Source organism: Chryseobacterium sp. SSA4.19, from assembly GCF_022601875.1.
Lineage (GTDB): Bacteria > Bacteroidota > Bacteroidia > Flavobacteriales > Weeksellaceae > Chryseobacterium.
Genome location: NZ_JAKVIP010000007.1, coordinates 115,343 through 168,156, shown reverse-complemented (window position 1 = coordinate 168,156; position 52,814 = coordinate 115,343). Strand labels below are relative to the sequence as shown.

At 38.1% G+C, this 52,814-nt stretch carries 50 protein-coding genes and 1 tRNA gene (1 of these 51 cut by a window edge); 38 read left to right on the top strand and 13 right to left on the bottom strand.

Annotated elements, in window-relative coordinates:
• Window positions 1-127 precede the first annotated feature (127 nt).
• Window positions 128-316, top strand: coding sequence for a PTS ascorbate transporter subunit IIC (locus MKJ01_RS07070; protein ID WP_241612916.1), 189 nt, complete (start codon window positions 128-130; stop codon window positions 314-316).
• A gap of 99 nt (window positions 317-415) precedes the next feature.
• Here the strand turns inward: MKJ01_RS07070 and MKJ01_RS07065 are convergent, their stop codons facing one another.
• The gene (locus tag MKJ01_RS07065) at window positions 416-613 is read right to left on the bottom strand and encodes a hypothetical protein (protein ID WP_241612914.1); all 198 of its coding nucleotides are present in this window, start codon (window positions 611-613) and stop codon (window positions 416-418) included.
• Between the two features lie 134 nt (window positions 614-747).
• On the opposite strand from MKJ01_RS07065, the gene MKJ01_RS07060 reads away from it, so the two are divergent.
• From MKJ01_RS07060 to hisIE, 24 genes are all read left to right on the top strand, one after another.
• Window positions 748-2,298: an aldehyde dehydrogenase family protein gene (locus tag MKJ01_RS07060; RefSeq protein WP_241612912.1), complete on the top strand. Its 1,551-nt coding sequence runs from the start codon at window positions 748-750 to the stop codon at window positions 2,296-2,298.
• Window positions 2,299-2,400: 102 nt separating this feature from the next.
• Window positions 2,401-3,726, top strand: a complete 1,326-nt coding sequence (lat, locus tag MKJ01_RS07055; protein WP_241612911.1) for an L-lysine 6-transaminase — start codon at window positions 2,401-2,403, stop codon at window positions 3,724-3,726.
• A 61-nt stretch (window positions 3,727-3,787) separates the two neighbouring features.
• Complete coding sequence (locus tag MKJ01_RS07050) at window positions 3,788-4,018, top strand: hypothetical protein (RefSeq protein WP_241612909.1); 231 nt, start codon at window positions 3,788-3,790, stop codon at window positions 4,016-4,018.
• 237 nt (window positions 4,019-4,255) lie between these two features.
• Window positions 4,256-4,768, top strand: a complete 513-nt coding sequence (locus MKJ01_RS07045) for a GNAT family N-acetyltransferase (protein WP_241612907.1) — start codon at window positions 4,256-4,258, stop codon at window positions 4,766-4,768.
• 115 nt (window positions 4,769-4,883) lie between these two features.
• Window positions 4,884-5,345: a hypothetical protein gene (locus MKJ01_RS07040; RefSeq protein ID WP_241612904.1), complete on the top strand. Its 462-nt coding sequence runs from the start codon at window positions 4,884-4,886 to the stop codon at window positions 5,343-5,345.
• Between the two features lies 1 nt (window position 5,346).
• Window positions 5,347-6,534, top strand: coding sequence for an efflux RND transporter periplasmic adaptor subunit (locus tag MKJ01_RS07035; protein ID WP_241612902.1), 1,188 nt, complete (start codon window positions 5,347-5,349; stop codon window positions 6,532-6,534).
• Window positions 6,535-9,681 (top strand): efflux RND transporter permease subunit, encoded by a 3,147-nt coding sequence (locus MKJ01_RS07030; RefSeq protein WP_241612900.1) that lies wholly within the window; start codon window positions 6,535-6,537, stop codon window positions 9,679-9,681.
• 67 nt (window positions 9,682-9,748) lie between these two features.
• Window positions 9,749-11,164, top strand: coding sequence for an efflux transporter outer membrane subunit (locus tag MKJ01_RS07025; protein WP_241612897.1), 1,416 nt, complete (start codon window positions 9,749-9,751; stop codon window positions 11,162-11,164).
• A 213-nt stretch (window positions 11,165-11,377) separates the two neighbouring features.
• Window positions 11,378-11,454 (top strand) — tRNA-Ala (locus MKJ01_RS07020).
• A gap of 420 nt (window positions 11,455-11,874) precedes the next feature.
• The gene (locus tag MKJ01_RS07015) at window positions 11,875-12,252 is read left to right on the top strand and encodes a hypothetical protein (protein ID WP_241612895.1); all 378 of its coding nucleotides are present in this window, start codon (window positions 11,875-11,877) and stop codon (window positions 12,250-12,252) included.
• Window positions 12,253-12,374: 122 nt separating this feature from the next.
• Window positions 12,375-12,950, top strand: a complete 576-nt coding sequence (locus MKJ01_RS07010; RefSeq protein ID WP_241612893.1) for a C40 family peptidase — start codon at window positions 12,375-12,377, stop codon at window positions 12,948-12,950.
• A gap of 166 nt (window positions 12,951-13,116) precedes the next feature.
• The gene (locus MKJ01_RS07005) at window positions 13,117-13,929 is read left to right on the top strand and encodes a 2,3,4,5-tetrahydropyridine-2,6-dicarboxylate N-succinyltransferase (RefSeq protein WP_241612891.1); all 813 of its coding nucleotides are present in this window, start codon (window positions 13,117-13,119) and stop codon (window positions 13,927-13,929) included.
• A 30-nt stretch (window positions 13,930-13,959) separates the two neighbouring features.
• Window positions 13,960-15,129, top strand: coding sequence for a glycosyltransferase family 87 protein (locus tag MKJ01_RS07000; RefSeq protein WP_241612889.1), 1,170 nt, complete (start codon window positions 13,960-13,962; stop codon window positions 15,127-15,129).
• Between the two features lie 4 nt (window positions 15,130-15,133).
• Entirely contained in the window at window positions 15,134-16,063 is a 930-nt protein-coding gene (locus MKJ01_RS06995) for a glycosyltransferase family 2 protein (RefSeq protein WP_241612887.1), read from the top strand.
• A 2-nt stretch (window positions 16,064-16,065) separates the two neighbouring features.
• A complete protein-coding gene (locus MKJ01_RS06990) occupies window positions 16,066-16,842 on the top strand; it encodes a polysaccharide deacetylase family protein (protein WP_241612885.1) in 777 nt (258 codons plus the stop codon).
• Window positions 16,839-17,939 (top strand): glycosyltransferase family 1 protein, encoded by a 1,101-nt coding sequence (locus MKJ01_RS06985; protein ID WP_241612883.1) that lies wholly within the window; start codon window positions 16,839-16,841, stop codon window positions 17,937-17,939. Before MKJ01_RS06990 ends, MKJ01_RS06985 begins: the two co-directional genes overlap by 4 nt.
• Before the next feature lie 251 nt (window positions 17,940-18,190).
• Window positions 18,191-19,048, top strand: coding sequence for an ATP phosphoribosyltransferase (gene hisG, locus MKJ01_RS06980; protein WP_241612881.1), 858 nt, complete (start codon window positions 18,191-18,193; stop codon window positions 19,046-19,048).
• A gap of 1 nt (window position 19,049) precedes the next feature.
• Window positions 19,050-20,342, top strand: coding sequence for a histidinol dehydrogenase (hisD, locus tag MKJ01_RS06975; protein ID WP_241612879.1), 1,293 nt, complete (start codon window positions 19,050-19,052; stop codon window positions 20,340-20,342).
• A complete protein-coding gene (gene hisC, locus MKJ01_RS06970) occupies window positions 20,329-21,360 on the top strand; it encodes a histidinol-phosphate transaminase (protein ID WP_241612877.1) in 1,032 nt (343 codons plus the stop codon). Before hisD ends, hisC begins: the two co-directional genes overlap by 14 nt.
• On the top strand, window positions 21,357-22,451 hold the full coding sequence (hisB, locus tag MKJ01_RS06965; RefSeq protein ID WP_241612875.1) for a bifunctional histidinol-phosphatase/imidazoleglycerol-phosphate dehydratase HisB: 1,095 nt from the start codon (window positions 21,357-21,359) through the stop codon (window positions 22,449-22,451). The genes hisC and hisB overlap by 4 nt, the downstream gene beginning before the upstream one ends.
• Window position 22,452: 1 nt before the next feature.
• Complete coding sequence (hisH, locus tag MKJ01_RS06960; protein ID WP_241612874.1) at window positions 22,453-23,037, top strand: imidazole glycerol phosphate synthase subunit HisH; 585 nt, start codon at window positions 22,453-22,455, stop codon at window positions 23,035-23,037.
• Entirely contained in the window at window positions 23,034-23,759 is a 726-nt protein-coding gene (gene hisA, locus MKJ01_RS06955; RefSeq protein WP_241612873.1) for a 1-(5-phosphoribosyl)-5-[(5-phosphoribosylamino)methylideneamino]imidazole-4-carboxamide isomerase, read from the top strand. Before hisH ends, hisA begins: the two co-directional genes overlap by 4 nt.
• 18 nt (window positions 23,760-23,777) lie before the next feature.
• Window positions 23,778-24,530 (top strand): imidazole glycerol phosphate synthase subunit HisF, encoded by a 753-nt coding sequence (gene hisF / locus MKJ01_RS06950; protein WP_241612872.1) that lies wholly within the window; start codon window positions 23,778-23,780, stop codon window positions 24,528-24,530.
• Window positions 24,527-25,114, top strand: coding sequence for a bifunctional phosphoribosyl-AMP cyclohydrolase/phosphoribosyl-ATP diphosphatase HisIE (gene hisIE / locus MKJ01_RS06945; protein WP_241612871.1), 588 nt, complete (start codon window positions 24,527-24,529; stop codon window positions 25,112-25,114). Before hisF ends, hisIE begins: the two co-directional genes overlap by 4 nt.
• A gap of 50 nt (window positions 25,115-25,164) precedes the next feature.
• On the opposite strand, the gene MKJ01_RS06940 is transcribed toward hisIE, so the two are convergent.
• The 11 genes from MKJ01_RS06940 to MKJ01_RS06890 form a co-directional block, all read right to left on the bottom strand.
• Entirely contained in the window at window positions 25,165-26,334 is a 1,170-nt protein-coding gene (locus tag MKJ01_RS06940) for a M28 family peptidase (protein WP_241612870.1), read from the bottom strand.
• A 104-nt stretch (window positions 26,335-26,438) separates the two neighbouring features.
• Window positions 26,439-26,783 (bottom strand): 50S ribosomal protein L20, encoded by a 345-nt coding sequence (rplT, locus tag MKJ01_RS06935; protein ID WP_241612869.1) that lies wholly within the window; start codon window positions 26,781-26,783, stop codon window positions 26,439-26,441.
• A 119-nt stretch (window positions 26,784-26,902) separates the two neighbouring features.
• On the bottom strand, window positions 26,903-27,100 hold the full coding sequence (gene rpmI, locus MKJ01_RS06930; RefSeq protein ID WP_002979658.1) for a 50S ribosomal protein L35: 198 nt from the start codon (window positions 27,098-27,100) through the stop codon (window positions 26,903-26,905).
• 390 nt (window positions 27,101-27,490) lie between these two features.
• Entirely contained in the window at window positions 27,491-27,991 is a 501-nt protein-coding gene (infC, locus tag MKJ01_RS06925; protein WP_241612867.1) for a translation initiation factor IF-3, read from the bottom strand.
• 159 nt (window positions 27,992-28,150) lie between these two features.
• Window positions 28,151-30,070, bottom strand: a complete 1,920-nt coding sequence (thrS, locus tag MKJ01_RS06920; protein ID WP_241612865.1) for a threonine--tRNA ligase — start codon at window positions 30,068-30,070, stop codon at window positions 28,151-28,153.
• A 282-nt stretch (window positions 30,071-30,352) separates the two neighbouring features.
• The gene (locus tag MKJ01_RS06915; protein WP_241612863.1) at window positions 30,353-30,538 is read right to left on the bottom strand and encodes a hypothetical protein; all 186 of its coding nucleotides are present in this window, start codon (window positions 30,536-30,538) and stop codon (window positions 30,353-30,355) included.
• 10 nt (window positions 30,539-30,548) lie between these two features.
• Window positions 30,549-31,154: a DUF4230 domain-containing protein gene (locus tag MKJ01_RS06910; RefSeq protein WP_241612861.1), complete on the bottom strand. Its 606-nt coding sequence runs from the start codon at window positions 31,152-31,154 to the stop codon at window positions 30,549-30,551.
• A 13-nt stretch (window positions 31,155-31,167) separates the two neighbouring features.
• The gene (locus tag MKJ01_RS06905; protein ID WP_241612859.1) at window positions 31,168-31,701 is read right to left on the bottom strand and encodes a thioredoxin family protein; all 534 of its coding nucleotides are present in this window, start codon (window positions 31,699-31,701) and stop codon (window positions 31,168-31,170) included.
• 10 nt (window positions 31,702-31,711) lie between these two features.
• Entirely contained in the window at window positions 31,712-32,179 is a 468-nt protein-coding gene (locus MKJ01_RS06900; RefSeq protein WP_241612856.1) for a nucleoside triphosphate pyrophosphohydrolase family protein, read from the bottom strand.
• Window positions 32,180-32,330: 151 nt separating this feature from the next.
• On the bottom strand, window positions 32,331-35,261 hold the full coding sequence (locus MKJ01_RS06895) for a reprolysin-like metallopeptidase (protein ID WP_241612854.1): 2,931 nt from the start codon (window positions 35,259-35,261) through the stop codon (window positions 32,331-32,333).
• A 213-nt stretch (window positions 35,262-35,474) separates the two neighbouring features.
• Complete coding sequence (locus tag MKJ01_RS06890; protein WP_241612852.1) at window positions 35,475-36,614, bottom strand: acyl-CoA dehydrogenase family protein; 1,140 nt, start codon at window positions 36,612-36,614, stop codon at window positions 35,475-35,477.
• Window positions 36,615-36,805: 191 nt separating this feature from the next.
• On the opposite strand from MKJ01_RS06890, the gene MKJ01_RS06885 reads away from it, so the two are divergent.
• The 9 genes from MKJ01_RS06885 (at window position 36,806) to MKJ01_RS06845 (ending at window position 46,930) form a co-directional block, all read left to right on the top strand.
• Window positions 36,806-38,668 carry an endonuclease gene (locus tag MKJ01_RS06885; RefSeq protein ID WP_241612849.1) on the top strand — a complete coding sequence of 621 codons (1,863 nt, stop codon included), beginning with the start codon at window positions 36,806-36,808 and terminating at the stop codon, window positions 38,666-38,668.
• 205 nt (window positions 38,669-38,873) lie between these two features.
• Window positions 38,874-39,314: a GPW/gp25 family protein gene (locus MKJ01_RS06880; RefSeq protein ID WP_241612847.1), complete on the top strand. Its 441-nt coding sequence runs from the start codon at window positions 38,874-38,876 to the stop codon at window positions 39,312-39,314.
• 23 nt (window positions 39,315-39,337) lie between these two features.
• A complete protein-coding gene (locus tag MKJ01_RS06875) occupies window positions 39,338-41,215 on the top strand; it encodes a type VI secretion system baseplate subunit TssF (RefSeq protein WP_241612846.1) in 1,878 nt (625 codons plus the stop codon).
• Between the two features lie 321 nt (window positions 41,216-41,536).
• Window positions 41,537-44,368, top strand: coding sequence for an excinuclease ABC subunit UvrA (gene uvrA, locus MKJ01_RS06870; protein WP_241612844.1), 2,832 nt, complete (start codon window positions 41,537-41,539; stop codon window positions 44,366-44,368).
• A 3-nt stretch (window positions 44,369-44,371) separates the two neighbouring features.
• Window positions 44,372-44,971 carry a hypothetical protein gene (locus MKJ01_RS06865; protein ID WP_241612842.1) on the top strand — a complete coding sequence of 200 codons (600 nt, stop codon included), beginning with the start codon at window positions 44,372-44,374 and terminating at the stop codon, window positions 44,969-44,971.
• A 225-nt stretch (window positions 44,972-45,196) separates the two neighbouring features.
• Window positions 45,197-45,601 carry a hypothetical protein gene (locus MKJ01_RS06860; RefSeq protein ID WP_241612840.1) on the top strand — a complete coding sequence of 135 codons (405 nt, stop codon included), beginning with the start codon at window positions 45,197-45,199 and terminating at the stop codon, window positions 45,599-45,601.
• Window positions 45,602-45,744: 143 nt separating this feature from the next.
• Entirely contained in the window at window positions 45,745-45,879 is a 135-nt protein-coding gene (locus MKJ01_RS06855) for a protein with bacteriocin-type signal sequence (protein WP_241632547.1), read from the top strand.
• 193 nt (window positions 45,880-46,072) lie between these two features.
• Window positions 46,073-46,585 (top strand): YetF domain-containing protein, encoded by a 513-nt coding sequence (locus MKJ01_RS06850; RefSeq protein WP_241612838.1) that lies wholly within the window; start codon window positions 46,073-46,075, stop codon window positions 46,583-46,585.
• Window positions 46,586-46,735: 150 nt separating this feature from the next.
• A complete protein-coding gene (locus MKJ01_RS06845; protein WP_241612837.1) occupies window positions 46,736-46,930 on the top strand; it encodes a hypothetical protein in 195 nt (64 codons plus the stop codon).
• 299 nt (window positions 46,931-47,229) lie between these two features.
• On the opposite strand, the gene MKJ01_RS06840 is transcribed toward MKJ01_RS06845, so the two are convergent.
• Window positions 47,230-47,544, bottom strand: a complete 315-nt coding sequence (locus MKJ01_RS06840; RefSeq protein WP_241612835.1) for a DUF4286 family protein — start codon at window positions 47,542-47,544, stop codon at window positions 47,230-47,232.
• Window positions 47,545-47,691: 147 nt separating this feature from the next.
• On the opposite strand from MKJ01_RS06840, the gene gyrA reads away from it, so the two are divergent.
• The 4 genes from gyrA to menA all read left to right on the top strand — a co-directional run.
• Window positions 47,692-50,274, top strand: a complete 2,583-nt coding sequence (gyrA, locus tag MKJ01_RS06835; protein ID WP_241612833.1) for a DNA gyrase subunit A — start codon at window positions 47,692-47,694, stop codon at window positions 50,272-50,274.
• 28 nt (window positions 50,275-50,302) lie between these two features.
• A complete protein-coding gene (locus MKJ01_RS06830) occupies window positions 50,303-51,337 on the top strand; it encodes a hypothetical protein (RefSeq protein WP_241612831.1) in 1,035 nt (344 codons plus the stop codon).
• A 246-nt stretch (window positions 51,338-51,583) separates the two neighbouring features.
• Window positions 51,584-52,420 carry a 1,4-dihydroxy-2-naphthoyl-CoA synthase gene (locus MKJ01_RS06825; RefSeq protein WP_241612829.1) on the top strand — a complete coding sequence of 279 codons (837 nt, stop codon included), beginning with the start codon at window positions 51,584-51,586 and terminating at the stop codon, window positions 52,418-52,420.
• Window positions 52,421-52,512: 92 nt separating this feature from the next.
• Window positions 52,513-52,814 carry the beginning of a 1,4-dihydroxy-2-naphthoate octaprenyltransferase gene (menA, locus tag MKJ01_RS06820; RefSeq protein WP_241612827.1) on the top strand. It continues 628 nt past the right edge of the window, so only the first 302 of its 930 coding nucleotides appear in the window; it begins with the start codon at window positions 52,513-52,515; its stop codon lies beyond the right edge, outside the window.

Sequence of the window (52,814 nt, the reverse complement as noted above, 5' to 3'; positions counted from 1 at the left end):
GATAAGATTTGAAAAACTGGATATTACCTGGAAGAACCTGCACTTTTTAGCATTTTCTTTAAGGCTAATCAAAAAATTAAAAGTTTAAACAACTTCAATAAATAAATAAATAAATAAATAAATAAAGATGAAATCAGAAAAAGCTCAGAATCCTTCCGAAAGCAAAAGCAAAAAGTCTTTTGTCCTCAGGATCGATGAGTCTACTTACAAACTTCTGGAAAAATGGGCAAATGATGAATTCCGGAGTGTAAACGGACAGATTGAGTATTTGCTGCATCAGAGCTTAACTGATTCCGGAAGAAAGAAGAAAGGATAATCAGGATGATAATCATTCATGTTTAGCGGTGGATAGATTAACTATTCAAAAAAAAGCAGAGAAATTTCTCTGCTTTTTCAGTTCATATTATCAATTAAATTAATCAAAGATTGTTGAGAAGTAATTACTGATGACCGTCCAGAAATTTTTACCGAGAAAGTAAATAAGAGTAGAGGTAATGATGCCTTTAACAGTGAAAAATATAATTCCTCCTATCCCAAACTTTTTTACCAGGCTTTTCCACTTAGAGGATTTCTTTTCTTCTGCCGGTTCCTGTATCGTTTTATTATTTTCCATTTCTGAAATGCAAGTGATTACTGTACAAAGATAAGCATGTTTATAATTAGTCCAAATAAAAAAGACTGTAAAATTAAAATTTTGCAGTTCGCGTAATATTTTTAACTTTAGGGAAAACGAAAAGTAAAATTTTTATGTCTAAAAAAGTAAAGGATTTTGGAATTGAAAAAACACTCAAAAATCTAGGGATCAAAGAAGAAAACAAGGGGACTTCATCGGGCGGAAAATACTTTGCATCAGGGAAAACTATAGAGAGCTACTCTCCTGTAGACGGAAAGCTGATTGCTAAAATTAAGACTTCCGCAGAATCTGATTACGACAAAGTAATTGAAACGGCTCAAAAAGCATTTAAAGAGTTCAGGCTTATTCCGGCTCCTAAAAGAGGGGAGCTTGTAAGGCAGCTTGGCCAGAAATTAAGAACATATAAAGATGATTTAGGAAAGCTTGTTTCTTATGAAATGGGTAAATCTTTACAGGAAGGATTAGGGGAAGTTCAGGAAATGATCGACATCTGTGATTTTGCGGTAGGAGTTTCAAGACAGCTTCACGGATATACCATGCACTCGGAGAGACCGGGACACAGAATGTATGAGCAGTACCATCCGCTTGGCGTATTGGGAATCATTACCGCTTTTAACTTTCCGGTAGCCGTTTGGGCCTGGAATACAGCTTTGGCTTGGATCTGCGGAAATGTAACGATCTGGAAGCCCTCAGAAAAAACACCGCTTTGTGCCATTGCCTGCCAGAATATCATGAATGAAGTTTTAAAGGAAAACAATCTCTATGACGGAATTTCAAGCGTTTTGGTTTCAGATCATGAAATCGGACAAAAATTAGTAGATGATAAAAGAGTTTCCCTGATTTCATTCACCGGCTCTACAAGGGTCGGAAGAATGGTATCTTCAAAAGTTGCCGAAAGATTCGGGAAATCCATCCTTGAATTGGGAGGAAATAATGCCATCATCATCTCTAAAGATGCAGACATTGATATGTCGATCATCGGAGCGGTTTTCGGAGCCGTAGGAACTGCCGGACAAAGATGTACCTCAACAAGAAGGCTGATCATTCATGAAAGCGTGTATGATGAAGTGAAAAACAGACTGGTAAAAGCATATGGACAACTGAAGATCGGGAATCCGCTGGATGAAAGCAACCACGTAGGACCGCTTATTGATAAAGCTGCCGTTACCCAGTACGAGGAATCGATCAGAAAATGCAAAGAAGAAGGCGGAAATTTCGTGGTTGAAGGTGAAGTTCTTCAGGGCAAAGGGTATGAATCCGGCTGCTACGTAAAACCATGTATCGCCGAAGTACAGAATTCTTATGAAATCGTTCAGCATGAAACTTTTGCTCCGATCCTATACCTGATCAAATACAATACATTAGATGAAGCCATTGCAATCCAGAATGATGTTCCGCAGGGATTGTCATCTGCTATTATGACCCAAAACTTAAGAGAAGCTGAACTGTTCCTTTCCCATGCAGGCTCAGACTGCGGAATTGCCAATGTCAATATCGGGACTTCCGGTGCCGAAATCGGCGGAGCGTTCGGTGGTGAAAAAGAAACCGGCGGCGGCAGGGAGTCTGGTTCGGATGTCTGGAAATACTATATGAGACGCCAAACCAACACTATCAATTACACAACAAATCTTCCTCTGGCACAAGGAATTAAATTTGACTTATAAAAGTATCACTTTAAACTAAACCATTTAAAATTAAAAGATGAATAATTTAATGAAGCAGAATGCCTTGATTTTTAATCTTTTAATAAATTTCAATTCACAAATATGGAACAAACAATAGATATACAGGCAAATAAAGTTAAAGAGACCATTGGCAGACACGTACTGGCAGACGGTTTTGATTTCGTAATGGATATTGAAAAATCACAGGGGTCTTGGCTTTATGATAAGCTCACCAACAAAAAATATCTGGATATGTTTTCGATGTTTGCTTCGGCTTCCATCGGTTATAACCATCCTTACCTGATGGAAAAATCAGAATGGCTGGGAAAAATGGCAGTTAATAAACCGACCCTTGCAGATGTTTACTCAGAAGAATATGCACATTTTCTGGAGGTTTTTGAAAGGGTAGTAATTCCTAAAGAGCTTCAGTATGCTTTCTTTATCGAAGGTGGTTCATTAGGGGTTGAAAATGCCATGAAAGCATGTTTCGACTGGAAAACCAAAAAGAATTTTGAAAAAGGGCTCGATCTTGAAGCGGGTATCTGTATCCATTTCAGACAGGCATTCCATGGAAGAAGCGGTTATACCTTAAGCTTAACCAATACTTCTGATCCCAGAAAATATCAGTATTTCCCTATGTTTGACTGGCCGAGAATCTTAAATCCTAAGCTGACTTTCCCAATCACAGAGGAAAATTTAGAAGAAACCATCAGAAACGAAAGATTGGCATTGCTGAATATTGAAGAAGCCATCCTGATGAACCCTAACAAAGTAGCCTGCATTATTATCGAGCCGATCCAGGCAGAAGGCGGCGACAATCATTTCAGGGACGAATTCCTAATGGGTATCAGAAAGATCTGTGACCAGCATGAGATCCTTCTTATTTTTGATGAAGTCCAGACCGGTATTGGCATTACAGGTAAAATGTGGGCTTTCCAGCACTTTACTGCGAAGCCGGACATCATTTCTTTCGGTAAAAAAGCCCAGGTATGCGGTGTCTTGGCAAATAAAGAAAAATTTGATGAAATCTCTGACAATGTATTCAGGGAGAGCTCTAGGATTAATTCAACATTTGGCGGAAACTTCATCGACATGCTGCGTTTCCAGTTGGTCATGGAAGTTATTGAAAAGGAAAACCTGGTAGAAAATGCAAGAACCGTAGGAAATTACCTGCTGGAAGGACTGAAAAAATTAGAGGAAAGATACCCTGAAAAACTGACCAATGCCAGAGGAAGGGGATTGATGTGTGCCATTGACCTGCCTACCCACGAGCAAAGAAACTTATTAAGAGATGAGCTTTGGAAAGATGGAATGATCATTCTGGCATGCGGAGACCAGTCGCTTCGTTTCAGACCTCATCTGAATGTAACTCAAGAGGAAATTCAGCTTGCACTGGATAAAATTGAAAACAATATTAACAAAATTTAAACTTTAGACTTGTAATTTTCAAAAAATTGTTATAAATTTAAATACTTAAACGAGACAGAACATGGAAAGAAGTACAAGAGTATCAGTTTTTGAAAGCGACAAACCGGCAGAAATCCAATTGATAAAATCCAAACTGGACGATGCCCAAATTACCAATGAAGTTGAAAACAATTACCTTACTTTTACCACTACGCCAACGGCTACATCGTTAAAAGTAATGGTAGATCTGGAAGATGAAAAAAAAGCATTCGAGATCATCGATGCTTATCTCCAGCAAAGTGAAAATCAATAAAAACAATTTCATAATTTTAAATTTTACTACTTCAAACCGAAAATTAATTCCAATTAGTTTTCGGTTTTTTAATTGAATCTTTTATCCATAAACTGCTTGCTTTTTAACTTTAAAAGCCAGATTGGTTATATGCAATATAATCAGATATTATCTTGTGATAATTATAAAATCAATTAATTGATAAATGATTAGTATTGAAAGGAAAACAAGGCAAGCTATTTACAAATTTTTACAGCAATGAATTCAGAAATCAGATTAAGAAAAGCAGAAGCCGGAGACCGTGATATGATCTGGACTATTATACAGCAGGCTATTGAAAGAAGAAAAAAAGACGGAAGTACACAATGGCAGGACGGATATCCAAACCTGGGAACGGTAGAAAATGATATTGAGAAAGGCTTTGGATATGTAATGACTGTCAATGGTGAAATTGCAGTATACACGGCACTGATCTTAAATGATGAGCCCGCTTACAGTACCATTGACGGAGCCTGGCTGAGTAACGGAGAATTTGTTGTAGTTCACCGGGTGGCAGTTGATGAAAAATTTGCTGGTCAGGGAATGGTGAAGAAACTGTTTGACCTTATTGAAGAATTCACGAAGTCTCAGGGGATCCAAAGTGTTAAAGTGGATACGAATTTTGATAATATAGCCATGCTTAAAATTCTTGAAAGTAAAGGATACAGTTACTGCGGCGAAGTTTTTTTGGCGGGCGGAATGAGAAAAGCTTTTGAAAAAATCATAATTTAATAATAATAAAAATCTGTCTTATTGATTTTTTATAACACAATTTATATATAAACTCTATTAAGTTTGTTCGGTTAGTTCTGAACTAATTTATATTTTTGCATCAAATTTATATACCATGCATAAGAGTATAGAAATTGATGAAAGAATTTTTCAGGAAGCTGTAAAATTTTACGGTACTGTATTCAGCTTACCTCCATTGGCTTCAAAAATTTATGCCTACCTGCTTTTTGATTATCATAAAGCAGGCATAACTTTTGACGAGTTTGTCGAAGTGCTTAGTGCGAGCAAAAGTTCTGTTTCTACAAGCCTTTCGCTGCTTCTAAATGCAGAACTTATTGTAGATCACAATAAAATGGATGAACGGAAACGGTATTTTTTTATCAATGACGGTTATAAAAAGTTACGATTTGAAAAGATTGTTCAGAAAATGCACGATGAATTAAAGCTTCTGGATGATTTGGATCATTTCAAAAAAAACCGTGATGACGGATATGGCAATGACCAGAAGATGGAAGCCTACAAAGCACTTTTAAATAAAAATATAATAAATATTCAGGAATCTCTAAATAAACTATAAAATGAACAATAAGCTACTTATACTTTCTGTTGCAGCACTTTCTTTAACAGCCTGCAAAAAAGAAGCTCCGAAACAGGATGGCCCGAAACCATATCCTGTGGTAAATGTAGAGGCGAAAAATATAGTAGGTTACCAAACATTTCCTGCCACCATCCAGGGAAGGGTAAATAATGATGTCCGTGCGAAAATTCAGGGATATATCACTCAGCTTTTGGTGGATGAAGGACAATATGTTACCAAAGGACAGCCTCTGTTTCGTCTGGAAACAAATATTTTAAGCCAGAATGCAGCGGCATCCAAAGCAGGGATCGGTGCAGCGGAATCTAATATTGCAGCGGCACAGGCAGCCGTAAGCGCAGCCAATGTGGAAGTAAACAAACTGAAGCCGCTTGTTCAGAAAAATATTATCAGCAACGTCCAACTACAGACTGCACAGGCAAATCTAGCACAGGCACAAGCCCAATTACAGCAGGCCAGGGCTGCTAAAAGCCAGGCGGTTGCCAATTACAAAGGAGTGGAGGCTAATATTGAATATTCTATCATACGGGCACCTATTTCAGGTGTTATCGGTAAGCTTCCTTTAAAAGTAGGAAGTTTGGTAGGGCCTTCCGACCAGACCCCTTTAACAACGATATCAGATACCTCTGAGATTTATGCTTATTTTTCAATGAATGAAAAAGAATACTTTGATTTCCTGGAAAAATCCAAAGGTGCCAGCATGCCAGAAAAAATTAAAAACCTTCCGATGGTTGAATTACAGTTGGCCAACGGAAGTCTTTATCCTGAAAAAGGAAGAGTGGAAGCCATCACGGGGCAGATTGATCCTACCACAGGAACCATTCAGTTCAGAGTAAGCTTCAAAAATGCCCAGAAATTGTTAAGCAACGGAAACAGCGGAACCATCAGGCTGCCAAAAGCGTATGATAATGTCCTGGCAATTCCGGAAAGTGCTACTTATGAGCAGCAGGGTATTGTATATGTATACAAAGTGGACAAAGGAGATACTGCAAGAAATGTAGTTATTAACGTCATTGACAGGATAGACAATATGGCGCTTATCAAATCAGGAGTCAATAAAGGCGAAACAATTGTTGCGGCAGGTATCGGTGCTCTAAAACCGGGTACGGCCATAAAGCCGAAGCCTGTAAAAATGGATAGCCTTGTTGAATCTATAAAACCGAAATTCTAAATGATTAAAAATTTTATAAACAGACCGGTTTTATCTACCGTAATTTCCATCCTGATTGTTATTCTTGGGATTTTGGGGTTGATTTCGCTGCCGGTGACACAGTATCCTGATATTGCACCGGCAACGGTAAGCGTAAGGGCAAATTATACAGGAGCCAATGCTGAAACGGTGATGAAAAGTGTTGTTGTTCCTCTCGAAGAACAGATCAACGGGGTTGAGGGAATGGACTATATTACCTCAACAGCCGGGAATGACGGTTCAGCACAAATTCAGGTGTTTTTTAAGCAGGGCGTTAATGCAGATATTGCTGCAGTAAACGTACAGAACCGTGTGGCCAGAGCAAGCCCGCTTCTTCCTAGTGAAGTTACCCGTTCGGGGGTGGTTACACAGAAACAGCAGACCAGTGCTTTGATGTACCTTTCTTTTTATTCTGAGAATAAAAATATTGATGATGTATACCTTCAGAATTTTTTAAATATCAACGTAATTCCGGATCTTCAGAGGATTAACGGAGTAGGGGAAGCCAATGTTTTCGGAGGCAAAAATTATTCAATGAGAATATGGCTTGATCCTGCTAAACTTGCCGCCTACGGAATCACACCGGCTGAAGTTACTGCTGCCATTAATGATCAGAGCAGGGAAGCTGCTGCAGGATCTTTAGGACAGAATAGCGGAAGCTCTTTTGAATATATCATTAAATATGTAGGCAAGTTCAGCGAAAAGGAGCAATATGATGATATTATTATCAAATCTCTTCCTGATGGACAAAACTTAATGTTGAAAGATGTTGCGAAAGTTGAATTGGGTGGCTTATCATATAGTGGAATCGGTGAAAATGGGGATAACCCGTCCATCAGTATGGGAGTTTTCCAGACTCCGGGATCCAATGCCCAGGAAATTATTGAAAACATCAAAAAACAGCTGAAAGAGAATGAAAGTTCTTATCCCGAAGGTGTTAAATATACGTTTAACTTTGATACCAATGAATTTTTGGATGCATCCATTGAAAAAGTAATTCATACGCTGATAGAAGCATTTATTCTGGTATTTATCGTAGTTTATATTTTCTTACAGGATTTCAGATCGACATTAATCCCGGCCATCGCGGTTCCGGTATCTATTGTAGGAACATTCTTCTTTCTGAACCTTTTCGGATATTCATTAAACTTACTGACGCTTTTTGCTTTGGTACTGGCTATCGGTATCGTAGTGGATGATGCCATCGTCGTCGTCGAGGCGGTCCATGCTAAAATGGAGCACGGAATTCCTGATGCAAAAAAAGCCACGATTGAAGCAATGGATGAAATCACCGGAGCAATTATTTCAATTACCTTAGTAATGGCAGCGGTATTTATTCCCGTTACATTCATTACAGGTCCAACCGGTGTATTTTATCAGCAGTTCGGGATCACATTGATTATTGCCATTATCATCTCAGCGGTTAATGCATTAACTTTAAGTCCGGTGTTATGTTCATTATTTTTAAAACCTCATGAAGATCATCATGAAGGATATAAGGATAAGAATTTCATCCAGAAGTTCTTTTATAAGTTCAATATAGGCTTTAAAACAGCTACAGACCGCTATGGAAGAGGGTTTAATTTTTTGATCAAGCATAAGTGGGTAACCTTGGTAATTCTTGTGGTGACCGGAGGAATTATTTACTGGGCTAACGGCAGTATGAAAAAAGGATTTGTACCGACTGAAGACAGAGGAATTATATTCACCGATGTACAGCTTCCGCCGGGAGCATCCATGGAGAGAACTTACAATGTTCTGAAAACGCTGCAGAAAAATGCGATGAAAATACCAGGAATCCAGAATGTCACCATTTCTACGGGTAGAGGATTATTATCCGGAAACGGAAGTAATAATGGACTTGCTTTCATTAAATTAAAGCCATTTGATGATAGAAAAGGAGACGGTTTATCATCGGAAGAGATTTCCAAACGGCTATTCGGCCTGGCAGGAAAAGTACCGGATGCGAAAGTTGTATTCTTCCAGCCGCCAAGTGTACCGGGATTCGGGAACAGTGCAGGTTTTGAGATGGTACTTTTAGACAAATCAGGAGGCGATTTTGCACAATTGGATGCAAAAACGAATGAATTTATCGGTAATTTAATGCAGCGTCCGGAAATTGAATTTGCACAGACTTCATTCAACACAAAATATCCTCAGTATATGATGGAGATTAATGTTCCGCTGGCAAAACAAAAAGGAGTTTCAGTGAATGATATCTTATCAACCATGCAGGGATATATCGGAGGAATTTACGGTGCCGACTTTACCAAATACGGAAAGCAGTTCAGGGTAATGATTCAGGCACTTCCCGAAGACCGGATGAATGCAGATAACCTTAACCAGTATTATATTAAAACCAGTTCGGGAGAAATGTCACCAATTTCACAGTTTGTGACGTTGACAAAAACTTATGGTCCTCAGTCAGTAGGGCGTTATAACCTTTTTACTTCCGTAAAGATTACCGGAGCAAACAAAGCCGGCTTCAGTTCAGGAGATGCCATTACTGCAGTACAGCAGGTTGCCAAAGAAACACTGGATCAGAACTATGATGTTGAATTTACAGGTCTTACCAGAGAAGAATTGAGCTCGGGATCTCAGACCTTGCTGATCTTTGCTTTGAGTCTGGTATTTGTATATTTTATTCTTTCCGCTCAGTATGAAAGTTATATTTTACCTTTGGTTGTGGTCATTTCACTTCCGCTTGGGGTAATGGGTGCCTATTTCGGGCAAAAGATTATGGGGCTTGAAAATAACATTTACTTCCAGATTGCATTGATTATGTTGGTAGGCTTATTAGCTAAAAATGCCATTTTGATTATTGAATTTGCCGTTCAGAGAAGGCATCACGGAGAAACGATCGTTGAGTCGGCGATCAATGCGGCAAAAGCTAGATTAAGACCGATTTTAATGACTTCTCTGGCCTTTATCTTTGGCCTACTACCATTGGTATTAGCGAGCGGAATCGGTGCCGTAGGTAACCGATCCATTGCGACAGGTGCTTCTATCGGCTTATTGATAGGTACTATTTTGGGAGTATTTGTCATTCCGGTCTTATATGTGGTTTTCCAGACTCTGCAGGAAAAAATAAAACCTATCAAGCAACAAGATATCAATTTAGCAGAATAAATTAATGATCAGAAGATCAGAAGTCAGGAATTTTCCGGCTTCTGATTTTTATTAACTTCTATTTACAATGAAGAGTATTTTAAACATCATAAAAGGAATTACTTTTTCCGTTACGATTCTTGCAACCGTATCATCCTGTATGGTAAGGAAAGAATACCAGAGACCGGATAAAGTGGTTGATGAAAAGCTTTACCGTACCGATATGCTATCTTCAGATAGTACAAATATCGCCAATGTTTCATGGAAAGAAATTTTCACGGATCCCATACTTCAGGGCCATATTTCAAAAGCCCTTGAAAATAACCTGGATATCAGGATTGCTCTGCAGAATATAGTTTCCGCAGAATCCTATTTAAAACAAAGCAAAGCGGCATATCAGCCTACTTTATCCATAGGGCCAAACTACACGTTCCAGACCCAGTCTATTAATACGCAGTTCGGGCAGATTATCGGAGAGAGAAGATATGTTAATCAGTTTGATATCACTGCCAGTATCGGATGGGAAGCTGATATCTGGGGCCGATTGAAATCCCAGGAAAGAGCACAGTTTGCTGCTTATCTGTCTACTGTCGCGGCTCATAAAGCAGTTAAAAGTGATCTTGTGGCATCAGTTGCTTCATCATATTACCAATTGCTGACCTATGATGCCCAAAAGAAAATCATTACGGAAACCATTGCGCTCCGTGAGAGAAACTTAGAAACAACAAAAGCTTTAAAAATAGCGGGTACTTTAACAGAGGTCGCGGTACAGCAGAGCGAAGCCTTGGTATTCAATGCCCAATCATTATTGATTGACATTGATACCCAGATCCAGCTCCTGGAAAATACAATGAGCCTGTTAATGGGTGAGCCGTCACGCACTATAGAAAGGTCCACGCTGGAATCCCAAAAGCTTCCGGTTGATGTTAAGTTAGGATATCCGGCACAGTTGCTTGCCAACCGTCCTGATGTGATGAGAGCGGAATATAACCTGATCAATACCTTTGAACTGACCAATGCCGCAAAAGCCCAGTTTTATCCCACTTTAAGGCTTACCGGGAGCGGTGGTGTACAGTCGGTGGATATTGATCATTTATTCAGTGTAAATTCATTATTTGCAAATGTTGTGGCGGGCCTGGCGCAGCCGATTTTAAACAGAAGAGCCATCAGAACCAACTATGAAGTAAGCCTTGCTAATCAGCAAACCGCTTATCTCAACTTCAGGAAAACAGTTCTTACCGCCGGAAAAGAAGTTTCAGATGCAATCAGGGTATTTTCGGTACAGGATTCTTTTATCGAACTGAAACAAAAGGAATTAAATGCCTACAAGAACTCAGTAGAATATTCTCAGGAATTGGTTAATTACGGGATGGCCAATTATCTGGAAGTATTGAATGCCAGCGTAAACTCTTTAAATGCTGAGTTAAACATCGCCAATGCAGAATATAATAAAATGAGAGCTGCCGTAGAGCTTTATCAGGCGCTCGGTGGAGGCTGGAAATAATTTATTAAATCAACACTATTAAAATGCATGTTAAAAATTAACATGCATTTTTTATAAATTAAGATTAAAAAGATTACTTATAAATCACTGATAATTAATCATTAATTTAAAACATAGGTAAAAAATTTTAAAATATTCAACAATAAATACATAAATTATTTGCAGATTTATTTTAAATACTTACTTTTGTACCGCTTCAAAACAGAAGTATCCGGGGGATTGGCGCAGTTGGCTAGCGCGTTTGACTGGCAGTCAAAAGGTCACGGGTTCGAATCCCGTATTCTCCACCAAAATAAAGCTCTTCGATCGAAGAGCTTTATTTTTTTATAGTCATATTGCAATCATATAAAATAACCCCTGAATTTATTTTATTTTCAGAAGTGGCACAGTAATTGAAAAGTAAAATTCAACTATTAAAATATAAACATTTAAGGAACCTCAAATATTCCTGGCATTATTGTCAGGAATATTTTATGATTAAAATGTGACGTTTCTTAATCGATGAATTTCCTAAAGAAAACGCAAATGCAAAAGTGCATTAATTTCAAACAATTTCTTTTTTTATTAAATAAATCTCATTTATAAAGCAGTATAATTATTCAAATCAAATAAAAATTATATATTTGTTAACATTAAAAATAGATTTTAAATATATGAGTTATTCCTTAATAACTCTAATAAAATTTAATAATATAATTACCTTATAAACTATGAAGAAAATATTTTTACTTTTATTAACTGCTTTTTTATTGATTGGTTGTAATGAAGATGAAGACAACATTTATGATTTTATCGGAACATGGACCGGAACTTATGAGGGGACTGAGAAAGGCAGCTGGAATATTGTAGTGGCAACCGACGGAAAAGTAACCGGGACCATGCACTCTGATCAGACCACTGAAAATTATGCTATTTCCGGGCAGCTTAGTGAAACGGGAGACCTGACAGCTGTTGTAGGAATGCCTGAAGACGGAGAATTCAGAGGAACACTGATGAGAGAAGATAAAAAAGCGTCAGGCACATGGACAAACTCAGTACCTACGCCCATACGATCAGGCACATGGAAAGGTGAAAAAACATCTAAATAAAATCACTGTAATATAAAAAAAGCTATTCCAAGGAATAGCTTTTTTGCTTTAATTCCTACCACACATTCAACATAATTTATTTATATTTGTAAGCATATTCAGGGCAGAAACAAAAAAGAAATATGATGAACAGCTTGAATTATGAAAATTTAAACCTAAGAAACATTTATATTTTGCTCGTTGCTTCTACAGTTTTAATTTCTTGCGGAAGCACAAAAAAAATTGCAGTGCACAAGAATCCACACACTGCAGTGTCTGTTAAAAAGGCTGAAAACCTCCGTAAACTCGACTCTGAGTTTAACGGAAATATTCCTAAATCAATTAATGAAATTTTAAAGGATGCTGAAAAATACCTCGGGGCTCCCTATAAATTTGGGGGAAGTACATCTTCAGGTTTTGACTGTTCAGGTTTTGCATTAAAAGTTTTTGAAGAAAATAATTATCAGCTTCCCAGAAGGTCAGCCGATCAGGCAACAGCCGGAAAAGAAATTGATATCAGAGACGTGAAGCCGGGAGATCTTTTATTTTTCTCGACAGCAGGAGGAAGCCGTGTTTCCCACGTTGGTATCGTTCATGATATCGGAAATGGCGGTGAAGTGAAATTCATCCATGCTTCAACAACAAAAGGGGTTATTATTTCATCCCTCAATGAAACCTATTGGAACAAAGCTTATTTGCATGCCCAGAGAATACTCTAAAAGATAAAGGGTAGTTTTGCTTATTGAATTAAAGTTACAGAAGAAACTTTTTTTGTTTATCTGATGTCTTTTTCAAAATACTTTAAAGCCATTAAACAAGACCGCCCTTCAAATATTTTCCTGAACTTTTTTGTATCTTTGGCGCTGATAATTTTAAACCATAAACATGTCGTTACAACAGACCATTGAAAATATTTGGGACAACAGAGACCTTTTACAGAATGAAGACAGTCAGAAAGCCATCAGAGAAGTTATTTCTCTATTGGATGCAGGGACGCTCCGTGTAGCTGAACCTACAGAAAACGGCTGGCAGGTGAATGAATGGGTGAAAAAAGCAGTGGTGATGTATTTCCCGATTCAGAAAATGGAGACGATTGAAGTAGGCCCGTTTGAATTTCATGATAAAATTCCTTTGAAGAGAAACTATGCTGAAAAAGGAGTGAGGGTAGTACCTCATGCCATTGCGAGAGAAGGTTCTTTTGTGGCTTCAGGTGTTATTTTGATGCCTTCTTATGTCAATATCGGAGCTTATGTAGATTCAGGAACGATGGTGGATACCTGGGCAACGGTGGGAAGCTGTGCGCAAATCGGTAAAAATGTCCATTTAAGCGGTGGTGTTGGAATCGGTGGCGTTCTGGAACCGCTTCAGGCCGCTCCGGTTATTATTGAAGATGATTGTTTCATCGGCTCAAGATGCATTGTAGTAGAAGGTGTTCATGTAGAAAAAGAAGCTGTTCTGGGAGCCAATGTTGTATTGACTGCTTCAACCAAAATCATTGATGTTACAGGAGATGCACCGGTTGAAATTAAAGGTAGGGTGCCTGCACGTTCCGTGGTTATTCCGGGAAGTTATACAAAGCAATATCCTGCCGGGGAATATCAGGTACCCTGTGCACTGATCATCGGTCAGAGAAAAGAATCCACGGATAAAAAAACATCTTTAAATGATGCGCTGAGAGATAATAATGTAGCTGTGTAAGACCTTATTTTAAACTCATACATTACCATTTTGAAAGATAAATTTCTTAAAATACTGCTAAACCCTAAATATATATTTGGGGTTTATCTTATTATAGCAGTGCTTACGGCAATTTCCAAGTATTCAAGGGGAAATTATGCAATTAACAATTACCTGATTTTTAAAAGCGTGTTTTTCAATACCCGCGATCAGACGAATCTGTTTACGGAATATCCGGACCGGTTTTTTGACATGAACCATTACGGTGTTTTTTTCAGTGTACTTATTGCTCCTTTTGCCCTGATGCCGGACTGGTTGGGAATCACTCTGTGGAATGCTGCCAATACGTTTATCTTCATTTACGCCATCCATAAGCTTCCTTTTTCTGATGCAAAAAAAGCATTGTTTGCCTTATTCTGCCTTCAGGAATATATTACCGCAGCTTTAAGTCTTCAGTTTAATGTGGCATTAACAGGACTTCTCTTATTACCGGCGATATACATTTATGAAAGAAAAGAAATAAAATCCGTAACAGCTATCTTAGTAGGCGTCTTTGTCAAAATTTATGGGATTGTAGGACTTTCCCAGTTCTTTTTTATAAAAAACAAAACAAAATTTATACTTTCAGGATTGGTCGTTGCTGTTCTGTTCTTTATACTGCCCATGGCTTATTCAAGTCCAAAATTTGTCATACAATGCTATTCGGACTGGTTTCAGTCGATTATCGAAAAAAACAGCGCTAACCAGGTGCTGGGAAATATGCAGGACATTTCACTGATGGGTTTTGTAAGAAGGATTTTAGGAGATGCCTCCATTTCCAATCTAATTTTTCTTGCATTTGGACTGCCGCTCTTCGCGTTGCCCTATATCAGGATCAAACAATATAAAAACTATGCATTCCAGTTAATGATCCTGGCCTCAACACTGCTGTTTCTGGTATTGTTCAGTTCCAGCTCAGAATCACCGACTTATATCATAGCCGTTACAGGTATAATGATCTGGTTCTTCCTTCAGAAAGAAAGAACGCCTCTTACCATAGGCTTGCTGGTTTTTGTCATTATTTTCACCTGTTTCTCCACATCAGACCTGTTTCCGAAATTTGTAAAAGAGAATTATATTATCAAATATTCTTTAAAAGCCGTACCTTGCATTGTAGTGTGGCTAAGGGTAATCTATGAACTTTTAACCAAAGATTTCGAGAAAAACTACAGCGTCAATTAATTGTATGAAGAAAATTTCAATCGTCATTCCTGCGCATAACGAAGAAGGAAATATTGCTTTGGTACATGAAAAAATCAGTCAGGTTTTTTCCGGACTGAGCGATTATGATTTTGAAATTATTTTTGTTAATGACGGGAGCAGGGATCATACCCAACAAAGATTAGAAGAGCTTTCAAAAAAATATGCTGAAGTAAAATTCATTGAGTTTTCAAGGAATTTCGGACATCAGCCTGCCGTAAAAGCGGGAATGGACCATGCGCACGGCAATGCGGTGATTTCTATGGATGGTGATCTTCAGCATCCGCCGGAACTCATTCCTGAAATGATCAGAAAATGGGAAGAAGGCTACGATATTGTGTTTACCGTAAGAAAATATCCCAAAGAAATTTCTTTATTCAAACGGAAAACTTCAGATTTCTTTTATAAAATACTTTCAAAAATGTCCGATGTTAATCTGACCAAAGGCGGCGGTTCAGATTTTCGATTGATGGATGCTAATGCAGTTGAAGTCATGAGAACATTTAATGAAGATGATTTATTTTTAAGGGGACTCACAAGCTGGATGGGTTTTAAACAAACCGGAATTGAATTTACAGCCAATGAAAGACTTTCCGGGCAGAGCAGCTACAACCTTAAAAAGATGATCACGTTTGCCTTTACAGGAATTACGGCATTCAGCGTAAAACCGCTTTATATTGCCGCTTATCTTGGGTTTTTATTTTCAGGGCTTTCTGTAGTCGGATATGGAATTTATGTCATTCATTCATTCATTACAAAAACTGAAATCTCAGGATGGGCTTCATTAATTATGACCATCGTTTTCTTTGGAGGTTTACAGCTGATCATTTTAGGGATCATAGGAATTTATTTAGGCAAAATCTTTAAACAGGTCAAAGAAAGACCTAATTATATTATAAAAAATAAAAATTTTTAACAATGGTTCTATTAAGTTTTGACATTGAGGAATTTGATATGCCATTGGAGTACAAAGGTGAAATCCCTCTTGAAAAGCAGATTTCAATTTCTCAAGCGGGGCTTCAGAAAATTCTGGATCTCCTTCAAAAACATCAGGTAAAAGCTACTTTTTTTTCAACCGTAGTATTTGCTGAAAACAGTAAATATCTGATAGAAAGGCTATTGAGCGAAGGTCATGAACTGGCTTCCCATACTTGGTTCCATTCAGATTTTGAAGAAAAGCACCTGAAGGAATCAAAAGACAGACTCGAGAAATTATTCTCTACTAAAGTAACGGGATTGAGGATGCCGAGAATGATGCCAGTCAGTAAAAATGCAGTTGAAGATGCCGGATATTCATATAATTCATCAATCAATCCTACATTTCTACCGGGAAGATACAACAACCTGAAAGTCTCCAGAACCTATTTTAAAGAAGGAGACGTCACACAAATTCCTGCTTCGGTATCTCCGAATTTCAGGATTCCTTTATTCTGGCTGAGCTTTCATAATTTCCCGTTGGCATTGTATAAGAAACTGGCTTCAGACACTTTAAAAAAAGACGGTTACCTGAACGTTTACTTTCACCCCTGGGAATTTGCGGCGATTAAAGAAGAGGCATTTAAATTGCCCGGTTTTACCGTGAAAAACTCAGGACAGGATATGGTGGAGCGTTTTGACGGGTTTATTTCCTGGCTTAAAAATAAAAATTATACCTTCGGAACCTTTCAGGAATTCCAGAAAAAGATTGAATCATGAAGATTGCTTACGATGCCAAGAGATTTTTTCATAATACTTCAGGTTTAGGGAATTACTCCAGAGACCTTGTAAGAATTATGTCTGAATTTTTTCCTAACAACAAATATATTTTACTTAATAAAAACCAATCGAAACGGGGAAAGGATATTCTTAAAAAAGGAAATGTGCGTTTTGTGCAGACATCGGACGGAATGATGTCACGGCAGTTAAAAATGGGGAAAGATGCGCAGGAACAGCATGCAGATATTTTTCATGGATTATCTGGTGAACTTCCTTTGAAATGGGATAAGAAATCTATAAAAAAAATAGTTACCATCCACGATCTGATTTTTATCAGATATCCCCAATATTATTCATTTTTTGACCGTAAAATTCATCTCTGGAAATTTAAAAAGGCAGCTCATTCAGCACATAAGATTATTGCGATTTCCGAACAGACCAAACAGGATATTATCCGATTTTTAAAAGTCCCGGAAAGTAAAATTAAAGTGATTTATCAGGGCTGTCACCAGGCATTTAAGGAGCAGCAATCTGAAGAATTTGTAAAAAAAACAAAAGAAAAGTTCAGCCTTCCCGAACGGTTTGTCTTAAACGTAGGAACTATCGAGGAGCGGAAAAACCTATTAAATATTGTAAAAGCCATTAAAGGTACATCTATTCCTTTGGTCGTTATCGGAAGAAAAACAAAATACTTCAGAAAGATCGAGCAGTTCATCAAGAAAAATAAAATGGAAAAGCAGATTTATTTTCTGGAAGGTGTATCAATGGATGAGCTTGCAGTAATCTATAAGCTGGCTGATATCTTCGTATACCCAAGTTTTTTTGAAGGCTTTGGGATCCCTGTTATTGAAGCACTGTTCTCAAAAACGGTTGTGGTGACCAGCAATACAAGCTGTCTTCCTGAAGCAGGCGGGCCCGATTCGGTATATATTGATCCTGAAAATGATGCTGATATTTCAGCCAAAATACAATTTCTCTGGAATAATGAATCTGAAAGAAAACGCCGTGCTGATAAGAGTTTTGAATTTGTTCAGAAGTTCAATGATGCACCGATTGCAAAGCAGCTTATGAACCTTTATCAAAAAATTATTTCATAGAATTCTTGGCCGTTTGAAAATAAGTCCTACCTTTGCAATACAAATTCCAACAATGAAACCGAATTTTTTAACAGTACATCATTATCATCATCATCTCTGCAGGACGGAATTGATTGATCGATAATTTGTGTTAAAAATCAAAATAATTAAAAACCGTCTGAGTAAACAGGCGGTTTTTTTGTCTCTTAATTTATCCGGATAAATTTTCACATCGACCCGTTTTTTATTTACTCAGACTTAACAAAAATAGAATGAGTAAACTAAAAATTGCCATACAGAAAAGCGGCCGGCTGTACGAAGAATCCCTTCAGCTTCTTAAAGACTGTGGAATTTACGTTAACAATGGGAAAGACCAGCTGAAAGTTTCCGTAGATAATTTTCCTTTGGAAATTATGTATCTGAGGAATTCTGATATTCCGCAGTATCTCGAAGACGGGGTGGTGGATATTGCCATTGTCGGTGAAAACCTCTTAGAAGAAAAGTATAAAAAGATCGAGATTGTCCACAAGCTGGGATTCTCAAAATGCAGGGTTTCTTTAGCTGTTCCAAAAGAAGTGGAAACAGACCGTTTGGACTACTTTCAGGGAAAAAAAATTGCAACTTCCTATCCTAATACGCTTAAAAAATTCCTTCAGGAAAATAACATTTCAGCAGAAATCCATATCATTTCGGGCTCTGTGGAAATCGCTCCTAATATAGGACTTGCTGACGGGATATGCGATATCGTGAGTTCGGGAAGCACTTTGTTTAAAAACGGATTAAGAGAAACTGTTACGCTTCTGTCATCTGAAGCCGTTCTGGCAAAAACCTTTACACTCAGTGATGAGAAAAAAGCATTTCTTGAAAAGCTGGTGTTCAGGATCAAGGCTGTTCTGAAAGCGAAAAATTCAAAATATATCCTGATGAATGTTCCAAATGATAAAATTGTAGTCATATCCGAAACACTGCCGGTTCTTAAAAGTCCAACTATAATTCCTTTGGCAGAAAAAGGCTGGAGCAGTATCCATTCCGTGATTGAGGAAGATACCTTCTGGGAAGTTATTGATAAACTAAAAGACAACGGAGCGCAGGATATTTTAATTATTCCAATTGATAAAATGGTAATTTAGTATGAAAATCAGTCGATACCCACAAAAAAATATCTGGCCGGAATTGGTGAAAAGACCGGCTTTAGAAAAAAAAGAGCTTAACGGAATCATTTCAGGAATTTTCAGGGAAGTACAGGAAAAAGGAGACCAAGCATTAACCGATTTCAATCTGAAATTTGACAATGTTCAGATTGATGAGATTCAGGTTGCTGAAATAGAAATCCTGAATGCCAGAAATCTCATTGATGATGAACTGAAAAAAGCTATTCAGCAGGCAAAAGACAATATTACAGCATTTCACACCTCGCAAATTTCAGAAGTTCAAAAGATTGAAACGACAAAAGAAGTGCTCTGTTGGAGAGAAAACAGGGCTATTGAAAAAGTGGGGATTTATATTCCCGGAGGCAGTGCACCTTTATTTTCTACTGTTTTAATGCTCGCTGTACCGGCTCAGCTGGCTGGCTGTAAAGAAATTGTTTTGTGTACGCCTCCGGATAAAAATGGAAATATCAACCCGGCAATTCTCTACACCGCTCAGCTTTGCGGAGTAACTAAAATATATAAAACGGGAGGAGCCCAGGCCATTGCGGCGATGACGTTCGGTACAGAAAGTATTCCTGATGTTTATAAAATCTTCGGACCCGGAAATCAATACGTTGTAGCTGCGAAAGAATATGCACAGAACTGTAACGTTGCTATTGATATGCCTGCCGGTCCCAGTGAAGTATTGGTCATCGCCGACGAAATGGCGGTTCCTGAATTTTGTGCGGCAGATTTACTTTCGCAGGCAGAACACGGAAGCGACAGCCAGGTAATTTTTATTACAACGGATGAAAATATTCTTGAACAGACTCTTGAGGAACTGGAAAAACAACTTAAAGAAATTCCCAGAAATGAGATAGCCCGTGAAGCATTAAAAAACAGCCATTTTATTCTTGTAGAATCGCTTCAGGAAGCTTTGGATTTCAGCAATCGGTATGCTCCTGAACATTTGATTTTAGCAGTTCAGGATTTTGAAAAATACATCCCTGAGATCCAAAATGCAGGATCCGTTTTCCTGGGAAATTATTCCTGTGAAAGTGCAGGAGATTATGCCAGCGGAACCAACCATACGCTTCCCACCAACGGATTTTCCAAAAATTATAGTGGCGTTTCCCTGGACAGTTTTGTAAAGAAGATCACCTTTCAGCATCTTTCTGAAAAAGGCTTGGAAAACCTTGGGAAAACAATAGAAATCATGGCAGAAGCAGAAGGTCTATCTGCCCATAAAAATGCAGTATCCATACGATTAAAAAAAAGAAATGAAAGAATTTAATATCAATCAGTCAGTAAGAAAAAATATTCTCGAATTGCAGCCTTACATCAGCTTCAGAGATCACAATGAATTTGAAAATCCGGTATTGATGGATGCCAATGAAAGCCCTTTCGGGAACTTCAACCGCTATCCTGATTCTACACAGCGGAAAGTCAAAGAGAAACTGGCTTCCATTAAAAATATTTCAGTGGATCATATTGCTCTGGGGAACGGAAGTGATGAACTGATCGATCTGATCATCAAAATCTTCTGTGAACCAAAAAAAGATTCTATTATGAGGATGAATCCGTCTTTTGCCATGTACGATCTTTATGCTTCGATCAATGAAAACAAAGTGGTGAAACTGGGTCTGAATAAAAATTTTGAGATCATTAAAGAAGATTTTTTAAATCTGTCCCAGGAAGAACGGTTAAAAATTTTCTTTTTATGTTCCCCTAACAATCCAACAGGAAACAGCATTGATGATTTGGAATTTTTCATTAGAAATTTCAGCGGAATTATTGTGGTGGATGAAGCCTACATTGAATTTTCCGGTAGAACATCATCTATTGAGCTATTGGATAAATATCCAAACCTGATTGTTCTCCAGACCTTCTCCAAAGCGTGGGGAATGGCTGGAGCAAGAGTAGGTGTCGCCTATGCCTCTAAAGAAATCATCGCATTCATCAATACGGTCAAGGCGCCTTTCAATATCAATTCATTAAGCTCAGATCTTATTTTGAAGGCATTGGATAATCCGGAACAGCTCAGCCAAAACGTGCACAGTATTTTATCTGAAAAATCATGGTTACAAGATTGTTTCAAGACCATCAGATGTATAAAAAAAGTATATCCGAGTGAAGCAAATTTCTTTTTGGTTGAATTTGAAAATGTCGAGGAAGTATATGATAAACTCTTAGAAAAAGAAGTTTTAACCAGTAAAAGAAGTCCTCATATTCCAGACTGTATACGAATAAATGTCGGCACCAGAGAAGAAAATGAACAGCTAATTACCGTATTACAAAATATTGAATCATGAAAAAAGTATTGTTTATAGACCGGGACGGAACCTTAATTAGAGAACCTGAAAATGATTTTCAGGTAGATTCGCTGGAAAAGCTGGAATTTTATCCGGGGGTATTCCAAAACCTTTTAAAAATTGCAATAGAACTGGATTACGAGCTGGTGATGGTAACCAATCAGGATGGTCTGGGAACAGAAAGCTTTCCTTATGAAGATTTTATAAAGCCTCACGAAAAAATGCTGAAAGCTTTTGAAAATGAAGGAATAGTGTTTAGTGATCTGTTAATTGACAGAAGCTTTGAGCATGAAAACAAGCAGACCCGCAAACCGCAAACCGGCATGCTGGGAAAATATATGTATGGAGATTACGACCTTGAAAATTCTTTTGTGATCGGGGACCGGTTGACTGATATTCAGCTGGCAAAAAATCTGGGTTCGAAAGCTATTTTTATGAATTCTGATGAGAATGAAACCGCTGCTTTGGTTACGGAAAAATGGAGTGAAATTTATTCTTACCTGAAGCGGATTCCGCGGAAAGCAAAAGTATCCAGAAAAACCAATGAAACGGATATCGACATTGAAGTTAACCTGGACGGCAGCGGAATATCTGATATTTCAACCGGACTTCATTTTTTCGATCATATGCTGGATCAGATTGCCAGGCACGGGAATTTAGATTTAAAAGTTAGAGTTAAGGGAGATTTGCACGTTGATGAGCACCACACGATAGAAGATACGGGAATTGTATTGGGACAGGCTTTATCAGAAGCTTTGGGTAATAAAAAAGGGATCGAAAGATATGGTTTCCTGCTGCCAATGGATGACTGTCTCGCGCAGGTAGCTATTGACTTCGGAGGCCGTTCATGGCTGGCCTGGAATGCAGATTTTAAGCGTGAAAAAATTGGAGATGTCCCCACCGAAATGTTTCACCATTTCTTTAAATCTTTTACCGATTCGGCACGGTGTAATATCAATATTAAAGCAGAAGGAGACAACGAACACCATAAGATTGAATCCATTTTTAAAGCATTTGCCAAATCGATGAAAGGAGCGGTACAGCAGACAGGTCAGAATTTTAATATTCCCTCAACAAAAGGAAGTCTCTAATATGATTGCGATAATAAAATATAACGGCGGAAACGTGAATTCAGTACAAAATGCATTAGACAGACTGAATGTAACTACCATTATCACCGATGATGCTGATATTATAAAAAATGCTGACAAAATCATTTTTCCGGGAGTTGGTGAAGCTTCTTCTACCATGAAAATACTGAAAGAAAAAGGATTAGATATATTAATCCCAACTTTACAACAACCGGTCCTGGGAATTTGCCTCGGGATGCAGCTGATGTGTAGCGATAATGAAGAAGGCAATACTACAGGAATGGGAATTTTCGATATTAAGGTCAAAAAGTTTCCCGTTGAAAATATTGTTCCACATATGGGCTGGAATTCAGTTTCAGATTTTAAATCACCTGTTTTTTCCGGGATTGAAGAAGCCTGCGATGCTTATTTTGTCCACAGTTTTTATTGTGAATTATCTGAGCACACCACTTCGGTTTGTGATTATATACTGCCTTTCAGCGCATCTTTGCAGAAAGATAATTTTTATGCCATGCAGTTTCACCCGGAAAAATCCGGAGAAATGGGAAGCCAATTATTACATAACTTTTTAAAACTTACCTCATGAAAATTATTCCGGCCATTGATATTATCAACGGTAAATGTGTCCGCCTTTCCAAAGGCGATTACACTACCATGAAAGTGTATAATGAAAGCCCTGTAGAAGTTGCCAAAGAATTTGAAGCTTACGGAATCCGGTTCCTGCATCTTGTTGATCTTGATGGCGCAAAGTCCAGACATATTGTCAATCATAAAATATTAGAAGATATTACACGTGAGACGAATTTACATATTGATTTTGGTGGCGGACTTAAAAGTTTAGAAGATATTGAAACGGCTTTTAATGCAGGCGCTGAACAGATTACAATCGGAAGTATCGCGGTACAGCATCCTAATTTTTGTTTTGATCTGATTTCAAGATTCGGTTCAGATAAAATTATTCTGGGAGCAGACTGTAAAAACAGGAAAATAAAAACTTCGGGCTGGCTGGAAGAAAGTGATCAGGATGTTATTCATTTTATACGTCAGTATCAGCAAAAAGGAATCCGGCAGGTCATCTGTACTGATATTGCAAAAGACGGAATGCTGGAAGGTCCTTCAACCGATTTATATAAAGATATTTTAAATCAGGCACCTGTTCAGCTCGTAGCGAGTGGTGGAATTTCAAATATGGAAGATGTATATACCATGGAAAAAACAGGATGTTCCGGAACTATTATCGGGAAAGCAATATATGAAGGCCGGATAAGCCTTGGTGAGCTTCGGGACTATATTGAACAAATGAATTGACCAATATTATATAAATCAATGCTTAAAAAAAGAATTATTCCCTGCCTGGATATTAAGGACGGAACAACGGTAAAAGGAATCAACTTTGAAGAATTGCGGAATGCCGGAGATCCAATTGAGCTGGCTAAAAAATATGAAAATGAGGGAGCTGACGAACTTGTTTTTCTTGACATTACCGCAACCATTGAAGAACGGAAAACTTTTGCTGATCTGGTGAAAAAGATTGCCAGAGAACTGAGTATTCCTTTTACTGTAGGCGGAGGCATTTCAACCGTTGAAGATGTCAGAAAGCTTTTAGAAGCCGGAGCAGATAAAATCAGCATCAACTCTTCTGCGGTTAAAAACCCTCAGTTAATCGATGATTTGGCAAAAGAATTCGGGAGCCAGTGTATTGTTGCAGCAGTTGATACAAAGCAAATTAATGGCTCGGATTGGGTTCATATAAAAGGAGGAAGGGAGATGACCAATCTGAAAACCGTAGATTGGGTGAAAAGGGTCGAATCGTTGGGTGCAGGAGAAATTCTTTTAACCTCAATGGACGGCGACGGAACAAAAAATGGTTTTGATTTGACGATTACCAAACTGGTTTCTGAAAATATCAATATTCCGGTTATTGCATCGGGCGGAGCCGGAAAAATATCTGACTTTGAAAAGGTATTCACTGAAACCAAAGCAACCGGTACATTGGCGGCGAGTATATTCCATTTTGGAGAAATAGGGATTCAGGATTTGAAAAACGAATTAAAATCTAAAAAAATTGACATACGATGAACATTAATTTTGATAAAAATGACGGACTGGTTCCTGTCATCATTCAGGATGAAATAACTTTGCAAATTCTCATGCTGGGGTATATGAATATGGAGGCTTTTGAAAAAACGGAAAAGGAAGGCATTGTTACTTTTTTCAGCCGTTCCAAAAATAGGTTATGGACAAAAGGGGAGGAATCAGGAAATTTTCTTACAGTAAAAAATGTAGCTATAGATTGTGATCAGGATACCATTTTAATAAAAGTTATTCCTAAAAATACGGTATGCCATACCGGGGATTTCAGCTGTTTCGGCGATAAAAATCCTAAAGGCTTTCTATATGAGCTGGAAGAAAAGATCAGCAGCAGAATTGACGATAAAACGAAAGGTTCCTATACATATTCCTTATTTCAGAGAGGGATTAACAAAGTAGCCCAAAAAGTAGGAGAGGAAGCGGTAGAACTTGTGATTGAAGCTAAAGACAATAATGATGAGCTCTTTAAAAACGAAGCCGCAGATTTACTCTATCATTATTTAATTTTATTAAAAGCTAAAAATATAAGCCTGCAACATATTGAAGAAATTCTTCTGTCACGTGACCGTTAAATATTGAAAAAAAGCCTGAGCTCAGGCTCAGGCTTTAATAAGGCATTCAGTTACTTTCCAATGACTATTTTTCTTACGGCTTTTGTACCATTGGCATTAACTGTGCACAAATAAGCGCCGTTGGTTAAACCTGAAACATTAATTGTTGTTTCATTTTCCTTACGGATGAGCAAGCGTCCGTTCAGATCTGAAATATCAAGCTTAAAATTCTTAATGGATTCAGGTAACTCAATATTCAGGATATCTTTTGCAGGATTGGGATAAACTTTTAATGATTCTAAAACATTAACCTGTGCTTCGTTAGTCGATAAGATATTTGTAGCCACTGCAAAATGTTGTAATGCACCTACCGCAGCTTTTCCTACATTAAATACATATGCCGGATCTATATTGGCAAAGGTATCATTTACCGTATGCTCATTGTTACTTTTCACATCTTCATAGAAACCTGTAATAATATCTCCGTTCTGCTCAAAAGGTACATAATCTGATGAATAAGCGTTTGACATCACGGTCTGTAATGGAGAATACAGCAACGTACAGTTCGCCAATTGCTGGGTAAAAGTCATAGATGGTGCATTGTTATCCGGAAGCCCTGCCTGGTCGCTCTCACATTTAATGGCATTGTTATTATTGCCTATTTTTCCGCCTACCTGATCTATATTGAAGACCAGTCTGATATTTAACTGGCGCACATTGTTCTGGAATACTACATTGTCTGCATAATGCCCGCTTCCCTGAAGGCCTTGTTCTTCCCCTGAAAAGTGAATGAATTTGATAGAATATTCAGTCGGAATATCTTTTAAAATTCTAGCGGCTTCTAATATAATGGAGGTTCCGCTCCCGTTATCGCTTACTCCGGGGCCTGTGATCGTATCATAATGCCCGCAGATAATCACATAGGTATTCGGGTATGTTGTTCCGGTCTTTGTTATGATTAAATTTTTTGAGCTCACATTCCCGAAAGTAAAAGGATCTTCTGTTATCTGGCTTGCCGTATATCCGTAAGACTGGTATTTGGCTTTCAGCCAGTTCAGTGTATTGGTGTTTTCTGCAGATCCTGTAGTTTTTATTCCTAAAGCCTGGAATTCCTGTAAGAGGGTAGTAACATTTGTCTGTGAAACCTGATCTGCTCTGTTTTTATATGCCTGAACAAGATTTTGGGCCTGCATGTTATAAGCTGCTAATGAAATAAGCAGAAGGGTAGTTATTTTTTTCACCTTTAGAGAAAATTTTACGTATTTAATAATGTACACAAATGTAGATAATAAAAAAATCCTGAGCAAAAAACTCAGGATTTATATTGATAACAAAAAATTCTACATTATTTTACTTGATCTACAACTGCTTTGAAAGCTTCAGGGTGATTCATTGCTAAATCTGCTAAAACTTTTCTGTTAAGCTCTATGTTGTTCTTTTTAAGAGCTCCCATAAACTGAGAGTAAGACATTCCGTGTTCTCTGGCTCCGGCGTTGATACGCATGATCCAAAGCGCTCTGAAATTTCTTTTTTTCTCTTTTCTACCACGGTAAGCATATTGCATTGCTTTTTCCACGGCATTCTTAGCTACAGTCCAAACGTTCTTTCTTCTACCGAAAAAACCTTTAGCTTGTTTAAGGATTTTTTTTCTGCGAGCTCTTGAAGCTACGGCATTTACTGATCTTGGCATAATTTAAATTGTTTTTTTGAAATGTGCGGTACTTTGTTTCAGTACGCTTAGCTGCTCCATTTCAGGGTTAAATTGTTGAATTGTTGAATTCTTATAAACCGGATATAGATTTATAAAAACTACTTAATGGCTAATTGACGTTGAACACTTTTCTCGTCCACTTTAGCTACGTAAGAAGTCGTCGTAAGATTTCTCTTCTGCTTCGTTTCTTTCTTAGTCAAGATGTGGCTTTTGTAAGCGTTTTTTCTTTTGATCTTACCGGATCCGGTAAGGGCAAAACGTTTCTTAGCACCTGATTTCGTTTTTAATTTTGGCATTGTTCTGCTTTTTTATTGTTTTGTTATCAATATCTGTTTGAGATCCCTAACAAGTCAGGAATAATAGTCTGCAAAGTTACAAAAAAAAAGTGATATTTAGATAAAAGAATTGGTAATATTAAAGCTGTCAGTCTGTAACAGATAAAGTGCTACACATTAGGCAATGTGAAATTCTGTTAAATCTTTAATTATATATTTAAAAACAATCTTTAAAATCTTTTTATATCTGAAACTGTAATTTTTAAAAGGATTATTAATAGTCAGATAACAGACTGAGATCCCTAACAGCTATTCGTAATAATTGTGACTGCAATATTAAAAATAAAATAGCCTCAAAATAAATTTGAGGCTATTGATATCATGTTTCAGATCGTAATGATCTGCAGTTGCTTATTTAGCTGGTTTTTTAGGGCTCATCATCATAATCATCCTTTTTCCCTCAAGTTTAGGAAGCTGGTCTACTTTCCCAACGTGCTCAAGTTCCTGAGCCAGTTTTAAAAGCAGAATTTCTCCCTGATCTTTAAAGATAATAGAACGTCCTTTAAAAAATACGTAAGTCTTTAATTTTGAACCTTCTTCAAGAAACTTTTCAGCATGCTTTTTTTTGAACTCATAATCGTGCTCATCAGTCTGAGGTCCGAAACGGATCTCTTTTACGACCACTTTTATCTGCTTAGCCTTAAGCTCTTTCTGTTTCTTCTTTTGCTCATATAAGAATTTTTTATATTCCAATATTCTTGCAATGAACGGTTCAGCCTTATCGGAAATCACTACTAAATCCAATTCCTGTTCTGCAGCAATCTGTCTTGCTTTATCAATTGGATAAATTCCCGGCTCTACGTTATCGCCCACCAAACGAAGCTCTCTCACGCGAATTTTATCGTTGATCAAGTGTAAGTCCTCCTGTACAGGACGTCTTTGTGGGCCCCTGTTGTTAAATCTTTGTGCTATTGTATTATATTTTATTGGTTAATATTACTTTTATTTAAAGATCAATTTGTCTGTTGCAAATTTTAAATCCTTTAAATCTTTTTTAATTTTAAATAACTTTTATATTGATGATTCCTTCTTAAAATAAGAAACGAAATCTTCCATACTCATCACTCCCAAATCTCCTTCACCCCGTCTTCGTACAGAAATTGTGCCATCTTTTTCCTCATTTTCACCGACAACCAGCATAAACGGTATTTTGTTTAATTCTGCATCACGGATCTTTTTCCCTGTCTTTTCATTCCTCTCATCAATCTGACCGCTAATATCGTGATTTTCTAAAAATTCTGAAACTTTTTTAGCATAATCTACGTATTTTTCACTGATCGGGAGAAGGATAAACTGTTCCGGGCTTAACCACAACGGGAAATCTCCAGCCGTATTTTCAAGAAGAATAGCAATAAAACGCTCCATGGAACCAAACGGTGCCCTGTGAATCATTACCGGTCTGTGTTTTTCATTATCATTCCCGATATAGTGAAGGTCAAATCTTTCCGGCAAATTATAGTCCACCTGGATGGTTCCCAACTGCCATTTTCTGCCCAATGCATCTTTCACCATGAAATCCAGTTTCGGACCGTAAAATGCTGCTTCACCATATTCAACCACTGTGGTCAGGTCTTTTTTCTTAGCGGCATTAATAATAGCGTTCTCGGCTTTTTCCCAATTTTCATCAGAACCGATATATTTTTCTTTATTCTCAGGGTCTCTTAATGAAACCTGAGTTACGAAATCTTCAAATCCTAAAGATTTAAACACATACAGCGTTAAATCAATTACCTTTTCAAATTCATCGGAAAGTTGGTCGGGAGTACAAAAAAGGTGAGCATCATCCTGGGTAAATCCTCGAACTCTGGTAAGTCCGTGAAGTTCGCCGCTTTGCTCATATCGGTAAACGGTACCAAATTCCGCATATCTCTTCGGTAAATCCCTGTAGCTCCATTGTGAAGTTTTGTAGATTTCACAGTGGTGCGGACAGTTCATCGGCTTCAGCAGAAACTCTTCTCCCTCGTTAGGAGTTTTGATCGGTTGAAAGCTGTCTGCTCCGTACTTATCCCAGTGTCCTGAAGTTACGTATAAATCCTTTGCACCGATATGCGGACTCATAACGAATTCATAACCTCCTTTTTTCTGAGCTGCAGAAAGGAAATTTTCAAGTTTTCTTCTCAAAGCGGTTCCTTTAGGCAACCAAAGCGGTAAACCGGCACCCACTTTTTCTGAAAATGCAAAGATACCAAGTTCTTTACCTAATTTTCTGTGGTCTCTTCTTTTTGCTTCTTCCAGTCTTTCAAGATATTCCGTTAATTCTTTCTGTTTCGGAAAAGAAATCCCATACACTCTTGTCAGCTGAGGATTGTTTTCATTTCCTCTCCAGTAGGCTCCTGCAGCATTTAAGATTTTAATCGCTTTTACAATCCCGGTATTCGGGATATGCCCTCCACGACAAAGGTCTGTGAAATTATCATGTGTTACAAAAGTGATTTCCCCATCGTTCAGGTTAGAAATCAGTTCTACTTTATAAGGGTTATCAGCATACGTCTTTAATGCTTCTTCTTTAGAAACAGGGTATAATGAGAATGTTGAACCTTTTTTGGCATTTTCCAATACCTTTTTCTCAATTTTCTCAAAATCTTTTTCGGATAAGCTTTCGTCTCCAAAATCTACATCATAGTAAAATCCGCTTTCGATAGCCGGCCCGATTGTCAGCTTAGCATTTGGATAAAACTCAAGGATAGCCTGCGCCAGAAGGTGGGCAGAAGAATGCCAGAACGCTTTCTTTCCAAGATCATCATTCCAGGTAAGCAATTGTACCGTAGCATCCGTGGTTATAGGTGTGGTGGTTTCTACCTGCTGGTCATTAACAATTGCGGAAATGGTATTTCTAGCCAATCCCTCACTGATAGATTTTGCCACATCTAGCGGAGTAACTCCTGCCTCGAATTCTTTGACACTATTGTCTGGAAGTGTAATTTTTATCATTGTTTACTAAGAAATTTTAAGATGCAAAAATACGCATTTTTTATTTAAAACACTATTTTAACACCTATTTGAAATAATATTTACATTCAAAATTCGTTGAATTCGTTTTAAAATTGTTAAAACAAATCAGCATTTTTATAATAACTGCTTAAATTGAAGAAGTCTGCTGTAGTTGCTTATCTTAAAAAATCACAATTTGAATAGATAAGATAAAGTGTACCTCACAAATCTCTACACCCAGAAACAACATTATAGTGATAAAATAAAAAAAATACTAAGTTTTCACTTAGTATTGTCTGTTTTTCCTGATTTATGGTTTTCTGAAGATTTCTTAACATCTTCTTTATCAATATCCGGCGGGTTTGTTTTTTCCGATGCGGCAGGAATACCCCGAAAATCCTGGTTTTCTTTTTTGGTTTCCGCCGAGTTGGCAGATTCCTGCTTTTTACTGCTTTCTTTTTCGCTCATAACTTTGGTTTTATAACTTTAGTATCCCCAGCGTACCTGTCTGGTCTTCTATACTATAATTCAAAGCCTTTGCCAAAACAAAAATCGTATTGAGATTTTCCATCAGTTGTTTTCTGCCTTCGGTTCTTAGTTTATTCTGATCAATTGATTTGTACGCTGTCTGCTTTGCTTTAGCAGTGACGTTTTTAATGTCTTTTTCAGAAATCCTGTTGAAAAAAGAATCATCCAACGCCTGAATTTCAACATTCGGTGTGATCCGGACTTCTGCATCTGGCAATTCGGTAATGATTAATTTTTTATTAATTGAATCTACTTTGATCTTCATTTTATTAAGATCATAAGATACCTGTGCATTGGTCTTCGTATAAGTAATGATGCTGTTGCTCGTCATTTCCTTACCGAAAAGCTCATAGCCCATTTTGGTTTTCTGCATGGACGAAGTATTCTGTTCCATCACAACCATTTTATTCATTTTCAAAATCTGATTGGTCAGAATATAATAATCTGAACTCTCTGTCTTTTTACTGATTTCAAAACATGATCTGAAACTGAAAAAGAGAATAGCTGCTAAAATAATCCCTGCCAGAAAAGGAAGTATGACCCTACTGTTTTTCAAACTTTATAATTTATTATTTATTATATTTTTTGAGAATCTCGACCAGATCCCTTTCAATATATCCTGTCGTAGGCATTTCAACGATTCGGCCTGTCTCTTTACCGTCTTTTTCAAGGATAATAGTTGGAACCTTTTCAATTTTATAATGCTTTTCCTGTCCGGAAGGAGATTCTTTTTTACGGTTCACTGCAATGATAATGAGTTTCACTGCAGGATAATTGATTTCCTCCAAAATTCTCATTAGACGTGGAACATCCCTATGGCTGTCTTCACACCATGTTCCCATAAACAGGGTAATCGTATAAGAATCAATATTGTATTTTTTAAGCTCATTAAGAGCTTTTTGATCCATGGTATATTCATCATGCTCCTTTACATACCAATCCGCATACGGAGCCTTTAAAAACTGGTCCTTTACCTGATTTCCAATAAGCATTTTCCCGTCACCTGCAATTTCCACTTCCTGGTTTATTGATGCTGCTACCTGAGCATTTACCTGACTGACTGTAAAAGCAAGACAAGAAACAACAGCAATATTTGTGATCATTTTTTTCATATTATTTTTCGATAATCGTCTTTAAATCAGCAGGAGAATAGTATTTGTTTTTTAATACTTTATGATCTGCTTTTCTGTACACATTATATTTTTCGCCCGATTTTTCGTAAAAAGAATCTACTTCTTTCGCTTTATAAAATTCAACCGTTTCCTGTGCCTGTTCTTCATTGTCACAAGCCTTAGACATGTTGGATCGCTGAACTTCATTGAACAATTCTACAAATTTACTGCCAAGCCCGAATTCCAGTACGGCACCGCTTAAAACATATTGAAGGTCACATAGAGCATCAGCAATTTCTACGATATTCTGATCTTCGATAGCCTGTTTCAGCTCATTTAATTCTTCCTGTAAAAGTTCGATTCTAAGACTGCATCTTTCCAGGGAAGGAATCTGGGGAGTTTCTAAAATAGGGGCTTTAAATGTGGTGTGGAATTCTGCTACCTGGTTCAGACTGTCAATTTTATCCATGAAATATTTTTATTTAAGGCAAATATAAAAAAGATAAATGATAATGATGACCATGAAAAAATATTGATGATCATCTAATACTTATTATTCATAAAAAAAGACTGCCCGTTTCCGGACAGCCTTTTCTCAAAGTTTGCTTTGAGTCGGTTAATTAGTTTTTGATAAATCTCCTGGAGATGTCTCCAATCTGTATCATATAAGCTCCTTTAACAAGATTGCTTACATTAACAGAGCCTCTTTCGAGTTTTCCTGAGTTAATTAGTTTTCCACCCATTTCGAAGATTTTATAATCTTCATTCGTCGTATTTGAAATATATAAAATATCTTTTGCAGGATTCGGATATAATTTAATATCCGTTAATGTGTTCTGAACGGTAAGTTCTCCTCTTCCCGAGGAAACAATGTTTAAAGTATAATCTTCAACCTGCCCGTAAGTATAGGAACCGCATGATGAAGACGGTACTGAATTATACTGCATCATCACCCTCATTCTGGTAGATCCGACCGTTGCCGTGGAAGGGATTGTAATAGATCCGCTAACAGGATTTGTCGTGGATCCTGTTTTTGACCATGCCAACTCTCCGCTGTCTGTAAAATCTCCATCTCCGTTGTAATCGATATAAACAGCATACGCTTCGCTATAAACGGTTGATGTCCATACCGGAGTTACGGAAATAGTGTATGCACTTCCCCGGATTACATTTGTAGAAACAGAAGTAAAGTTTTCATACCCTGATGTTCCGGTGGAGGTATTATTAATGGTTCCGAATTTCACATTACCGATTCTTTCGTCTCCTGTATTGGTTGCTGATGCTGAACAGTAAGAAACAGTGCTTCCCGCAGAAGTGGTTACCGTTGCTGTATTGCTTGAAGCAGAAACATTTCCAGCCGCATCTTTAGCTCTTACCGTGAAACTATAAGTTGTTGACGGGCTTAAACTTGTTACCATATACGTTGTAGAAGCAGTAGATCCTATTAATGATGATCCCTGATACACATCATACCCTGTAACTCCCACGGCATCTGTAGCACCCGACCATGAAAGATTGGTACTTGTAGAAGTTGTTCCTGAAGCCGAAAGGGTAGGTGCAGTAGGCGCTGTAACATCTACAGAACCAGAACCTGCATTTACTGTAATGTTGGCATTATTGACATCAAAGAAGATATGATTGGAGCCTTTTACCATGATTCTTCCTGTGCTGGTCGAAACATTCGGAATGGTGACTGCCTGTGATCCGTCATTCGGAGTTCCTGCCAATAGAGTAGTCCAGGTATTTCCCGCATCGGTTGACCATAGAATATCAACATTGGCCGTATTAACACCATTGGATGTTGTTCCTGCTACATTCCAGGTTACCGTCTGGGATGTTCCTCCGGAATAGGTGGTCGCTGAATTCTGAGAGCTTACACTGAAAGGCCCTGCAGTTCCATTTACGGTAATTACGGCATCGTCGGAATTATTTCCTGATCCTCCGGCTCTGTTGTCCCGTACGGTAAATCTGAAGTTATAAGTTCTTGCCACACTGGATAATGCTTCCACAGTGATTTCAGAACCGGCAGTAGTTGTTGCACCTGCTAAAACGGAAGCCATTCTCGGGAAATATCGTACCGGGGAAGCGGTTGGTGTCCAGGATCTGAAAGTAGGTCCTGACGCTTTGGTTGCACTTGCCGCCGAACTTGCCCCAGTTTGCGAAGATGAAGCGTTATCTAACTGTTCCCAGATATAAGTTAATGAATCACCATTGGCATCCGTTCCGGTGCCGGTCAACATAAAAGGCGTTCCTTTAGGGATGGTATAGTCTGAACCTGCATTTGCAGTTGGAATTGAATTCCCAGTGCTTGTGCTTACCGGGCAGGTTTTAGATTTAATATTATTTGTAATCTGCTGGATACTGATCGCATGGAAGAAAGCATCGGAATGGGGCTGGACATCCTGGCTTGTGATTCCTGCGTATCCCATAATCGTGGATCCTGATCCTGGTTCCATATTAACCCCTGATCCTTCATTTGTATTTGAAAATGTATGGTTGCCTCCGAACTGATGCCCCATTTCATGAGCGACATAATCAATATCAAAATTATCTCCTGAAGGAATAGCATCTGCTGGAGAAGTATAGCCGCTTCCTTTAGAACCGTTGGTACAGACACATCCGATGCATCCTGCGTTTCCACCGCCTCCGGAAGCACCGAATAAATGACCGATGTCATAGTTGGCTTCTCCGATTACCGATGTTAGTGTAGACTGTAACTGTGAATTCCAGCTGCTCATTCCTGAAGCGGCAGAATAAGGGTCAGTGGAAGCATTGGTATAAATAACGGCATCATTATTAGAAATAAGAACCATTCTTGCGGCAAAATCTTTTTCAAAAACACCGTTAACACGGGTCATGGTGTTGTTCATGGCCGCCAAAGCATTTACTTTTGTCCCTCCGAAATAGGAAGTATATTCTCCAGTACATGATAAAGCCAGCCTGAACGTTCTTAATTTTGCATCATCCGCATTCGGCCTTGCAGCAAGATTGCCGGTATTGGAAACTCCTTTCTGAGCCACATCGATCACCGTACATTCGAAAGTGCTTAAATCATCTTTTTTATCTGATTTCTTATAGACTACATACGTGGAAAGATCTTTTGAATAAGGCTCAATGAAAACCGCTGATTTATCACCGTAAATTTCCATTGAAGACAATCCCAGAGGAGAAATACTGAAATAGACAGTGGAGTTCGAGTCTCCGAAACCTTCTCCAATATATGATTTGATGTCAGGATATTTTATAGCCAGCTGAGGATCAAAATTTGAATTTTCTTTCACCTTAAAGTTTTCCATATTTCCTTCAGCATTCGGAAAAGAAATGATAATTTCTGACTTATCACCTGATGCCAGTCTTTTACGTGCTTTTGAAAGAACCGCTTTCAAGCCGTTAAAATCAAGCCTGTAAATCTTAGGATTGGTGATGTTTTTTTTATTTTCAAAGATATCTGAAGATGTTTTTTTAGAATCTGCAGACCAGAGACGGTCCGTCTGTGCGAAAGAAATGCCGGATAAAAAAAGCAGCCCGATCAGTGATAATTGTTTTTTCATATAAAATCTCTTTTGATTGTGAATTATCAAATCTAATAAAATTTTATTTATCAAAAACAAAATTATTTAAGAAATTTTTAGAGATTTTAAATAAAACGCTATGCTCGTCATTGCTTATTGTTTCCGGTATATTTTCTCACAAAAAGAAAATAGCACCCGTAACTCACGGATGCTATTCACTTATTGATGATATAAGTCTAATTTTATAAGATATTATTTCGTGATATCTCTTCCGATCACCAATCTCTGGATTTCAGAAGTACCTTCACCGATGGTGCACAACTTAGAATCTCTGTAAAATTTCTCTGCCGGGAAATCTTTAGTATATCCATACCCTCCGAAAATCTGAACGGCATTATTGGAAATTCTTACACAAGCCTCTGAAGCATATAACTTAGCCATAGCACCTTCTTTTGTCATTTTCTGCTTTGCATTCTTCAATGTTGCTGCTCTCTGGATCAGCAATTCGGAAGCATCAATTTCTGTAGCCATATCTGCAAGCATAAAGTTCACAGCCTGAAATTCTGAAATAGATTTTCCGAACTGGTGTCTTTCTTTCGCATATTTCAAAGCGGCTTTGTAGGCGCCTCTGGCAGTTCCTAAGCTTAAAGCTGCAATAGATATTCTTCCGCCGTCAAGAATTTTCATGGCCTGTTTGAAACCTTCCCCAACTTCTCCCAACCGGTAAGAATCCGGAACTCGTACGTTGTCAAAAATAAGTTCCGCCGTTTCAGAAGCTCTCATCCCTAGTTTATTTTCTTTCTTACCAGAAGAAAAACCAGGCATTCCTTTTTCAAGGACAAAAGCCGTTGAATTATTTTTTGCTCCTATATCACCCGTTCTCGTCATTACCACGGCAATATCTCCGGAAATAGCGTGGGTAATAAAATTCTTCGCACCATTGATGACCCACTCGTCACCATCTTTTACAGCAGTAGTAGACATCCCTCCTGAATCTGACCCTGTATTGTGCTCAGTAAGCCCCCATGCCCCGATTACCTTTCCGGAAGCCAGCTGGGGAAGCCATTTGTGTCTCTGCTCTTCATTTCCGAATTCATAAATATGGTTGGTGCAAAGTGAGTTATGTGCCGCTACAGAAAGCCCGATGGACGGATCTACCTGAGAAATTTCATCCAGGATCGTAACATATTCATGATAACCAAGACCAGAACCTCCATATTGTTCAGGGATAACGATTCCCATGAAACCCATTTCTCCTAATTCATGGAATAAATCTTTAGGAAAAGTCTGACTTTCATCCCACTCCATAATATTAGGCCTGATATTCTTCTCAGCAAATTCCCTTGCTGTTTCAGCTATCATTTTAATGTTGTCAATAGTCTCTGTATTCATATAAATAAAAGTTAATTCCCAAAGATAACCAAATTGACGTAACACCCAAAAAAATTATTGACCCCATAAAACTTTATCCTTAAAAAATTAATTGTCAATTTTTTATATTCTAAACATTAATGATTTTTTAACGAAAAATTCAGAAATCAGAGGCAATAAATTACCTATTTTAGGCTTCCAATTTTTAAAGCATGAAAAAAATTCTATTTCCTATATTTTTAGCTTCATCGTATTTTGCAGCCCAGGCTCCGGCAGGATATTATGATGGGGCGGCAGGCCTAACGGGATACACCTTAAAATCAAAACTTCATGATATTATCTCTGTCAGGAATATAAACCGGCATTACGGTGATCTTACGAATTATTATAACCAGACAGATCTGGACCGCTATTACGATCATGATGCATCCAACACCACTAAATTATTAGATATCTATTCTGAAATTCCAACGGGACCGGATGCCTATGAATATACGACTGCAGATATTATAGGAAGTGCCAATGCGGAAGGCTTAGGATGGAACCGGGAACATATGATGCCTCAGAGTACATTTTACAGCAATTACCCAATGTATTCAGATTTATTTTATGTTGTGCCCACTGATGCGAAGATTAATCAGTTAAGAAGTAACTATCCGTACGGAATTGTGGGTTCCACCATTTATTATACTTTCACCAACTCCTCAAGGATAGGGAATTCGGCTATTCCCGGAATGCCATATGCAGGAAGGGTATATGAACCTATTAATGAATTTAAAGGGGATGTCGCCAGAAGCCTTCTTTATTTTGCCGTACGGTATGAAGGAAAATTAGGGACTTTTAACTTTAACAACAATACGAATCCTGCATCAGATACGAATCCATTGGACGGGACAGAAGAACGGGCCTATGATCCGGATTATATGACCATGCTTTTACAATGGCATCAGCAGGATCCTGTTTCTCAAAGGGAAATCGACAGAAATAATGCGGTGTATAATTTACAGAAAAACAGAAACCCTTTTATCGATAATCCGACTTGGGCAAATGCTATCTGGGGGCAGATTCCTGACACAACAGCTCCCCAGGCACCATCTAATCTTACCGTTACCCAAAACAGCGCCTATTTCACGACATTAAGCTGGATCCCAAGCACAAGTGCAGATGTCATCGGATATAAAATTTATCAGAATGGGACTTTAGTGGCTTCAACAAAAACCCCGAATATCAGTATTGACCATCTTACCCCTTCTACCACTTACAATTTTACGGTTAAGGCATATGACAATGGTTATCTGCTGTCTCCGGAAAGCAATACAGTTTCTGCAGCTACTTTAAGTACTGATGTATATGCAAAGGATTTATTTATTTCAAAATATCTGGAAGGAAGTGCCAATAACAAAGCGCTGGAAATTACCAACAAAACCGGGCACGCCGTAAATCTGAGTAATTACAGGCTATCCATTCAGCTGATGGGTGAAACAAATTATTATTTTCCGGCCCCTTATGAGCTGGAAGGCATTGTTCAGAATAATGAGACTTTTGTTATCCTGAATCCAAATTCCAATTTCACGTGCTATGCTATCAATCAGGCCAGATTTGTGACCGCAGCTCCGCAAATGACTTATTCGGGAGACCAATATCTTGAGCTGAGGTATAAAAATATGTCCGTAGATGCTATCGGTGTCAGCAATGCTAATAATTTTCCGGTTCTAGGAAATGTTTCGTTATACAGAAAACCAACTGTGAGCCAGCCGACATCAACTTTTAATATCAATGAATGGGATTCTTATGCTGCTAATTATTGTCAAAATTTAGGAACGCTTTATTCTGAAGATGCTATTTTATCAGGAAATAATCTTAAGATGTACCCGAATCCTGTACAGGATAATATTTTCATTACCGGAAAGGCTGAACATATTAAATCCGCTCAGGTACTGGATTTTTCCGGAAGGCTGATCTATCAGGAAACACTTCCTTTTAAAAATAAGAAAAAAATCCCCGTTCATAACCTGCCTGCAGGTTCTTACCTTTTGAAACTCGACAAAAGATCTTATCCGTTTATCAAGAAATAAAATTAAATAGCTTAGAAAATCAGAAGAATATTATGCTTAAAATATTCTGATATAATTACAAGGGTCTCATACAAAGTTTGGAATTCACGGACATTATGAAATAATTTAAAAATTTAATCATTCTATATTTCGTGAAAAATGTTTAAATTGGTATTTCTTTTCAAATAGATTAGAATCAGACCACAAACTATAAACAAGCCAAATCATGGATACCCCCAATTACAGAATGCCTTTTGTGCCTTCGACACTGATGACGGAAGGAGGGAGCATCGATACATGCGATATGGGTGAAAGTATTGCCCATAACATCATGCTGCTGATTACAACCAAAAAAGGCGAAAACCGGTACGATGAAAATTACGGAAATGATGTCTGGAACCTGGAATTTGACAACGGAGTCACCAGCGCAGTATGGGAAAGCGTTTTCATAAAAAGCTTGAAAAGACAGATCCAGGAATACGAACAGAGAATTGTTCAGCCTCAGATTGATGCCCATGTACAGATTGTAGAGCACAGCTACGATACCAAAGAACATACAGAAATCAAAAAAAAAGTAAAAATAGCCATCAACGCAAAAATGGAATCGACAGGAGAACGTTTCAGCTTTTCGACCGAACTGTTCTTAAGCCCGATGTCCATTGATTAAGATTTTAAACGGTAACCAGAATTATGAATTTAGACCAGAATATCTATTCCAAAGAATCCGTAAAAGCCAGAATGCTTCAGAACGCAACCAAAGTGTGGGGACTGAAAAGTCCGCAATCTCTGGATCCCTTCGTGAAACTGCTGATCGACGCTTTCAGTACTGAAATTTTTAAGGCAAATAATGAAATACAGACTGTAAATGCCAGAATTCTAGAGAAGCTGGCGAAGTTATTAACACCCTCGATTTATACCCATCCGGTTCCCGCACATGCCGTTGCTTTTACACAGCCTTACGACTCATCTGAGGTCTTGTTAGAGCACACGGAGTTTTTCTTCAGGAAACAAATGACTTCCACCATAAAAGCTGAGTCAGACAAACAGGTTAATATTCCTTTTACTCCGGTAGGAAATATCAGGATCAATAAAATTCAGACTGCAATGATGTTCGTGGGCAATACCTGTTACAGTATTGATGAAAGGCTTAATAAAATTCCGATTGCAAGATTTCAGGGAAGGTCGGAAGATTACAGGAAAGTTACCATCGGTATTGATGTGACGAAATATTCCAGTGAAAATTTTTCGAAATACATAAGCATTTACTGCTCAAATCCTGCATTTGAACATTTGGACTTTACCTATAAGCTGCTTCCCTACATTACCGTGTCAAGCAATGGAAATCCCCTGTTTGTAAAAGAAGGGCTGACCTATCTGACCAATAGCCACACCGCAGACGGATATGAGCAGATGTTCCGTGAGCAGTCGATTCAGAATAAGCTTATAGAAGATGTAAAAAGTATTTACCGACATAAATTTATTGAAATTTCAGGCTTATCAGACCGACTGTTTTCAGAGCCTGGAAAACTTCCTGAAAATCTGGATTTTGTGGATTATAAGGAAGAGATTATGAAGCATATCTCTGGGAAGCGCTATTTATGGCTGACTCTGGAATTTCCGCCTCAGTTTTCCGCTGAAATACTGGATAACTTTTCATTTGTATTGAATGCATTTCCAATTTACAACAGAGGCTGGAAAAAAACAGAATACAGTCTTGATATTATGGGGAACAACATCCCTTTGATCACTGATGAAGGCGAACATTTTTTATATGTCGATGAAGTTCAGGACGGGGATGGGAGAAGATACACGGAAATCCCCTTTACACCGAATGACGATCTTAAAAAAGGTTTATATACGGTAAGAAAGGGGGGAATGGAGCGTTTCACCAATAGAAACGCAGTAGACATGATTGCCAATGTACTGGAGCTGACAAGAGATGAAATTGCAGCATTCTCATTATTGAACAGGGACAATGTAAAAGGCGTTTTAAGCGAAATGTCCGATAAAATGAAATCAATGGTTCAGAAAGTAAATAATGCGAGGAGAAACATCAAACAGGAGCTGAATTATGTGATCATGGAGCCGGTAGAAAAGACAGACCATACATATGCTTCGTTCTGGATCACGCACTGTACACTAGCGAATCATATGCGGCCCGGAACCGAGCTGTCTAATCAGCTGAAATCACAGGCCCTGATTCTTCTTACCGAAACCATTGGCGGTGCGGAAGAGCAGAAGGGAACCGACAGTATCCAGGCATATAAATACGCATTAACAACAAGGGATAAAATCATTTCCCTGGAAGATGTCAAGAACTATTGCAGGATGGTGATGAAAGATGAGCTGAAAGAAGTGCGCGTAAAACGGGGAACAATGATCAGTAATAAACCAAAGGAAGGATTTATCCGTACCGTTGAGGTGGAAATCATACCTCAGAATTACACTTTTTACGGAAGGGTTTATTGGGAAAACATGGCGAATATTCTCCGGAACCAGATTATTTCAAAGGCTATCGACGGAATTGAATACCGGGTGAAAATCACCAACGACGATGCTGATTTTTAAACATATCATTATAAAACAGAGCCGGTGATGTTTTCATCGGCTTCGTTCTTTAATATTCTAACCATATTAATCTCCACGCATTTTAATAAAATCAATTATCTGATTTGCAAATATTCATCGCTCAGATATGACTTTATGAAAGCAAAATATTTCTGTTGTTATTTATTTAAAATATTTCAAAAACCATTTAACAGCCCCTCTCATTTAAATTTAGATTGTATCTGATTTCAAGCTGTTAATCTGATATTTTTAACACATAAAAATTCCATAAAATTCCGTAATTTTGCACAGCGTGATTTTCATGTAAGGTCACACCAAATTATGAGTAAATCAACAGAATATATAGAAGTGTACGGTGCCCGCGAGCACAATCTTAAGAATATCAACGTCAAAATTCCACGTAACGAACTGGTTGTGATTACCGGGCTTTCAGGAAGCGGGAAATCCTCATTGGCTTTTGATACCATTTTTGCAGAAGGACAGCGCCGTTACATCGAAACTTTTTCTGCCTATGCAAGACAGTTTTTAGGAGGATTGGAACGTCCGGATGTCGATAAGATTGAAGGGCTTTCTCCTGTTATTGCCATTGAGCAGAAAACGACCAATAAAAACCCGCGCTCGACCGTGGGAACCGTTACTGAACTTTACGATTTCCTGCGTCTTTTGTATGCAAGGGTTTCGGATGCTTACTCACAGACTTCAGGCAAGAAGCTGGTAAGCTATACGGAAGATCAGATTCTGGATAGCATCAAAGAAAATTATAAAGGGGAGAAAATTATGCTGATGGCACCTGTTGTACGTTCCAGGAAAGGGCATTACCATGAGCTTTTTGTTCAGATGGCCAAAAAAGGATACGGACAGGCACGAATTGACGGTGAAATGCAGGATATTGAATACGACCTGAAGCTCGACCGTTATAAAACCCACGATATCGATATTGTGATAGACCGCTGGATCATCGGGGAAAGCGCTTCTGAAAGCAGAATGGAAAAATCACTCCGTACGGCAATGGACATGGGGGAAGGCATTATCGGGATCCAGAAGCTCGGAAGCAAGGATATTGAATATTTTTCTAAAAACCTGATGGATGCGGAAACGGGCCACTCACTGGCCTTACCTGAACCCAATACCTTTTCGTTCAACTCACCGAAAGGAAGCTGCCCAAGCTGTAAAGGACTGGGAATCATTAAGAAAATCAATACAGATTACTTTGTCGAAAACCCGAAATTATCAGTTAACCAAGGAGGTTTGCTACCTCTCGAAGACATCAAATCCAATAAATGGATACTTGCCCAGATTAAAAACATCCTTGAAATTTTCGGATTGGGATTAGCCACGCCTTTCAAAGATATTCCGGAAGAAGCATTGGATTACATTTACAACGGCTGTCACAAAGAGTTCAATAAAGATTTAAAATATGCAGGGATTACCAAAAAGATAAAGATCAGTTTTGACGGTCTGATTCCTTTCATGGAAGAGATTATTGAAGAAAAGGAATCTTACGAAGGCATTTTACTGGAAAGACATTTTACGACGGAAGAAACCTGCCCGGAATGTAAAGGCACACGTCTTCAGCCTTCCAGCTTAAGCTTTAAAATTGACGGTAAAAATATCGCTGAGGTTAACGGATTGAGCTTAATTGATCTTAAAGACTGGTTAGCCGAGGTAAGAGGGACTTTCTCAGAAAAAAATGCGATCATTGCCCATGAAATTTTAAAAGAAATCGAAACCAGGCTTCAGTTTTTGCTGGATGTCGGACTGGATTACCTGAGCCTGAGCAGAAGTTCAAGAACCCTTTCCGGAGGGGAATCCCAAAGGATCCGTCTGGCCACCCAAATCGGTTCTCAATTGGTTAATGTATTATATATTCTGGATGAACCCAGTATTGGACTTCACCAGAGAGATAACGAAAGACTTATCAATTCATTAAAAAATCTTCGTGACATCGGAAACTCCGTTCTGGTTGTAGAACACGACAAAGACATGATCCTGGAAGCCGACGAGGTATTGGATATCGGACCGAGAGCAGGGAAGTTCGGAGGTGAAATCCTCTGGCAGGGAAAACCGAAAGATCTGTTAAAGGCAGATACCATTACCGCCCAATACATCAACGGAAAAAGAAAAATTGAAATCCCGGCAGAAAGACGTGAAGGAAACGGGAAGCACATCATTCTGAAAGGAGCTACAGGAAACAACCTTAAAAACGTAACCCTTGATATTCCCTTAGGAAAACTGGTGGTAGTTTCCGGAATTTCGGGAAGCGGGAAATCTTCATTAATCAACGGAACTTTATATCCGATTCTCAATAAACATTTTTACAGAGCTGTCCAGGAACCTTTGCCGTATAAAAAGATCGAAGGGCTTGAACATATTGATAAAATTGTAGATGTGGACCAGACTCCGATCGGAAGAACACCGCGTTCCAATCCTGCCACCTATACCGGAATGTTTACAGATATCCGGAATCTCTTTGCCGAACTGCCGGAAAGCAAGATCCGCGGCTACAAACCGGGAAGATTCTCCTTCAATGTAAAAGGTGGAAGATGCGAGACCTGCCAGGGCGGGGGATTAAAGGTGATTGAAATGAATTTCCTGCCGGATGTTTATGTTCACTGTGAAACCTGTAACGGAAAAAGATTCAACAGGGAAACCCTGGAAGTACGATATAAAGGAAAATCAATTTCCGATGTACTGGAAATGACCATTGATGAAGCGGTAGACTTTTTCCAGCCGATCCCTAAGATTTTTGCAAGGGTAAAAACACTTCAGGATGTTGGTTTGGGATACATTACCATGGGACAGCAGTCAACAACACTTTCCGGGGGAGAAGCTCAAAGAATTAAGCTGGCTACGGAACTGGCCAAAAGACAGACCGGGAATACCTTATACATCCTTGATGAACCGACGACCGGACTTCATTTTGAAGATGTGAAAATCCTGATGGAAGCCATCAATAAATTGGTGGAACTGGGGAATTCATTTATCATTATCGAGCATAATATGGATGTCATCAAACTGGCCGATCACATTATTGACGTAGGACCGGAAGGCGGGAAGCATGGTGGAGAGATCATTGCCAAGGGAACACCGGAGGAAATTATCAAATCTAAAAAATCTTTGACAGGAAAGTTTTTGAAGAAGGAGATGAAATAGATAATGAATACACTGATACAAAAGAATGGGAGAAACTCAAAATTATTTGAAATTCAGGAAGACGGAATTTTTGTTAAAGATAATTTTGCAAAAGAACTACGGGAATATAAAGTTTATTTTTCAGATATTCATGATGATGAAAGTGTCATAGGAAAATCTAAAGATTTTGTGCTTATCGCAATTGCTGTTTCTGTATTATTTAATGCAATACTTCTTACCATATTGATTAATGACTCATACAATCTGTCAGTATCAACCGGAATGATTGTTTTTATAACAATTATGATTCCCGTTTTTATTATTGTAAGCTTATGTAATAACGAATTCAGAAATGAAAATTCAAAAATGCTTTCAGCTGTAAAACCTCTTATTTTTTCCTACACAAATAAAGAAATTGATGAGGTAGATTCGTTTATTTCTAAAATTAAAGAAAGTAAAAAGGAATATTTTTTAAAAATATATTATAAAGTTGATAACCTGATTCCTGTACATATCCAAATAAGTAGAATTCACTTGCTTTATGAAAATAAATATATTAATGAAAGTGATGCGAAATTCATTATTGAACAACTAGAAACCAAACGTATAATTGAAGGATTATAAATTAAATCTCGGAGCTGAATCAATAAATTCAGCTTTTTTTATGCCATTTTTATCATTCCAATATTAAATTTTTCGTTATTTAAAAATTTATATGATTAAAAATCAGATGATTATACCACAATGTTAACCAAATGTTAACTGATTATTAATTTAATATGAATTATTTCATAACTTTGATTAAGAGATAAGAAACAAATAATGTTTAATATTTAAAATCAAATATTTATGAAAAATAAAGTTCAGATATTCGTCGCTTCACTTTTTGTTTGTGGAAGTATGATGATTACAAATACCATCAAAGCACAAACTGCCGCCAATAATACCATTGAGGAAGTTAAACTGCATAAAAATGACGGGTTTAATGAGATCAGGGAACTGCTGATCGATAATTTTGATTTTACCAATGCTGATTATAAACAGGGAGTAGTCAACTCAGAAGTGAGATTTGAAATTGCCGAGAATGGTAAAATTGTAAATGTTCATTCCAAAGGTGACTGCAAAAATGTAAGTAAAGAAATTGAGAACGTTTTAAAAGGATCTAATTATCCTGCAGGTCGTAAAAAATCAGACCATAACATGATAGCATATACTTACGTAATGCCTGTAACAGTAGAAATTGACAGCAAATAATTTCATTCTATTTTATTTATAAAAGCTATATGGTTGCCATGTAGCTTTTTTATTTTAAAACACTTTATCGTGAAAAATTTGAAATACAAGGCAATAATTACATCTATTTTTTGTTGTATAGGTAATCAGTAAATTAAAACGATATGAAAAATTTAAAAAAATTAAGCAAAGTAGATCTTAAATCAGTGTATGGCGGACAGCCCAAACAATATTGTGTATATTGTGAGCGGTTAAATAAAACGGTATGCAGCACCGTTCAGATCAGTACATGCCCGTAAAATAAGCCGCTTAATTGAGCGGCTTTTATTTTGCTCTGTCATTCTGAACAGAATTATTAAATCCAATTTTAAAGTCATTATATCCGTAAAATTTAAATTTGAATTATAGGAAGGTTTAAAATTTCATTTGCAGACAGTATAAGTTATTCAACAAATCAAAAAAATTGATACATTTGATTTTTAATACATTATTGTGAATCCCATTCTAGATGTTGTAGTCCGCTCCCTTTGCGTATACTTTTTCATGGTCATTGCCATACGTCTTTTCGGCAAGAACCAGCTTTCCCAGCTTAACGCAGGAGATGTTGTTTTACTTTTGCTGATTTCCAATGCTGTCCAGAACGCCATGGTAGGACCGGATACGTCCCTGCAGGGCGGACTGATTGCAGCCCTTGTTCTTTTTACAGCTAACTTCATCATGAAAAAGTTCATGTTTTCCAGCCAGAAGTTTGAACGTTTTATGGAAGACGACCCTGTTATTCTGATAAGAGACGGCGTTGCAGACCAAACGGCTTTAAGAAGGGTTAAAATCAGCACAGGCGAGTTGGAAGAAGCAATCAGGGAGCACGGGGTTGAAGGTATTGACCATGTAAAATTATCTGTTCTGGAAGTTGACGGTAATATCAGTGTGATTTCGGAAGATGAAAGGAGCAGGCAGACTCATTATTCAAGAATTAAAAGGAAAAATAAAAGGAAATACCATTGAAACTTTACTAACGGTTACACTATAACTAAAGAATAAGGAAACAGTTTGCTATTCTGATATCATCATTACCGCCTACGGACCGGAAAGATTTTTTCACTTGCCTGGCATTATCCTTGATGCTTTACCCGCGAAATTTGAAAAGTGGAGAAAATGAAAGGATTACTTACAGCTGCCGGAATCGCAGCAGCATCCCTGTTATTAACATCTTGTGTGGTTCATGATCATCCCGGAAGAAGAGGAATGCCACCCGGGCATGCAAAAAAAATATACAGACATGATAAAGGAGGACATGGTCACGGACACCATAAACACAGAGGCCGTGGGCACGAACATCATCGAAGATAGATAAGAAGCACTGATTATTCAGTGCTTTTATTATCATAAATACATATATACCATAACTTTTTTCACAAACGATACGATTGGCATTTGCCTTGATACGTATACTCTGAATTCCAAAAAATAAAGTATGAAAAATGTATCTAAATTAATGATGGCTATTGCCATGGCTGCTGTGCTGTCTTCATGTTTACACCATCCGCCTGCACCACCAAGACCGCCGAGACCTCCGCATCACGCAAGATAAAACATTAAAAAGCCCGGAACTGTTTTCCGGGCTTTTGCTTTATAAATAACTTTTAAAATTACATTCTTGATTTCCTTGGATTCAGGAGAGTATTAAAGATCATCACTTCCTGTCCGAATTTCATTTCTATACGTTCCGCAATATTTTCCAGTTCGCTTTTAACAAAATCCTCCCTGAAAGCGTCGTTTTCAAAAATCAAAAGGAGATTGTAATTTTTACCTTCGTCAATATAGTCGCTGTGCACTTCAGAAAGGATATATTGATTAACATCCATCAGGTTTTCCGTCATTAAAACGAGGGTATCATTCATATAGTTTTCCCATTCCTCGAGATTATTTTTGGTACAGTGAAAAGTTAGACTTAACAGGCTCATATTTTATGATTTTTTAAGATTGTATGGATAAATTTTACCGCAAAAATCGGCAAATTTTTCGTAAATTAGCACGTTAATAAAAAATGCAAAAAGATAATTTTCAGACATGCAGCTAAGGGTCTGACTATCATTATAATAAAATTGTTTATGCAAAAAGAAGGAGAAAGACTGATTCCTATCAACATTGTTGATGAAATGAAGTCGTCTTACATTGATTATTCGATGTCGGTTATCGTATCAAGAGCGTTACCGGATGTAAGAGACGGCTTAAAACCTGTTCATAGAAGAGTACTTTACGGTATGTATGGATTAGGGGTTTTTTCTAATAGGAAATATTTAAAATCCGCAAGAATTGTAGGGGATGTTTTGGGTAAATATCACCCGCACGGAGACTCCTCCGTTTATGATGCAATGGTAAGAATGGCCCAGGACTGGAGTCTGCGGTATCCGCAGGTAGACGGTCAGGGTAACTTCGGGTCAATGGACGGCGATCCGCCTGCAGCCATGCGTTACACCGAAGCAAGGCTGAAAAAGATTTCTGATGAAATTCTTTCAGACCTGGATAAAGAAACGGTGGATTTTCAGAATAACTTCGACGACAGTTTACAGGAACCGACGGTAATGCCTTCAAAAATACCTAACTTACTGGTAAACGGAACTTCAGGGATTGCGGTAGGAATGGCTACCAATATGGCTCCTCATAATTTAACGGAAGCAGTCAATGCAATTTGTGCCTATATCGACAACCGTGATATTGAAATTGACGAGCTGATGCAGCATATCATTGCCCCTGACTTCCCGACAGGCGGTATCATTTATGGATATGACGGCGTAAGAGATGCATTCCATACCGGAAGAGGAAGGGTTGTCCTGAGAGCTAAAGTGGCTTTCGAGGAAATCGGAAACCGAAATGCCATCATCATCAACGAAATCCCTTATCAGGTGAATAAGGCTGAAATGATCGCAAGGACTGCCGAGCTGGTAAAGGATGATAAGATTCCGGGCATCTATGAAATCAGGGATGAATCTGACAGAAGAGGACTCCGTATTGTTTATGAACTGAAGAATGATGCAATTCCAAATGTTGTCTTAAACTTATTATACAAATATACTTCTCTTCAGACGTCTTTCAGTGTCAACAATATTGCGCTTGTACACGGGAGACCGGAGCAGCTGAACCTCAAAGACATCATCCTCCATTTTGTGGAGCACAGACATGAGGTGATTGTCAGAAGAACGGAGTACGAACTTAGAAAAGCGAAAGAAAGAGCGCATATCCTGGAAGGCTTCATGAAAGTGATCGGTACCCAGGATTCTCTGGATAAAGCAATCGCAATTATCCGTCACAGCGCTAATCCACAAGCGGCAAAAGAAGGATTGATTACAGAATTTGATCTTTCTGATATTCAGGCTCAGGCTATTCTGGATCTGCGTCTTGCCCGTCTTACAGGAATGGAACTTGATAAGATCCGTGACGAGTATGATGCCATTATGAAAGAGATTGCTGATCTGGAAGATATTTTAGCCAATGAGCCAAGAAGGTTCCAGATCATCAAGGATGAATTAATTGAAGTAAGAGATAAATACGGTGACGAAAGAAGAACTGAGATCGATTATTCAGGTGGTGAAATGTCAATTGAAGACATTATCCCGAATGAATCCGTAGTTCTTACGATTTCACACGCAGGATATATTAAAAGGACTTTGCTTTCAGAATATAAAATCCAAAGCAGAGGTGGTGTTGGAAACAGAGCAGCCACTACGAGAGATGAAGATTTCTTGGAATATATCGTTTCCGCAACCAACCACCAGTACATGCTGTTCTTTACCGAAAAAGGAAGATGTTACTGGCTTAGGGTATTTGAAATTCCTGAAGGATCCAAAACCTCAAAAGGAAGAGCTGTACAAAACCTGATTAATATTGAGCCTGATGATAAGATTAAAGCTTACATTAGAACCAATAATCTGAAAGATTCTGAATATGTTAATCAGATGAGTGTAGTGATGGTTACTAAAAACGGAACCATTAAGAAAACCTCTCTGGAAGCGTATTCTAGACCGAGGATAAATGGGGTTAATGCCATTGAAATCAGAGATAATGATCAGTTATTAGGTGCGTATTTAACGAACGGAACCTCTCAGATCATGATCGCTACCAAAAACGGCAAATGTATCCGTTTCCCTGAAGAAAAAGTTAGGGAAGTAGGAAGAGGATCCATCGGGGTTCGGGGGATCAGCATGGAAGATAATGATGAAGCCATCGGGATGATTGTGGTTAATGATCTTGAAAACGAAACCGTTCTTGTAGTATCTGAAAAAGGATATGGTAAAAGAACTGCCGTTCTGGATTACAGGGAAACCAACAGAGGAGGAAAAGGAGTAATTACCCTGAACATTACTGAAAAAACAGGAAGCCTGATCGCAATCCAGAATGTGACGGATGAAGACGGACTGATGATCATTAATAAGTCAGGAGTCGCTATCCGTATGAATATGGATGAAATGAGGGTAATGGGCAGAAATACCCAAGGGGTAAAAATGATCAACCTTAAGAAGAATGACGAAATTGCAGCAATTGCAAAAGTAGAAATGGATAAAGAGGTAGAAGAGGTTATTGAAGAAGGAGCAGAAGCTGTAACAGACAATTCTGAAAACAGTACGGAAGAAGCGCCTCAGATAGAAAACCAAGATCAGGAAGAAGGAAGTGAGAATTCCGATTCCGCAGAATAATTGTGTACAATCAATATAAAATAGTATTATGAAAAAGCTAATTTTAGGTATGGCTATCATAGCGTCTTCTCTCGCTTTCGCGCAGAAAGATGATGCAAATGCTAAGCTACAGGAAGCTAATAAAGCAGCAATGGATGCATACAACGCAAAAAACTATGCGGTTGCGGCTCCTAAGTTTATGGAAGTTTACAACTTGCTGAAAACAAGCGGCCAGGATAATAAAGTATATATGTATTACTCAGGTCTTAATTATGCTTTGGCTAACAACATTGAGCAGGCAATTAAAATATATACAGATTTAATCAATTCAGGGTATACGGGTGTTGAAACAACGTATACTGCAAAAGAAACCAAAACAGGAGAAGTAAAAAGTTATGATAAAGCAACCTGGGAGCTTTTAAAAAAGACTTCTTCTAAAGATTATTCTGATTTCAAAACAGAACAGTCTCCAAGTGTGGAAGCCGATTTGTATGAGACCTTGTCTACTTTACTGTTAAATGCCAAGAAAAATGACGAAGCATTAGCAATCATTGAAAAAGGACTGGCAAAGTTTCCGAACAGTACTAAACTGAAAGAATACCAGGGATCTGCGCTATATGCTTCAGGAAACACAGATAAATTCATGACGAATTTAAAAGAGCAGTTAGCCAAAAATCCTAATGATGCGACAAACTGGTATAATTTAGGAGTTTTACAGTCTAAAAATCCTGAAACAGCAGCTGAGGCTATTGCTTCTTTCCAAAAAGCTATTGAGCTTAAAGGTGATTTCGCCAATGCATACCAGAATTTGGTATATACAGTAATCGGAGATGATGAAAAAGCAGTCACTGATATTAATGCTTTGAGAAAAACCAAGCCGGATGACGCTACAAAATTAATTGAAGCCAGAAAGGAGAGGTTTATGAAAGCGACTCCTTATGCTGAAAAATGGTATCAGGCTATGCCTTCTGATATTAACAGTGTTCAGGTATTGAAAGATATTTATAACACGACAAAAAATACAGCTAAGTATAATGAAATGAAAGCTAAAGAAGCTGAACTTCTTGCTAAGCAGCCAAAATAATTCTTTCAGAAATTTATATAGGAACCGGGACATTTTTGTTCCGGTTTTTTTATGTCTTCAGTTTTACAGGAAGTCATATTTTCATCCCTGATTTACATTATTACTTTAAGGATCTGTCCAAAATAAAATTGACGAGAAATAAAATATTTCGATCTGAATATTCATCTTGATTTCTTATTTATTATCAGTAAAAATGAACCTTAAAATTCTTTGCAATTCCGTATCTTTGGGAAAAATTTTTACAACATGATCGAGTGGAAAACCGTCAGGGAATACCAGGACATTACCTATAAAAAATGCAATGGTGTAGCGAGAATAGCTTTCAACAGACCGGAAATTCGCAACGCTTTCAGACCCAAAACAACTTCAGAATTATACGATGCTTTCTACGATGCTTCAGAAGACCCTTCTATAGGAGTTGTTCTTCTTTCAGGGGAAGGCCCGAGTCCTAAAGACGGAGGCTGGGCTTTTTGCAGCGGCGGGGACCAGAAAGCAAGAGGGCATCAGGGCTACGTGGGTGAAGACGGAAGACACCGCCTGAATATTCTGGAAGTCCAGCGTCTGATCCGTTTTATGCCAAAAGTAGTTATTGCAGTGGTTCCGGGATGGGCCGTTGGAGGAGGACACTCGCTCCATGTGGTATGTGACCTTACGTTAGCAAGTAAGGAGCATGCGATCTTCAAACAGACGGATGCAGATGTTACCAGCTTTGACGGTGGTTATGGTTCAGCGTATCTGGCCAAAATGGTCGGACAGAAAAAAGCCCGTGAAATTTTCTTTTTAGGAAGAAACTATTCCGCTCAGGAAGCTTTGGAAATGGGAATGGTCAATGCCGTAATTCCTCATGCCGAACTGGAAGATACTGCTTACGAATGGGCACAGGAGATCTTAGCGAAATCCCCGACATCGATCAGGATGTTGAAATTCGCCATGAACCTTACAGACGACGGAATGGTTGGGCAGCAGGTTTTTGCTGGAGAAGCAACACGTCTTGCCTATATGACGGAAGAAGCTCAGGAAGGAAGGAATGCATTCCTGGAAAAAAGAAAACCTGATTTCGGAAAAGATCAGTGGATCTCTTAACATAAATAAGAAAATAGTAGTTAGAAACCAGAAATTAGACTTATGCAGTTTAAATCTGGTTTCTAAATTCTAATTTCCAATATCTAAATATTATGTCAGATTGGATAAAAGCCGCAAGGCTTAGAACATTGCCGCTTTCCCTAAGCGGAATTATCATGGGTTCTTTCATTGCAAGATGGAAATTGTACGACGAAGGAGGAATCTGGGACTGGAGAATTTTTGCATTGGCACTTTTAGTTACATTACTATACCAGATTTTATCGAATTATGCAAACGATTATGGAGACGGCGTTAAGGGAACCGATGCAAAAAGGGTAATGGAGGCAGAAGCAAGAGCAGTTGCGTCCGGAAAAATTACGGCGAAACAAATGAAGAATGCGGTAATTATCTTATC

What these genes read in the sequence shown, in the direction of transcription:
- rplT (WP_241612869.1), bottom strand. Translation starts at nt 26,783, where the DNA reads ATGCCAAGATCAGTAAATGCCGTAGCTTCAAGAGCTCGCAGAAAAAAA.
- MKJ01_RS06905 (WP_241612859.1), bottom strand. Translation starts at nt 31,701, where the DNA reads ATGATCACAAATATTGCTGTTGTTTCTTGTCTTGCTTTTACAGTCAGT.
- MKJ01_RS06995 (WP_241612887.1), top strand. Translation starts at nt 15,134, where the DNA reads ATGAAGAAAATTTCAATCGTCATTCCTGCGCATAACGAAGAAGGAAAT.
- MKJ01_RS07065 (WP_241612914.1), bottom strand. Translation starts at nt 613, where the DNA reads ATGGAAAATAATAAAACGATACAGGAACCGGCAGAAGAAAAGAAATCC.
- MKJ01_RS06845 (WP_241612837.1), top strand. Translation starts at nt 46,736, where the DNA reads ATGAAAGGATTACTTACAGCTGCCGGAATCGCAGCAGCATCCCTGTTA.
- MKJ01_RS06855 (WP_241632547.1), top strand. Translation starts at nt 45,745, where the DNA reads ATGAAAAATTTAAAAAAATTAAGCAAAGTAGATCTTAAATCAGTGTAT.
- MKJ01_RS07040 (WP_241612904.1), top strand. Translation starts at nt 4,884, where the DNA reads ATGCATAAGAGTATAGAAATTGATGAAAGAATTTTTCAGGAAGCTGTA.
- MKJ01_RS06895 (WP_241612854.1), bottom strand. Translation starts at nt 35,261, where the DNA reads ATGAAAAAACAATTATCACTGATCGGGCTGCTTTTTTTATCCGGCATT.
- MKJ01_RS06890 (WP_241612852.1), bottom strand. Translation starts at nt 36,614, where the DNA reads ATGAATACAGAGACTATTGACAACATTAAAATGATAGCTGAAACAGCA.
- hisD (WP_241612879.1), top strand. Translation starts at nt 19,050, where the DNA reads ATGAAAATCAGTCGATACCCACAAAAAAATATCTGGCCGGAATTGGTG.
- MKJ01_RS06865 (WP_241612842.1), top strand. Translation starts at nt 44,372, where the DNA reads ATGAATACACTGATACAAAAGAATGGGAGAAACTCAAAATTATTTGAA.
- MKJ01_RS06990 (WP_241612885.1), top strand. Translation starts at nt 16,066, where the DNA reads ATGGTTCTATTAAGTTTTGACATTGAGGAATTTGATATGCCATTGGAG.
- MKJ01_RS06860 (WP_241612840.1), top strand. Translation starts at nt 45,197, where the DNA reads ATGAAAAATAAAGTTCAGATATTCGTCGCTTCACTTTTTGTTTGTGGA.
- MKJ01_RS06880 (WP_241612847.1), top strand. Translation starts at nt 38,874, where the DNA reads ATGGATACCCCCAATTACAGAATGCCTTTTGTGCCTTCGACACTGATG.
- MKJ01_RS06900 (WP_241612856.1), bottom strand. Translation starts at nt 32,179, where the DNA reads ATGGATAAAATTGACAGTCTGAACCAGGTAGCAGAATTCCACACCACA.
- MKJ01_RS06885 (WP_241612849.1), top strand. Translation starts at nt 36,806, where the DNA reads ATGAAAAAAATTCTATTTCCTATATTTTTAGCTTCATCGTATTTTGCA.
- MKJ01_RS06840 (WP_241612835.1), bottom strand. Translation starts at nt 47,544, where the DNA reads ATGAGCCTGTTAAGTCTAACTTTTCACTGTACCAAAAATAATCTCGAG.
- hisH (WP_241612874.1), top strand. Translation starts at nt 22,453, where the DNA reads ATGATTGCGATAATAAAATATAACGGCGGAAACGTGAATTCAGTACAA.
- MKJ01_RS07025 (WP_241612897.1), top strand. Translation starts at nt 9,749, where the DNA reads ATGAAGAGTATTTTAAACATCATAAAAGGAATTACTTTTTCCGTTACG.
- MKJ01_RS07010 (WP_241612893.1), top strand. Translation starts at nt 12,375, where the DNA reads ATGATGAACAGCTTGAATTATGAAAATTTAAACCTAAGAAACATTTAT.
- MKJ01_RS06875 (WP_241612846.1), top strand. Translation starts at nt 39,338, where the DNA reads ATGAATTTAGACCAGAATATCTATTCCAAAGAATCCGTAAAAGCCAGA.
- hisC (WP_241612877.1), top strand. Translation starts at nt 20,329, where the DNA reads ATGAAAGAATTTAATATCAATCAGTCAGTAAGAAAAAATATTCTCGAA.
- hisG (WP_241612881.1), top strand. Translation starts at nt 18,191, where the DNA reads ATGAGTAAACTAAAAATTGCCATACAGAAAAGCGGCCGGCTGTACGAA.
- MKJ01_RS07050 (WP_241612909.1), top strand. Translation starts at nt 3,788, where the DNA reads ATGGAAAGAAGTACAAGAGTATCAGTTTTTGAAAGCGACAAACCGGCA.
- MKJ01_RS06825 (WP_241612829.1), top strand. Translation starts at nt 51,584, where the DNA reads ATGATCGAGTGGAAAACCGTCAGGGAATACCAGGACATTACCTATAAA.
- rpmI (WP_002979658.1), bottom strand. Translation starts at nt 27,100, where the DNA reads ATGCCAAAATTAAAAACGAAATCAGGTGCTAAGAAACGTTTTGCCCTT.
- lat (WP_241612911.1), top strand. Translation starts at nt 2,401, where the DNA reads ATGGAACAAACAATAGATATACAGGCAAATAAAGTTAAAGAGACCATT.
- MKJ01_RS07060 (WP_241612912.1), top strand. Translation starts at nt 748, where the DNA reads ATGTCTAAAAAAGTAAAGGATTTTGGAATTGAAAAAACACTCAAAAAT.
- hisF (WP_241612872.1), top strand. Translation starts at nt 23,778, where the DNA reads ATGCTTAAAAAAAGAATTATTCCCTGCCTGGATATTAAGGACGGAACA.
- MKJ01_RS07015 (WP_241612895.1), top strand. Translation starts at nt 11,875, where the DNA reads ATGAAGAAAATATTTTTACTTTTATTAACTGCTTTTTTATTGATTGGT.
- hisIE (WP_241612871.1), top strand. Translation starts at nt 24,527, where the DNA reads ATGAACATTAATTTTGATAAAAATGACGGACTGGTTCCTGTCATCATT.
- MKJ01_RS07005 (WP_241612891.1), top strand. Translation starts at nt 13,117, where the DNA reads ATGTCGTTACAACAGACCATTGAAAATATTTGGGACAACAGAGACCTT.
- uvrA (WP_241612844.1), top strand. Translation starts at nt 41,537, where the DNA reads ATGAGTAAATCAACAGAATATATAGAAGTGTACGGTGCCCGCGAGCAC.
- MKJ01_RS06915 (WP_241612863.1), bottom strand. Translation starts at nt 30,538, where the DNA reads ATGAGCGAAAAAGAAAGCAGTAAAAAGCAGGAATCTGCCAACTCGGCG.
- MKJ01_RS07070 (WP_241612916.1), top strand. Translation starts at nt 128, where the DNA reads ATGAAATCAGAAAAAGCTCAGAATCCTTCCGAAAGCAAAAGCAAAAAG.
- thrS (WP_241612865.1), bottom strand. Translation starts at nt 30,070, where the DNA reads ATGATAAAAATTACACTTCCAGACAATAGTGTCAAAGAATTCGAGGCA.
- MKJ01_RS07045 (WP_241612907.1), top strand. Translation starts at nt 4,256, where the DNA reads ATGAATTCAGAAATCAGATTAAGAAAAGCAGAAGCCGGAGACCGTGAT.
- hisB (WP_241612875.1), top strand. Translation starts at nt 21,357, where the DNA reads ATGAAAAAAGTATTGTTTATAGACCGGGACGGAACCTTAATTAGAGAA.
- MKJ01_RS06985 (WP_241612883.1), top strand. Translation starts at nt 16,839, where the DNA reads ATGAAGATTGCTTACGATGCCAAGAGATTTTTTCATAATACTTCAGGT.
- MKJ01_RS06830 (WP_241612831.1), top strand. Translation starts at nt 50,303, where the DNA reads ATGAAAAAGCTAATTTTAGGTATGGCTATCATAGCGTCTTCTCTCGCT.
- MKJ01_RS07035 (WP_241612902.1), top strand. Translation starts at nt 5,347, where the DNA reads ATGAACAATAAGCTACTTATACTTTCTGTTGCAGCACTTTCTTTAACA.
- gyrA (WP_241612833.1), top strand. Translation starts at nt 47,692, where the DNA reads ATGCAAAAAGAAGGAGAAAGACTGATTCCTATCAACATTGTTGATGAA.
- hisA (WP_241612873.1), top strand. Translation starts at nt 23,034, where the DNA reads ATGAAAATTATTCCGGCCATTGATATTATCAACGGTAAATGTGTCCGC.
- MKJ01_RS07030 (WP_241612900.1), top strand. Translation starts at nt 6,535, where the DNA reads ATGATTAAAAATTTTATAAACAGACCGGTTTTATCTACCGTAATTTCC.